The organism is Bacillus sp. FSL R5-0585, assembly GCF_038004545.1.
GTDB lineage: Bacteria > Bacillota > Bacilli > Bacillales > Bacillaceae_G > Bacillus_A > Bacillus_A cereus.
This window is the reverse complement of the sequence record NZ_JBBORJ010000001.1, coordinates 4,070,001-4,127,671: the sequence shown is the minus strand read 5'-3', so window position 1 is coordinate 4,127,671 and position 57,671 is coordinate 4,070,001. Positions and strand designations below refer to the sequence as shown.

Below are 57,671 nucleotides of genomic sequence, written 5' to 3'. Positions count from 1 at the left end.
TCTTATCTTTAGAAAACGTAACGTTAGCCGTTGAAAAAGAGAATAGTAAGCAAGCGATTGTGAAACATGTTTCCTTTTCTATTAACGAAGGTGAAATAGTTGCACTTGTAGGAGAAAGTGGTTCAGGAAAAAGTGTCACAGCACAATCCATTATCGGCTTGAATCAAGAATCCATTCATATCGATGATGGAAATATATCTTTCCAAGCAAAGGAATTAACGAATTTACAAGAGTCAGAATGGAATCAAATTCGCGGAAAAGATATTTCCTTTATATTTCAAGATCCGCTTTCATCTTTAAACCCAACGATGAAGGTAGGCAAACAAATTACAGAAGTAATTTTGCAACATGGGAACAAATCGAAAAAAGAAGCAAAAGAAATTGCGATTAACTTATTAAATGATTTAGGGATACATGAAGCAGAGAAACGCTTTGAACAGTACCCACATCAATTAAGCGGAGGCATGAGGCAACGTATTTGTTTAGCAATCGCATTTGCCTGCCACCCCAAACTCGTTATTGCGGATGAGCCTACGACAGCATTAGATGTAACAATTCAAAAGCAAATTATGGAGTTATTAAAGGAAAGAAAGGAAAAACAAAATACGAGTATTTTATTAATTACACATGATTTGGCACTTGTACGTGAAGTAGCTGATCGAGTAGTTGTTATGTACGGGGGACGTGTCGTTGAAAAAGGAACGATACAGGAGGTAATAGGTTCTCCTAAACATCCATATACGAAAAGCTTATTACAAGCAATTCCGAATATGGATGATTCCGAAAAGGTATTACGTGCTATAGAAGGAACGACACCTTCCATTGAAACATTAAATAGCTTTGGTTGTCCTTTTGTCAATCGTTGCCCAGTAGCGATAAAAGAATGTATTCATCGTTTCCCAGAGAGAACAACATATTCTAAGGAGCATAGTTCACATTGCTGGCAGCATGTTCTAGAGCATAATAAAGCGAAATCAAAAGAGAAGGTGAATGTCTCATGACGACAGATTTAATTACTGTAAAGCAAGTAACGAAAACATATGGAAGTAAAAGTAAAGAAATCACAGCGTTAAAAGACATATCACTTTCTATCCCGAAGGGAACAAAACTTGGCATTATTGGTGAAAGTGGTTCAGGAAAAACAACACTTGGAAAGCTCATAGCGGGGATTGAGAGTCCAACGTCTGGTGAAATTGATTATAACGGTCAAGTTGTTCACAAGTTGAAGGCGTCTCATAAGCGTGATTTCTTACAGAAAGTACAGTTCATTTTTCAAGATTCTACAGCTGCATTAAATCCGCGCTGGAAAGTACGCGATAGCGTAACGGAAGGTTATATTTCATTCGGACTCGGTGATAAAGGATTGAAGGATAAAGTAGCGGATGATGCGCTAAAGCGTGTTGGATTAGATAGAAGATATATTGATCGATATCCGCATGAATTTAGCGGAGGACAACGTCAACGTATCGCTATTGCAAGAGCGTTATTGTGTGAGCCAGAAGTATTGATTCTTGATGAACCAATTTCAGCATTAGACGTTTCATTGCAAATTCAAATTGTACATCTGCTGCAAAAAATCCAAAAAGAACAAGGTTATACATATTTATTCATCGCTCACGATTTACCGATGGTTCACTATTTATGTGAAAAAGTAGCTGTCTTATACAAAGGAGAACTTGTTGAATTTGGAAATACGAACGAAGTATTCCGGAATCCACAACATTCTTATACAAAAACATTATTAGCATCAACACCAAAAATTTCAGGTTAAAGGAGAATGTAGGATGAAGAAGTTTTTACTGTTTTTCATTATGACTGTTTTAGCAATTACTTCTGTTGCTTGCGGTAAGAAAGAAACGCAAAAGGCGAGTGCTGGTAAGGGAGAAGGCGATCGATTAGTAACGAATATTAGTAGTGATCCATATACACTTGATTCTGCTATTGCAACAGATAGCACGTCAGGTTATATAATTGGGCAGTTGTTTTCAAGTTTATATACGCAAGATAGTGATGGGAAATATCAAAATGAATTAGCGGAGAAAGAAGAAGTAAATGCTGATGGAACTGAATATACAATCCATTTGAAGAAAGATATTAAATGGTCAGATGGTTCTCCTATTACAGCAAATGATTTTGAATTTGCATGGAAGCGATTATTAAATCCAAAAACGGGTTCTATGAATGCGACAGAAATGTATTTTATTAAAGGGGCAGAGGCATATAATACTGGAAAAGGTGAAGAGGGACAAGTTGGTATTCAAGTTGTTGATCCTCAAACATTAAAGGTAACCCTTGAACACCCAGTTGCTTCTATTAAACAAAAATTAGCAAGCTCACTATTTATTCCATTAGCTAAAAAGTCGATTGATGATAATAATAAATTAAAAACAGATCCAAAAGAGCTAATTACGAATGGGCCATTCACATTAAAAGAGTGGAAGCATAACCAGGCTATTACAGTACAAAAAAATAAAGAATACTACGATAAAAAGGTAACATTAAAAGAAATTGAGTTTCGTATTATTCCAGACTCTAAAACAGCGTATCAATTATTTAAATCAAAAGAATTAGATTTACTAAGTGGTTTACCACAAGAGATGATTGAAAAAGAAAAAGGAAATAAAGAATATAAGCGTGTTGCAGGGTTCTCTTCGTATATTTATTCGTTTAACGTAGAAAAAGAGCCGTTTACAAATGCGAAGGTACGTAAAGCATTTTCATTAGCGGTTGATCGTAAATTTATCGTTGAAAAATTGTATAAAAATAATGCGCAAGAAGCATATGCATTCGTTCCAGAAGGAGCAAAAACACAAAGTGGGCGTGATTTCCGTAAAGAAAAAGGTGATTACGTTAAATTTGATCCAGCAGAAGCGAAAAAATTATTAGAAGAAGGTATGAAAGAACAAGGATGGTCTACATTACCTGAAGTAACATTAAAATTCACTACAGATACACAACATAAAAAAGTAGCAGAAGCAATGCAAGAAATGTTTAAGAAAAATCTTGGGGTAGATATTAAATTAGAAAATAAAGAGTGGAAGAGTTACATCGACACATACAAGCAAAGTGATTTTCAATTAGCTTATATGGGATGGGGCGGCTCTTTATTAGATCCAATTACTAAACTAGATTTATATGCAGGTGATGGTCCCAATAACTATGCAAAATGGCATAATAAAGAATTTGACGCTTTATTAAAAGAAGCAAAAGTTGAACAAAACGAAGATAAGCGTTTTGACTTATTGCATAAAGCGGAAGATATTATGTTTACAGATTCACCATTAATCCCAATTATTTTCCCAAGTGCTTCCTATTTACAAAAACCATCAGTATCTGGTGTCCAATTTATTATCGGTTCTAGTCCAGAACTAAGATATGCAAAAATTAAAAAATAAAGAAGTAGGCAACCGCCTACTTCTTTATTTTATTTCTCTTTTGTATTCTTTTTTCGTTCCATCAGAGAAGACAACTTCTAAATCGAATTTTTGATAGTCTTTATCAAGTTTGAACACGTTCACTACTTGATCAACTACTTCTTGGTCAGGAGTATCTTTATCAAATTTTAATTCTTGTAGAAGTGGGCTTAATTTTGTGATAGCTTCGTCTCCTGTTAAATTTACATCTGCTTTATGATCTTCAATTTTTGCTTCCATTTTCTTATCAGCCGCTACATTTTTATAATCTGCTTCGTAGTCTTTCTTTGTATCCTGATAGTCTGTATCTAAACTAAATTCATTAAAATTAAGTTTTAAATCTGCAGGAGCCTCATTTTTTGCTTCTTCAGTCGTCTTTTTATTAGAAGTTGTGTCTTCTTTGGCAGGAGCTTTACATCCTGTTAATGCAGGTACTAGCATAAGAGCTAATAAAACTGATAGTAGAATTCTCATTATAAATTCCTCCTTATGTAAATTCGTTCTATACAAGTTTTTCCCAAAAACATGTAATTATGTATGTGTTGAAAATAAATTATTATCCTGCAGTCACAAGGGCTAATCCGCAATTTAAATCAAAAACGATTTGTATGTATATGGTAAATTGAAGTTGTGAGGGAGGGGCTAAAATGCATGAAGAATATAAAGAGATAATAAAAAAATCAATTGAATATATAGAGAATCACTTACATGAGGAGCTTACAACAGAAAGAGTGGCATCTCACAGTGCAGTATCGATGTACCATTTTCATCGCATCTTTCAAAGATATGTTGGGATGAGTGTAACAGATTATATTCGAAAGAGAAGGTTAACTCATGCTGCGCAAGTTTTAGTGTCAACGGAGAGAGCTGTTATTGATATTGCAGTGCAATACGGTTTTTCCTCACAAGAGGCATTTACGAGAGCTTTTAAAAGAATGTTTCAATTGCCACCAAAGAAATATCGAAAGTACTTTCAGTCATTTTATATAGAAAGAGAGGGTGTTTCAATGCAAAAAGGTATACCGAAAGGATGGATCTTAAGTGGGAGTCATCCTGCTGAATATGAGATGGGTTTAGATTATGAAGTTGTCCATCAAGGAAAAGTATCTGCATACATAAAAGCAAAAGAGAATGTTACGAACGGAGGATTTTCAACATTAATGCAAATGTTCAGAGCGGATAAATATGTAGGGAAGAGATTACGTTTTACAGCATTTGTTAAGAGTGAAAATGTAAGAGATTGGGCAGGATTGTGGATGCGAGTAGATGGAAAAGATACAGAACCGCTCGCTATGGATAATATGCAAAATCGCCCCATTAAAAATACGAATAACTGGCAATCGTACTCGGTTGTATTAGATATAAAAGAAGAAGCACTTGGTATTGCATTTGGTGTTTTATTATCAGGAGAAGGTTGTGTGTGGCTAGATAGTATTCGCTTTGATGAAGTAGATGAAAAAATTCCTTCAACAGATTTGGCAGAGAACTTTTATGAAACACTTTTAGAAGAGCCGGTGAATCTGCAATTTGAAGAAGTAGAAAAATAAAAAACAAGGAGAAAAGATATGCTCAAATATGTAAAACTAATAAGTATTAGTTTAGTAATATCGTCTTGTATTATGGGAATTAATTATTTAGTTAGCTATCTTTGGTCAGGGCATATACCTTCTTTGACGTGGAGAACATATTTGATGTTTGTGTTTATATTTATGATGAGTTTTGGTTCAATGCAAAAAGAAGGAAAAGAGGATTATTGACAATAGTCTTTTTCGCATTTCTTTCATTAACACAAATGGTTGTAACTGTGCCACATGAAATGCTTTCTAAAACATATCAAACAATCAGTGAATTATTTCCTGCAACATATGCAGCGAATGGCTATTATACAATAATATTTGGAGGAGTTAGTTTAGAGAGAAATATTATTTCATTATTAGTTATTGTATTGGTTACACAATCAGTAGCAGTGATGACTTTAGCTATAAAAGGAATGGTAAAGGGAAGAAGAAGCTCTGTAGTTAAAGAAGTATAAAATAAAAAGGTATCCTCAATGGATACCTTTTTATTAGCACTTATTATTTTGTAACTTCTGTCCACTTGTAGTTAAACTCACCACCGAAGTCAGTTGTTACAAGTCCTTTAATGAAAGAGCGTTGTAAGTAAGAACGGCCTTGTTGGTATAAAGGAGCGACAGCGCCGTCTTGTAATAGAATTTTTTCAGCTTGCTTCATTGCTTCAAAGCGTGCTTTTTCATCGCCAGCTAAATCTGTTTTCACTTTATGAATTAGCTCATCGTACTCTTTGTTAGAGTATTTATCGAAGTTATAAGCACTATCTGTTGTAAATAAATCTAAGAATGTAATTGGATCAGCGAAGTCAGGGCCCCAGCCGTCAATACCAATTTCATAGTCACCACTTAATAGTAGTTTTAGCTGTTGTTTACGTGGTTGTGGTTTTAAATTCACTGTTAATCCATCTAGGTTCTTTTCTAATTCACCTTTTAAATATTCACCAGTCTTTTTAGCTAAAGCATTGTCACTTGTTAATAGTTCGATTGTTACTTTGTCAGTACCAAGTTCTTGTTTTGCTTTTTTCCAGTTTTCTTTCGCTGTTTTCACATCATCCTTGACTAGATTTCCATTTTCTTTACGGAAGTCATTGCCTTCTGGGCTCTTTGCAAATTTCGCAGGAACCATTCCTTCAGCTGGAACAGCGCCGTTATTTAAGATTGTTTCTACGTAAGCTTTTTTATTCATTGCGCCGTTAATAGCAAGGCGTGCATGTTGATTTTTTAATGTTTCATTTTTCTGATTTAATCGTAAGAATTGAATGCCGACTTCAGCGCGTTCTTTAAAGTTTGGATCGCTCTTATATTTATCAACAAACTCTGCAGTTAAAGCAACACGATCAATTTGTCCTGAATCATATAAGTTCACTTCTGTAGACTTATCTTTAACGACATTGAAGTTGATTTCTTCTAATTTTACAGTTTTAGCATCCCAATAGTTAGGATTTTTCTTCAATTGGAAGCTTTGTTCATGTTTCCAGTTATCTAATGTGAAAGCACCGTTATAAATTAAATGATTTGTTTCTAAACCATATTTATCGCCTTGAGACTTTAAGTACTCTTCATTAATTGGTAAGAATGTTGAGAATGTAGTTAAGCTTAAGAAGTAGGGAACAGGACGGTCTAGTTGTACTTCTAACGTTTTATCATCAACAGCTTTAACCCCTAGTTGATCAATTGGCAATTGTTTTTGGTTTATTTGTTTCGCATTCTTTATATCGAAGAATAAGAATGCGTATTCAGCTGCTGTATCAGGATTTACGGCACGTTGCCAAGCGAAGGCAAAGTCCTTTGCTGTAACAGGAGTACCGTTTGACCATTTTGAATCACGGAGATGGAATGTATATTTTGTTTTATCGGGACTAATGTCAACCGACTCAGCGACACCAGGAACCGGTTTATTATCTTCTCCCATTGCATATAGCCCTTCAAAAACATTACGCATTACGTTCATGGATTCCCCATCCGTTGCTTTTGCAACATCCATTGTTGGAATTTCTGAAGCGAATGATAAGTTAATTGCCTGTTTATCAGGTGCTTTATCGTTTGCTTTCGCTCCGCTTGCATTATCTTTATTTCCCCCGCAAGCAGTTAGTAATAGACTTGCCCCTAAAACTGATGCAACAACAGGTACAACTTTTTTCTTCATTGTTCGTTCCTCCCTAAATGTGTTGTTCGTAACGTCATAATGTCCGTGTCTTGAAGTAGCTATAGAAGGAGATAAAACCTATTATAAATATTTGTTTATAGGTAATCAGGTGTTCTATATGTATATACATGTTGAACTATAATCTATCGTTATATGTTTCAACGTAGTAGACATTATATTTTGATGGTTAAATATTTTGTTTCTTTGATTATTTAGAATATTAACACTGAAAAGAACTATATGTCAATAATAAAAATAGATTGTTAATTTCTTAGAATAATATATTAAAAAAGCAGATTCTCATGTGTGAGAGAACCTATTTTTAATATATTTTGCTAAAAAAACAATTGGTGTGGGCTAATAATAAGTGGGGATGAAGAAACCCCCACTTATTAAAGTTTCACTTTATTTTTCAATTTTTGCCCACTTGAAGTTTAATTGACCTGCAAAGTCTACTTGCACAATTCCTTTCACATAAGAACGTTCTAAATAAGATTCGCCTTTTTGGTAAAGAGGAGCGATAACAGAGTCTTTAAATAATATTTTCTCGGATGCTAGTAATGCTTCCCAGCGAGCTTTTTCATCACCAGCTAAAGTTGTTTTCACTTTTGCTATTGTTTCATCGAATTCCTTATTAGAGTAATGATCTAAGTTATAAGGGTTATTCGTTGTAAATAGCTCAAGGAATGTAATTGGATCCGCAAAGTCAGGGCTCCAGCCATCAATTCCGATTTCGTAGTCACCTTTTAATAAAAGCGAAACTTGTTGCTTACGTGGCTGAGGTTTTATATTTACTGTTAATCCATCTAAATTTTTTTCTAGTTGTCCTTTTAAGAATTCACCAGTTTTCTTATCAAGGTCAGCATCACTCGTTAATAATTCTAATGTTATCTTTTCAGAACCAAGCTCTTGTTTAGCTTTTTTCCATAACTCTTGTGCAGATTTTGTATCAACTTTTGTTAAATCGCCGTTTGCAGTACGGAAGTCTTTTCCTTCAGGTCCTTTTGCAAAGTTTTTTGGAACGAGACCAAATGTTGGTGTAGAGCCATCATTTAATAACGTATTTACAAAGGATTTTCTATCAATTGTTTGATCAATTGCTTGGCGTGCAGAAACGTTTTGAAGTACTTTGTTTTGTTGATTCATACGTAAAAATTGTACGCCTACGTTTGGACGTTCTTTAAAGTTAGCATCCTTTTTATATTTATCGACGAAGTCAGATGTTAGTTTTATACGATCTAATTGTTTTGACTCGAATAAATTTACTTCTGTTGATTTTTCTTTTACGACATTAAAATTGATTTCTTCTAGTTTGACAGTATCTTTATCCCAATAGGTAGGGTTCTTCTTAAATTTAAAGCTTTGTTCGTGCTTCCAATCGCTTAGTGTAAAAGCTCCATTGTACAAGATTGTATTATCTTCTAAAGCGTACTTATCACCTTGTACTTTAAAGAATTCCTCATTAATTGGTAGAAATGTTGGGAACGCTGTTAAGCTAATAAAATAAGGAACAGGACGCTCTAATTCTACCTCAAACGTATGGTCATCAACTGCTTTTACACCAAGTTGGTCGGCTGGAAGTTCTTTGTTGTTAATTTTTGTTGCGTTTTTAATATCAAAGAATAAAAATGCATATTCAGAGGCTGTTGCTGGATCTACGGCACGTTGCCAAGCGAACACAAAATCTTTAGCTGTAACAGGAGTGCCGTTTGACCATTTTGAATCTCGCAAATGGAATGTGTATTTCGTTTTATCGCCACTTACTTCATGAGATTTTGCAACACCAGGAACAGGTTTGTTACCTTCACCAAGATTATACAAACCTTCAAATACGTTTCTCATTACTTGACCAGAATCAGTATCTGTAGCACGAGCCGTATCCATTGTTCGTATTTCAGTAGGTGAAGATAAGTTTAAAACCTGTTTACTAGGTGCCTCGTCTTTTGCATTTGCTCCGCTTGCTTCGTTTTTATAACTACCGCAACCAGTTAATAAAATACTTACTCCTACAACTGATGCAATACCGGGTACAAACTTCTTTTTCATTTGATTTTCCTCCTAAATAATTAAGTTTGGATGATGATGAGGGAAATGAAAAATAAAAAATCCCTCTTTTCATATTGAGAAAGAGGGATTTTTACGTACAAGTTATGCACCCGTATATAAACGAAGTCCCTCATTCTATCTTTCAAGCATAAAGCTTGCAGGAAGTAGCACAGTATTCAAAATGAACCTGTTGCCGAGGTTTCAAAGGGCCAGTCCCTCCACCTCTCTTGATACAATGAGTAAACGAATAAATTTTATTAATTTTTGTGTTTCTTTGATAATTCAAAATCTTACACCTTGAACAATGAAGTGTCAACTAAATGAAATATAGTTTAAATTTTCAGTTTTATTAAATGAAAAAACCACTGCATATGGCAGTGGTTTTTCTACTAGAAGTTAAAGTTATCTGGATCTGGACCAACGCGACGATCTTCATTTAAAGCTTGAATTGCTTTCATATCATCAGCACTTAATTCAAAATCGAAGATGTTTGCATTTTCAATAATGCGATGTTCTTTAATTGATTTGGGAATTGTTACAACTTCGTTTTGTAAATCCCAACGTAAAATAATTTGCGCAGTTGATTTATTATATTTTGTCGCAATTTCTTGTAACGTTGGATTATCTAGTAGTTGTCCTTGCATTAATGGTGACCAAGCTTCAAGCTGGATATTATGTTCTTTACAGAATGCATGTAACTCTTCTTGTGCTAAACGTGGGTGGTATTCCACTTGGTTGACCATTGGCTTAATTTCAGCAATTTCAAATACGTCTTGTAAGTGGTGAATGTGGAAATTACTCACACCGATAGCGCGAACACGGCCATCTTTATAAAGTGTTTCTAATGCTTTCCATGATTCAGTATATTTCCCTTTTACAGGCCAATGTACTAAATATAAATCTAAATATTCTAGACCTAATTTCTCTAATGTAGTTTCAAATGCTTGAAGTGTTGTTTCATATCCTTGATCGCTATTCCATACTTTTGAGGTAATAAATAATTCTTCACGTGAAACACCGGATTCACGAATCGCTTGCCCAACGCCTTCTTCATTTTGATAGATTGCTGCAGTATCGATGCTGCGGTAACCATTTTTAATTGCTGCTTTTACAGAATCAATTACTTCTGAACCATCTTCTACTTTAAAAACACCTAAACCAAACCAAGGCATTTTTACACCGTTATGTAATGTTGTATAGTCTTTTAAACTTGTTAAAATCATATTATTTCCCCCTAGCTTTTTTGTTTGTTGCTTCTACTGCTTTTTGAATTGCCTCTGAAAAATTATATTCGTATAAAGTTTTGAGACCCTCAGCTGTGGAACCACCTGGCGTTGTTACTTGTTCGCGAAGGTTAGCTGGATTTTGCGTTTGTTCAAGCATAGAAGCAGAGCCAGAAATCATTTGAATGACAAGATGTTTTGCAGTTTCTTCATCAACTCCATAACTTTTTGTTGCTTCAATTAAGCTTTCAGCAAAGTAATAAAGGAAGGCTGGTGCACTTCCAGTAACTGCAGTAAGCTGATGAACTTCTTCCTCAGTACAAAGTTGCGAAGTACCAATACCTTTTAAAAGTAGTTGCAGGGTTTCTTGATGTATCTCGTTTACTGATTGTCCCATTGTATATAAGGAGATAGACTTTCCAATTTCAGCAGCTGTATTAGGCATAATCCAAGCAACAGGCGTGCCTTTTGGGAGTCTAGCTTCTAAATAAGATGGTCCAATGCCAGCTGCTACTGTTACGACTAGTTGATTTGATATTAACGGAGATAGCTCAGCTAATAACTCTTCATGAGCAGAAGGTGGCATTGCTAAAACAACCGTATCAACAGATGTAACATGCTGTTTCCAATCTGTTGTAGTAGACACATTATATCGATGTTGTAACTGTTTTAGCTTTTCTATGTTGCTTCGGTTAGAGACGATAATTTCTTCGATGTACTCTTTGCTTGTTTTAAGTAATCCGGAAAATATAGCTTCTGCCATACGACCGGCACCAATAAATAAAATTCGATGTTTAGTTAGCATATCCTTTATTCCTTTCTAGTAGAGATATGTTATAAAAACGATATCATCTTTAAGAGAATTTTGTAAAAAGAAAAGACTTATCGTAGATGGAATGGATAATGAGAAGGCGGAAATTCATGCTAATATTAGCTGTTATTAATCTCTTTATATGTGTAGCTGGTTTGCTAGAGTGGAAGAGCAATTATAAGGGACAAGAACATACAAATAACTATATCTAGAAAATAATTAGAATTGAAAAACCCCTGAAGCACATATGCTCCAGGGGTTTACTAATAGAATATAAGATTATGCTTTTGTCATACCAAGTAATACAGCGCCGCCAATAATTAAAACACTACCGAGTGCAATAAAGATCAATTGACGTTTTGTTTTCTTTTCACCTAAGAATACAATCGCACCGAATGTTGAGATAACGATTCCAGTTTGAGATAATGGGAAGCTTGTTGCTACTCCAACACGTGGTAATGAAAGAAGTAAGAATAAGTTTCCAGTTCCCCATAGTAAACCAGACAAAGCATTACGGATTGCATATTTGTTAAATGGTTTATGTTTAGACGTCAGTACAACCGCACCAACAAACATACCAACTGCTTGTGGTAAAATAGCAGACCAACCATCGATATTATACCAACGAATAATAATTACATATACAAGATAGCCGAAAGTAGAAACAATTAAAGTAAGAAGTCCTTTTTTCAATTGTCCAGGTGGCTGAGCATTTTCTTTATCATCTAATGATGTGAATACAACACCAACTACTATTAATAGGATTGCAATCGTTCCCAGAATGATTGTTGTAGTAGTAGTCCACTCACGGAAAGCGATAACCCCAAAGATAGAAGTTGCAACAAGTTGCATACCAGTAGAAATCGTTACAGTAGTTGAAACACCTAGTTTTTCAACTGTTTTTAATTGGTTTACTTGTCCTAAAGCCCAGAATAAACCTGAAATAAAACCAACAATTAAGATTGTCATTGTTAAAGCTGGTTGAGTAAATACATACATAATTGTTGCGAAGAATAGAGCACCGATTGTCATACCTACCGTTTGGCTATATGCACCACCGCCCATTTTTACGCTTACTAATAAGATGTTTCCCCATGCAATTGCAGGAAGAAGCGCTAATAAAATGTCCATTACAAGACTCCCTTCGGTTTGCTATACCAATATAGTTACATATCGTTCTAACGATCGGTAATGCCCCACTAATAGAGTAGAAGATTACCGATCGCTAAAACAGGATGAAGAATTCACGATATAAATGCGTTTTCATTTCTTCATTTTTTGAAACACCTCCATATAATAACAGGAAATTGCCTATTTTAGAAAGTGAATTCAAATAAAATGTATATTTTAATAAGAGGTAAAATTCAGTTATTTCCCGGTGGTATATTTTATTTCCTAAGAAATAAAGAAGCAGCTTCGAAAAAAGCTGCTTTAAGAGTTAGTAATTCTTTTATTAATAAGTTGAATACATAGTAGAAATACGAGTGACATACCGATAGTAATAGCTACAAGTGTCCATGCGAGTTGCATATTACTTGCATCAATAGCCATGTAAATTGCAGTTGGGATTGTCTGTGTTTTACCAGGAATGTTCCCGGCAAACATAAGTGTAGCACCAAACTCACCGAGCGCGCGGACAAAGCTCAAAATCATCCCGCTTAGTAAGGCAGGAAATGCGAGCGGAAGTGTAACGTGCAGAAAAACTTGATATTCACTTGCGCCAAGGTCACGAGCACTTTCTTCAATTTGTACATTTGCGATAGAAAATCCCGTTTTCGCTGATTGGTACATAAGCGGAAATGCAACAACTGTAGAAGCAATGATCGCAGCAGTAGATGTGAACATAATAGACTGCTGAAATAATGATTCAACCCACTTTCCGATCGGGCTGTTGTTTCCAAAGATGATAATGAGAAAGAAGCCGATAACAGTTGGTGGAAGTACCATTGGTAATAAAAATATGGTTTCTAATAGTACTTTATATCGCCATGAGGAGCGAGCTAGTGCTCGCCCGACAATCGTCCCTAAAATTGTAACGAGAATAGTGGCGCATGCAGCTACTCTTAAAGATAGAAAGACAGGCGATAAAATAGCATCAATGCTCATAGTAATTACGACAGGACTGTAAATCCATATTTCTTAAAGATAGATTGTGCATCTTTTGACTGCAAATACTCATAAAATGAAGTCGCCTCTTTCTTGTGTTTAGATTCCTTTATAACACCTAAAGGATAGTGGATTGGCTCATGAGAAGTAGCTGCTGCTGTCTCACCAATCTTTACTTTATCCGAAATGAGAGCATCTGTTTTGTATACGATACCAGCATCGACATTCCCTGTTTCTACATATGTTAACACTTGGCGAACATCTTTTGTAAATACGACTTTATTTTGAACATCATTCCAAAGGTTTTCGTGTGTTAGAGAAGCCTTTGCATATTTGCCAGCAGGTACAGATTCAGGTGTACCAAGTGCAATTTTTTTGATTTTCTCATCTTTTAAATCTTGAAATTTTGTAAGAGAACTATCTTTAGGGATGACTAGAACTAGTTCATTTCCAAGAAGATTTTTCCCTTCTTTTTCATTAATGAATCCTTTTTTTACAAGGGTTTGGAATTTATCTTCTGCTGCTGAGAAGAATAAATCAGCAGGTGCACCTTGTTCAATTTGTTGTTGAAGTGCTCCAGAAGCACCGAAGTTAAAAGAAAGTTTGATATTTGGCTCTTTTTCTTTATATTGTTTTTCGATTTCTTTTAATGCATCTTGTAAGCTTGCAGCAGCTGAGATAGTCAGTTCAACTGTTTTGTCCTCTTTAGCAGCTGAATTTGTATGCTTTTCCCCACTTGTACAAGCAGCGCTAAATATAAGAAGGAAAGAAAGTATAAGTGCCCCGATGGAACGTAATATAAATTTATTCATAAAAAAATCCCCTTTCATTTTGACACATCTAATTATAACTAATTATAACTAAATATAACTAGTTATAATTGAATATAATTTGAACATATGTCTATTTTTAAAAAATAGGAGAAATATTCTTTTCTTTGTTACAATGAAAGGAGAAAGTGAGGAATCGTCTATGGATCATCATTCCTACACAACGGAAGAAGTAGCAAAGCGATTAAAAGTATCAAAATTAACTGTATACGACTTAATTAAAAAAGGAGAACTTCCTTCTTATAGAGTTGGTAGACAGATGCGCATTGATGCAGCAGATTTAGATCAATATATAAAGCAAATGAAAACAGGAAAAGTACAAGTTAATCCTGTAAAAAACGATGGTAATAGTATCTTGAACACGTGTATTATTAGTGGTCAAGAAATAACGTTAGATATGTTAGCTAAACGTATAGAAAATCGTTTGCCAAGTTCTAATGTTTTAAGAGCGTATCAAGGTAGCTTAACGAGTTTAGTGAAAATGTATCAAGGAGAAGGAAGTATCGTTAGTTTGCATTTGTTTGATGGTGAAACGGGTACATATAATATTCCTTACGTAAAACGTATTTTAGTAGGACAGCCATGTCTTATGATTAATTTATTGTCCAGAAATGTAGGGTTTTATGTTCAAAAAGGAAATCCGAAGAAAATAAAGACATGGGCTGACATATCCGGGTCCACTATAAAGTTTGTGAATCGAGAAAAGGGTTCTGGTATTAGAGTGTTAGTGGATGAACAATTACGAATCCAAAAATTAAATAAAGCTGATCTTAGTGGATATGAATGGGAAGAGTCGAATCATCTTGGTGTTGCCACGCAAGTTGCAAATGGAAAAGCTGATGTAGGAGTAGGTTCAGAAAAGTTTTCGCAAATTGTAAATGTGGACTTTATTCCAATCATGAAAGAACAGTATGATTTAGTAATTTTGAAGAATAAAGAAAATGAAGAGCTGATTGAAGTTGTGAAAGACATTCTGCAATCGGAAGAATTTCATAATGAATTAAATGCGATTGGCGGATATGATATTACGAAAACAGGTCAAATTGTATATGAAATAAAGTGAAACTTTAATCAGTGGGGGTCTTACTGCCCATTAAAGCGGGACAAACTAAAAAGCTGCTTGTCTATAAGACGAGCAGCTTTTTCTATATATAAAGGGGTTTGGGGAAACAAAGTGTTAAATAAGACCTTGAGCAAGTGTATAAATGAAAGCCGTAAGAAGAGTAGCTCCACTTGCAAGTCCGATAAAGTCTGATTTGTTGAAAGTAATGTTGTTCATTATAATCTCTCCTTATTTGTTTAATGTAGTTGCAACAGCTTTTGCATCGACAAGTGCGGATAGCACCATGCCCATTGTATTTAAAAATTTATTTGATTTCATATTGTTCATCATGCGTATCCGCTCCTTTTCGAATTGTTGTTGCCCTGCTTATGTCTTAATTATAGGGAATATGGATACTTGCAACTATCGAATTAGCTTACGAAAGACTTACACTTTTGTAAGAAAAAAAGACATTCATGTAAGAATGTCTTTCACAGCATATTGATATGATGATGGTCTTCAATTGTTTTTAAAAAACTACGCATTGAATTCGTCATATAGCTATCTTTACGGCGTATGAAAACCGTTGAAATACTGCCGTATTTTTCAGGGATTGCATGACAATGTACCTTACCTGCTTTAGAAAGATGATGGACAGCAGACTGTGGTACGAGTGTAATTCCGAGACCGAGTGCAACACTGTTTAATATTGTCTCTAATATATTGAATTCCATAATTCTTTTTGGTAGCAAACCTTCATCTTTAAGCCAACGTTCTAGTTTGGAGCGGTATCCACATCCTTGGTTAAAAACAAGTAGAGGCGTTGTTGTAAATTCTTCTATATGAAAGGCTTTATTTTGTGTTATAAGCATTAATTTCTCTGTACTAACATCGTATTGTTCGATTAGTGGATGTTTAATAGGACCTGATATAAAGGCGCCATCTAATTGATGATCAAGTACTTCTCTAATTAATTCTTCTGTTAGACCTGCTTGTAATGATAAATCGACATTCGGATAACTTTTATAGTAAGAAGATAAAATGGTAGGCAGTGTACTTACTGTTTCGACTGTACCGATTTTTAATATACCAGAAGGTGTTTCGCTATCTAAAAATACTTGTTTTAGTTCGTCGACATCTTGCAAAATTTTACTAACATAAACGAGCATTTTTCTTCCTTCAGCTGTTAAAGTCATTCCTCGTTTATGGCGGTAAAAGAGTGGGGTTTTTAATTCGTTTTCTAGTTGTTTAATACGTGCAGTTACATTTGATTGTACATAATTTAATTCCTTTGCTGCGCTACTTACACTACCCTGATCGGCAACGCTTTTAAAGATTTGTAAGTCTCGTAATTCCATTTTGTAATCCCCCTTGATGTTAACTATCATTATAAATGATAGTTAACATCATTTTGAATCATTTTACGTGATATATTTTTTCTTTTACAATTCTCTTTGTGCAAATAGAAAGAAACGGGGGATTGCGGTGAGAAGAGGTCAAATGATAATAGGGGCTTTGGCGTGTTTAATTGCGAGTATGTCATGGGGAGCGATGTTTCCAGTTGCTGATCATGCGCTAGAATACATAGATCCATTTTATTTTTCGCTTATTCGCTATGGAGCAGTGGCGATAATGCTGATTGTATTGTTGTTAATGAAAGAAGGAAAACAGGCATTTCGTTTAGAGGGAAGAGGAAAGTTACTCGTCTTTTTTGGAACGATGGCATTTACAGTATATAATGTCCTCATATTTTTAGGGCAAATGTTAATGGGTAAGTCGGGTGTAATGGTAGCTTCCATTATGGAATCACTTATGCCGATGATTACTATTTGTATTTTATGGGGATATAAGCATATAAAACCGAAGAAGTATATGATAACGAGTATGGTTATTGCTTTTGTAGGAGCTGTGTTTGTTATTACAAAAGGTGACATGAGTTTCTTTGTAACATTGAAAGATAATATGTTCTCATTAGCATTTATATTTATTGGTGTTGTAGGCTGGGTTATTTATACGATGGGTGGTCAAACGTGTAGTGATTGGTCAACATTACGTTATTCTACGTTGACGTGTGTATTCGGTACGACTGTTACAGGAATTATAACGGTAATTATTACGTCGCTTGGATATGTTTCAGTTCCTAGTATGGGAACGATTTCTATTGTGAAGTATGATTTGTTATTTATGATGACATTGCCAGGTATTGTAGCGCTACTTGCTTGGAACTATGGTGTGAAAATTTTATCATCCATTAATGGGATTTTATTTATTAATTTTGTACCAATTACGACTTTAGTTATTATGATGATGCAAGGGTATCAGATCACAATGTTTGATATTATAGGGACTGTACTTGTTATTGCAGCGCTTATTCGCAATAACGTTTGCCAGAGAAAAGAAGAAAATATAAATAAGAGAGTTTTACAAGAAGAACAATTACGTCAAGCTGTTTAATAGGCAAATGGAGGATTTCACATGTTAGAAAGTTTATTGTTTTTCTTCGCCGTCGGAGTTGCCTGTGAGCTTGCAGCAATTAATCGAAATGGTCGTAAAAAGATAAAACAACAAGCTGAGCTAATACAGCTTTTAAAAGAATTGAAAGAAAGAAAAAATTAAAAAGACGACCGGGCATAGACGGTCGTCTTTTTCTATATAAAGGGGAAAGGGGACACAAAGTTATACAAGCATAGCAGCGTAAATAAAAGCAGTAAGAAGAAGAGAGCCGCTAGCTAATCCTAAAAAGTCTAATTTGTTAAAAGTGATGTTATTCATAATGAGTTCTCCTTACTTGTTTAATGTAGAAGCAACAGCTTTTGCGTCGAAAAGAGCTGATAATACCATGCTCATTGTATGTAAGAAATTGTTCGTTTTCATATTGTTCATCATATCAATCGACTCCTTTTCGAATAGTTGTTGCCCTGTTTCTGACTTAATTGTATGAAATATAGTGAGAAGTAACTATCGAATTAGCTTACAAGAAAATTACACTTTTGTAAGAATTGAAATTTAACAATTCATACTTATTTTTATTACCAACTCCTAAAACTTAGTGTTATAATTGTTGTAAGAATATGATTATACTTCGGATGTTTAGAAAGGAACGAAATAAATGTATAAACCAATTACATTTTTGTTGAAATATATATTTAAAACAGCTGGGAAAGTAGAAGTGCAAGGAAGAGAAAAGCTACCAGAAGGTGGTCCGTATGTTGTTGCGTGTACACATACAAGTTTTATGGATGTATTAATGTTAGCTACAGGGATGTACCCAACAGAGATTCATTACATGGCAAAAAAAGAATTATTTGAAGGGAAATTCAAAAATTGGTTCTTTAAAAATGTAAATGCATTCCCTGTAGATCGCGCGAATCCGGGACCGAGTACACTTAAAATTCCATCACGTTTATTAAAAGAAGGAAAGGTAGTAGGGATTTTTCCGAGTGGAACGAGATCAGCGGAAGATGTTTCATTAAAAGCGGGTGCTGTGACAATTGCGATGCGTTCTAATGTACCTTTAGTGCCGGCAGCTTATGTTGGTCCATCAAGTGTAAAAGAATTAATAAAGGGGAAAAAGGCACAATTGATTTTTGGAGATCCGATTCAAATTGAGGCTGGAGAACAAATAGATCGAAAAACCGCTATGAAAATGATGACAGATCAATTAAATGAGAAGTTTGAGGAGTTAAAAGAAGCTTTGCAATCAAATTAAAAATAAGAAAAGACGACCGGGCATAGACGGTTGTCTTTTCTATTACTATTTATAATAAAGGGGAAAGGGGACACAAAGTTATACAAGCGTAGCGGCGTAAATAAAAGCAGTAAGAAGAAGCGAGCCACTAGCTAGTCCTAAAAAATCTAATTTGTTAAAAGTGATGTTATTTATAATATATTCTCCTTACTTGTTTAATGTAGAAGCAACAGCTTTTGCGTCGATAAGAGCGGAAAATACCATGCCCATTGTATGTAAGAAATTGTTCGTTTTCATTTTGTTCATCATATTAATCCGCTCCTTTTCGAATGGTTGTTACCTTGTTTCTGACTTAATTGTATGAAATGTTGCGGAAAGTCACTATCGAATTAGCTTACAGAAAAATTACACTTTTGTAAGAGAAACGAATGAAGGTGTAATGATAAGAAGATTTGACATATGTTCATGAGATTCATTAAGTTAAAGATAGAGGTGAGTGTATGGCTAATATTAAAGATATAGCAAAGATAGCGGGAGTTTCAGTTACGACTGTTTCGAGAGTGTTGAATGATCACCCATATGTAAGTGAAGAAAAAAGGAAAGCGGTTATAGAGATAGTTGAGAAATTGAATTACTCGCAAAACGCAAATGCTGTTCATTTATCAAAAGGAAAGACGAATATTGTTGGTGTGATTTTACCGTATATTAATCATCCGTGTTTTGATGCGATGGTGAGCGGAATGATGGAGATTGCGTTAACTCATAATTACAGAGTGTTACTTTGCCAAACGAATTATAATAAAAAAGAAGAAATGAAAAGTTTACATATGTTAAAAACAAAACAATTGGATGGTCTTATTATTTGTTCACGTGCAAATGATTGGGAAACGATAGAACCGTATGCTTCTTACGGCACAATAATTGCTTGTGAAGATAATGATATTTCAAACATCTCAAGTGTATATACGAATCATTCAGCGGCCTTTCAATTAGGAATGGATTATTTGATTGAGAAAGGTTATAAAAAAATTGGTTATTGTACGGGAAGAAAATTAGGGCCGAGTAGTCAAAAGCGTTTTGATGTTTATAAACAGCGATTGCAATCTATAGACGAAGAGGTTAATGAAGAATGGATTTTTACAGAATGTTTTACACTAGAAGATGGTGTAAAAGTGGCTCATAAGTTAAAAGAGATACAGGATCTTCCTGAAGCATTAATAGTAGCAGGTGATGAAGTTGCGATTGGGGTTATGACAGAGGTTGAAAAACTAGGGATTCAAGTTCCTGAGGATTTAGCGATTATTGGCTTTGATAATCAACCTATCTCGCAAGTGTTACAATTGACAACTATTGATCAAAATTTAAAGGAGATAGGGAAAACTGCTTTTGAAATGTTGCATAGAAAAGTGAATGACGAGAGTTCTAAACAAGAAAAGCTGGAAATTCCATACGAACTTGTGGAACGCTCTACAGTTTAATTTTAATCCGTTATGTGTATAATCGCATAACGGATTATTTTTTTGAAATATCTTTGACAGGAAACGCGTTTCATACTTTATAAAGGAGTTAAACCGGTTTGTAACAATCCATGGATTGTTTTCAAGAATAGTATTTGGAGGGATATGCATGAATGAACTTTTATTAAGTGTGAACAAGTATATAGAGGATGACGAAAAAATGTTAGCCTTTGTAGTAGGGATCTTTGAGAAGAATAATTTCATGTTATGTTATCAACATGGAATTTTTGTTGCCACTACTAGACGTCTCCTTTTTTACGGGAAATTTCCGTACTATCCTTCAACATTTAAAGAGTACCCATAGTTGCATATAGATAGCATAGATTTTCATTCGTACTTTGAGTTTACTTATAATCATGAAACGGTTAGAGCTAAGCATATTCAGAAAGGGAATGTGGAGCGATTTGTCCATGTAGTTAGAGCAAATATGAATAATTAATCAACCCTCTGTTTAAACATAATATTTCAATTTTTAAGAGGGGAAATGCGGAATAAAAACCACTTCTAAACCTCTAGGAGATAGTGATACAATGTCAAATGGGGGGAGGGTATGAACTATGGTTAATCAACGTATAAAGGAAATAACACTAATTACAATTGGTTCATTATTATTCGCAATTGGTATTAATTACTTTGCAATTCCAAACCGTTTATCGGAAGGTGGAATTATTGGTTTAACGGTTGTTACGTACTACTTATTTGATTGGTCACCAGGGATTGTGAATTTTGCTATAAATGCAATTTTACTAGCTATTGGTTATAAATTTTTTGATAAGAAAACAATGATTTATACAATTTTAGGGATTGTAGAAACATCTTTGTTTTTATACGTTACAGAACATATTGAGTATCATGTAAATAGTGATACATTATTAGCAGCTTTATTTGCTGGTTTATTTGTGGGTATTGGATTAGGCTGTATGTTCAAAGCTGGAGGTACATCGGGAGGATCGGCAATCTTAGCTCAGTTAGCAAATCAATATTTAGGTTGGAGTGTAGGTAAAGGTGTACTAATTATTGATATTGTTGTAATTGCTGGTTCAGTATTTATAATAGGGCAAGAAAAGGCAATGTATACACTTGTAGCTGTGTTCATTGGAGCAAAGGTAATTGATTTCATTGTAGAAGGAATGGACACAAAAACGGCTGTTACGATTATTTCGAATCAACCAGACTTAATTCGTGAAACTATTACGAAAAATATGACACGCGGTGTTACTGTATTAGAAGGGCGCGGCGGATATACTGGTAAAAATAAAGAAGTTTTATATGTTGTTATTAATAAACAAGAGCTTGTTAAGTTAAAACAAGTTATTAGCCGGGTAGATGAAGATGCTTTCGTTGTTATACATGATGTACGTGATGTACTTGGCGGTGGCTTTAAAGCAAGCTAAAAGGTGAACGAGTAAATTCGTTCACCTTTTTTAATTCTTACAAAAATGTAAGTGTAATGTAATGAGATTCAATAGTAGATTTTATTCCCCCTTTTTAAAATGGATGTATATATATCCTGCAGAGGAGGAATGTTTATTATGAGGAAAAAAATGATCACTACTATAATAGCGATGATAGTGATAGTAGTAATGTTACTGCCTACGAAACTTGGACCGGTTATCGATAAATATAATCCATTTTATAAGACGAAAGAATACTATACGGTTGTGAATACAATTGGTCAGCATATTGGTGATGAGTGGTATGAATATGAATTTATTGCATTCGATGAACGTGGTAGAGAGCAGAAAATAAAGAAAACGGTTAAGCATATGTTAAAGAGAGATGAAGCATTAAAGGTTTTTGCAAAAGGACGTTACGGTGAATCGATTGAAGAGATTGAGGTTGCAAATATTCCTATAAATGCGAAGAGCAAACTTTTAACGATGAGATAGTGAAATATACCCCCGGCTATTTTTTGTCGAAAATAAAAATACTGGGTAAGGGTATTTTTGAGATTAATAAAAAAGCCTTAGTCCATATAGACTAAGGCTTTTTTATTATATAAAGGGGAAGGGGGTACATTGTAGTAGCATGGGTGAAAGGTATAAGAAGAGTAGCTACTAGCAATGTAATTTGGTTATGTGATTGTTCTTCTTATTTGGCTTACTTTCTAACTTTATTGTACGAAATATAGGTAAGGAGAACTATCGAATTACATTACACATAACTTACAAACATGTAAGCCTTCTGTAATGTAATTCGATAGTTAAAAGATAGTAATTTTCATATAGTGTAACTAGAAAGTCTCAATGTATTACTTTCTGTTTGTAATGAAGAATGAAAAACCAACTAATTTTTAATAATCCTCATCTGAATAAAGATGAGGATCCTTTTTTAAACCTTACAACATTGTAAGGTTTACGTAAGTTAATTCGATAGTAAATTTGTCATATTTTTTGCATAATAGATACAGATAGAAAAATAATTAGGGATCTAGTAAGAAGGGAGAAAAATGGGATGCGTAAAGAAGAAGTAGTGAAGTTACCAATTAAAGATTTCTGTAGCTACTTTACTGTTGCCGTAGTGTGTATTGGATTATTTGATATCATAACAAACTTAATTGTTAAATAATATAGATGCTAAAACAAGAAAGGAAGTCCTTTCTTGTTTTTTTTATGGGGGCATAAAGATGAAATGGATTGATAGTCATATACATGTTGATCAATATAAGGATGAAGAGAAGAGCAGATTGCTGAAAGAGGTGGAAAATAGTAATGAAATAAAGGGGCTTATTGCAGTATCTATGAATTATCAATCTTGTAAGGAAACGTTATCTTTAGCGAAGAAGTATCCTTTTATATATCCAGCGATAGGGTTTCATCCAGAGCAACAGATTCATAAAGAAGAGTGTGAACAGATTTATCAACTTATTGAACAGAACGCAGAGGAAATTGTTGCGATTGGTGAAGTAGGTTTGCCCTATTATTTGAGGAAAGAGGATGAAAGAATTGCTGTAGATCCATACATAGCTACATTGAAAAAATTTATAGAACTAGCTAGTAAGTATAATTTGCCGATTATATTACATGCAGTTTATGAAGATGCTGACACTGTATGTGATTTGCTAGAGAAATATAAAGTTTCACGTGCACATTTCCATTGGTTTAAAGGAAGTGATGAAACAATGAAACGGATGATGAAGAATGGTTATTATATTTCGATTACACCGGATGTTTTACATAAGGAGAAGATTAGAAAAATTGTTTCGTATTATCCGCTTGAATATATGATGGTAGAAACAGATGGACCGTGGGAATTTCAAGAGGGTGTTATAACGCATCCAAGAATGATTCGAGAGGTATTAAAGGAAATTAGTTCTATAAAAAACCTATCCATTGATAAGGTCGCAAAAACAATATATGGAAATACAAGTCGATTTTATTTGAAAGGATAGGAGAATTATAATTTTCATAATGTAACGGAAAAAGTAAAAGTTGAATTTATTTAGTAAAATGCCACGGTTTGATATATGAAAAAAACCACCAAGCGTTCCGCTCGGTGGTTTTGTATTAGGATTCTAATTTTTTCGCACGTTTTAATAATAAAAGAAAGACAATGATAACGAACCCCAGTATAAGGAAGAAGCCATATTGCTTTATATAATCAATTATGTCATTCGCACTGGTTGGTTTTTCAACGTGAATGCCGTCTTTATTCGTCGTAATATGAATATCTTTCATTTTTACTTCATTCTTTTCCTTTTGTAAATCAATCCATTCTATATTTGGAATACTTTCTAGATCCTTTAATACTTCTTTTAATGGTTTCGCACCTAAGTAAGGATGATAGAATGCACCAATAACTCCATCGGATAATTTAGAAACAGATAGAGCACGCTCTTTCATTTTAGCAGTAGTTTGTGGCGTATCTTCTTCAATAAATCCGACTGTTTCAGGCAATAGTTTCATTCCATGTAAAAATGATGGAGTACTTGTATAATATGGTGAGTGCATGGATTTCCAAGTTGTATCATTTAACTGTAGTTGTCCTACATAAGTTGAAAAGTACCTTGATAATATTTCATATCCTTTTTGAGACATCGTGTAATGAGGTGCTTCAAAGGCAACAGGATATAGTTTAGCATCTACAAGTTCTTGAATTCCTTTTTCGATATGATCTTTCGTATATTTTTCCTCGAATTCTTCCCCTTTTTTTACATATTGGTTATATGCCTCTATATTTGGAAATTCATCTTTTGTCTTCGGTTTTTCATGCTTCGGTTGGCGAATTGGTTGATCTGTTTTTACATCCCAAAATTCAAAGCCTTCACCTGTTTCACTGTCATAAAATTGGTGAGTATAACCATGCATAATAATTGCTGCACCATCATCTTGCATAGAGCGTAAAAGATCAACTAGTTCTGGTTTATCTTTTAAATGTATTATCTTTCCTGTATCTGGATCTTTATATACCGGAATAACAGTAATCATGTAAGGCATCTTTTTCTCTTTTAGTAATTCAGCAATTTCTTTCAATTGATTTATATCTGCTGCGGGGTGAACATCCTCAAGGCGTAAATAAGCTTCAACTTTATTTTTCGTTGGTTTTTGGCTGAAATAAGAAAATAACATTTCACCGACGTAATGAGACATCCAGTCAAAGAGGTTAGGTGTTGCAACATAATAAGATGTTTCATGCTGAACGATTAGTGGGTTAGTGTTATTTGAGCTTAAGGCGTTAGCAAGCACAGTTCCATTCGTATCAAATGATTGAATTAATCGTTCCTCCTCTAAGGTATTTTTTAGCTTCTTGTCTGGATATTCAATTTTATTAACTCGTATATCGTCACTCTTCAATGTAATGAAAGAAAAACGCTTAGATAATTGTTCAACATTTTGTCCTAATACTAATATAGGGCCGGAGAAGTTTTCTAGAAATTGTTTCGTTTCATCAGAAAACACTTCTTTTGTTTCACCGATATAAACAATATGTGTATAGGAGGATACGTTATTAATTGAAGTTGCTTCTTTTAAGTTTTTTACGGTGATATCATTTGTAAAATGTCCTAATTGAGTATTAAGGATTTGGACATTATTTGAAACTTTATCGTCTTGTGTACTATACAAAACAAGTACTTTTGGTTTTGATGATGTTTGTGCAGAGGTGTAGGTAGGGATGAGTAGTAAAATGCTGAACAAGAGTGTTAGGCATTTTTTCATTTTGAATGCTCCTATTCTATATGTAGAGTTCAGTTTACAATTATATACAATAAATGCGTTATAGTCTATGAAAGTTACGTTTTTGTACGTATTTACCAGCTGTTTTTTCACAAAATCGGTCTAAAGCATGATGATAATACGCATAGTTATTTGCTATGATAAAAGGGTAAGAGAATGATAGAATGTGGGTAATTGTAAAGGGAAGAAGGCTGAAAGGGGACAAATTTCAGCGGAGAAAGAGGTAGAGGTAGTGAAGAAATTCTTTGTAGGATTTTTAGTTGTTCTTGGAGTATATTTATATTTCCAAGGAAAGTCTGAAGGAATGGATAAGCTAGTGAATGGAACAAGCTATGTTGATTCAGAAGAAGCAAAACAGATGAAACAAATCATTATAGAGGAAGCGAAGAAAGTAAATCTTCCAGAATGGATACCTCTTGCAATTGCCGAGCATGAAAGTCGATTAAATCCAAGAAGTGTTGGAGATAATGGAACTTCATTCGGATTGTTTCAACTACACCGCGGCGGCGGGCTTGCACCAGAGCATTTAACTGATGATGAGCTGAAAGATCCACGTACAAATGCGCAAATTGCAATGCCGCATTTAATGAAAGGATATAAGCGTGGGGTGCAAAAAGGTTTGACTGATTTTGCATTACTGAAATATATAGCGAATACATCTGGATGGCCAGGGAATTTAGGGCCAGAGTGGACGGATAATAACATGAAGTATAACATCGGATTAGAAGATGTGTACTATCGAAATAAAGGTGTAATTAAAGAGTAGGTTTTCTATACCTACTCTGTTTTTTTATGAATAATTTCATCCTTTTCTTTCGTGAAATACTGCGTGAGTTGTATTTTCACCTCTTCTAGTTTTGTAGAAACTTGCGGTATTTTATATCCTACATACAATGGTGAAACGACAAATCTAGGTACAACTTTACAAATGATTTTTCCATTTAAGTAATAGAAGAATAAGTTATAACTACTGCATCCTTTATGGAAATCTGTCAGTATGTAACGTACAGTTTGCTGAATGTAATTTGCCATTTCATCTATATATGAAATGTTATCAATGATTATATTGAATTCAGTGAAGCCAATAATGGGATGCTCTGAAATATTAAGCTCAATGCATTCATTTTTTTGAACAATTAACCCTTGGAAATTTTCTTCTTCAATATTTTTAAGATAATCTACATATTTCATTCCGATAATTTGCATGTGTGCATGATGCAAACTTCCACCTGAAAATGGACCGTGATTTTTATATAAAATCACAGATGCGAACTCTTCGTTCTTCTGTAAGTGTAACCAATGTTGAATAGAAAATTGCATTAATTTTCTCATATGTTCTTCTGTATATGTTGCGATATGATCTTCGCAATTATCGGTTTCGATTAACACTGTTTGAAATGTATCTTGTAATGTAGGAAATTTATTTTTTAACCAAATAATAGAACCATCAGTTGCTAAAATATCCGTTAATTGTTCTTTATCGCAAAATGGACATGCAGCGCTTCTATTCCGAATACTTTCTGGTTTTTGTTTACCGATATCGTTTAAAAAATATAGTTGTTGTGTATCCATTTGTATATATGCCCCTTTAAAATATGTGTAAAAATCCCGCTTAATACATTCGGGAAAAGGAGAAGGAAATCCTCTAAAGGAATAGGGGAAAAATAAAAGACAAGATATCCTCATTACGATAGGGTACCTTGTCTTTTATTTTTTCTCTAATAGTGTGTATGGATAATATAGAACATTTTCATTATTTTTCTTTTTTCTCTTTTTTATTGTGTATAAGGTAATTGCTGTGCTTGCAATTATAATAATGGCTTTCTTCATATTCATATACCCCTTTTTATTGTTGGTTTAATTCTTGGCTAACTGCTTTTGCATCGACTAAAGCGTGTAAAATCATTTTCACCATGTTCATCATATTTCTTCACTCCTTTTTATAGTTCATTTAGTTCTTTTACAACTGCTTGTCCGTTCACTAATACCTCAAAGATTGCTTTTACGATTTCTTTCATCATGTTTGTTTCCTCCTTTTGTTTGTCTCGCTTGTTTACATCTTTATTGTATAGGGAGGCATCTTTTCGTACTATCGCTTTCCATTACGTGAACATAACAGTTTTGTAAGATTTGATGTCACTTATTGAAATGTTTAGTCTATCTTCATTATTTTCAGAAAAATGACTATTCAAACATGAAATTGGAAAGTATAATAAAGAAGTAAGTATTAAATTCCGTACGAAAGGGGTGAATGAGATGAAACGTTCTTTAGCTGCGCGTGCCAAATTTTTAGATTTTATTTATTTTTGTCGTGCGATTTTTCATGATGTAGTTGTTAACGGGATACGTATGCCCTTTTTTAACAATTGCATAGTGACTATTGAACGATAGAAATCTCTTCACCCATTTTTAATAAACGTGTGAAAAGGGAGCTATTTGGCTTCCTTTTTCTATGCCGAAAACCATGGGGAATGTTTCTTTCTCATGGTTTTTTATATTGAAAGGAGTACGGAAAATGACTATTTGTAGTGTAAATAATGTAATGAAATCTTTTGGTGGAAACATCATATTTGAAAATATATCGCTTGAAATAAAGAATGGTGAACGTGTTGGGTTAGTTGGTCGTAACGGTAGTGGGAAGACAACAATCTTTGGACTTCTAACGGGAAGGGAGAGTTTGGATGCAGGAGCCATCCATATGAAGAAAGGTACACGTATTGGTCATGTCGCACAAATTCCGAAGTTTGATGAGGTCATGAATGTATATGATGTATTGAGTTCCGCTTTTAAAGTAGAAAAGGAATTAGAAAAAGAAATGCATGCTTTAGAAAAAAATATGGCGGAGGAGCAGGAACAATCTTCATTGCAAAAGCTAATGGAGAGGTACGGAATAATTCAAGAAAAATTTGCATTTCTCGGTGGTTATGAAATAGAGGCAAATATAATGAAGGTAGCAAATGGCTTACAAGTAACAGACTTATTTCCAAGAGTATTTACGGAATTAAGTGGAGGAGAACAGACGAAAGTTAGCCTTGCATATATGTTATTGCAGAAACCAGATTTACTTCTATTAGATGAACCAACAAATCATTTAGATTTGTTTGCAGTTGAATGGTTAGAGAAATTTTTAAAAGAATATACTGGAACAGTTATGGTTATTTCACACGATCGCTATTTCCTTGATGAAGTTGTAACGAAAATTTTTGATTTGGAAGATGGAGAGATTCACGTGTACCATACGAATTATTCTCAGTTCGTTGAGGAGAAGGAAGAAAGATTACTTCAAGAGTTTCAAGCTTATCAGGAGCAGCAAAAGAAAATAAAGAAAATGAAAGAAGCAATTAAGCGTCTACGTGAATGGGCAAATCAAGCGAACCCTCCGAATGAAGGATTGCATAAAAGAGCGAGAAATATGGAACGTGCGTTAGAACGTATAGAGAAATTAAAGAGGCCAATTTTAGAACGAAAACAGATGGGTCTTCAGTTTGAAGGGCAAGAGAGAAGCGGGAAAGATGTTGTTGTAATGAAAGAAGTGAGTAAAGGTTTTGCTGGACGACCTTTATTTGAACAAGCGAATTTACATGTTCGTTTTCAAGAGCGTGCGGCTATCGTTGGTCGTAATGGTACAGGAAAGACTACATTATTAAAACTACTATTAGAAGAAATAAATCCAGACGTTGGTGAAATTCGAATTGGTAGTAGTGTCAAAATTGGTTATTTATCACAGCATACGTACGGAAATATGAAGAGTAATGTATTAGAGGCTTTTAGAGAATATGTAGCTGTAACAGAAGGAGAAGCAAGACATATATTGGCTAAGTTTTTATTTTATGGTCCAGCAGTATTTAAGAAAGTAACGCAACTGAGCGGTGGAGAAAAAATGAGGTTAAGACTTGCGCAACTTATGTATCAAGACATCAATTTTCTAATTCTAGATGAGCCGACAAACCATCTTGATATTGAATCAAGGGAAGTTTTAGAGGAAGCCCTTGAGCAATATAATGGAACAATCCTAGCTGTTTCACATGATCGTTATTTTTTAAATAAGTTATTTGAAAAGACGTACTGGATTGATGAATGTAAATTATTTGAGTTTGCAGGAAACTATGCATGGGCTCGTCAAAAATGGGAAGAAAAGCTTGAGAAGCAAGTAATAAAGCAAAAACGCCAAGGGAGAAAGAGTGTTGAAATGGTTCCAGTAAAAGAGAAAAAAGCTAGGAATCTTGAAGAGATTGAAAATGAGTTAATGCATGTAGAAGAAGATATATATGCAATAGAATGTGAAATGGAACATGTAGCTGATGTTGAAAGACTTAAAAAATTATATGAGGAAAAAATGATGAAAGAGTTGTTACGAGCGAAGTTATATAGTGAGTTAGAGAATATTGTGGAGTAAAGAGTAGAAAGCCACTTCCTTTCAGTTTTGTTGGAGGAAGTGGCTTTTTTCATAATGATATTTTGCTTTAAAGATTAAATGAAGCGGTGTGTTTCACGTGAAACAGTAACTTAGATAAATCCGTGTTCCTCAATTTGCATAGTTTGTGAAACATATGAAAATGATAAGGTGAAAAAGAAATGTCATTAGTGGCTTTTCGATAGGAGTAATTACAAAAACAAAGGCTAATTATTTCCCGAGAGATAAAGTGAGGGCTTTTACGGGCAGCCCGACCCCGACCTAACTTCTTTTGCTTTCGCTGAATTTTGAGGTGGGGTTCTTACTGCCCGGCAAATAGCGGGATAAATATGTATAAAAGAGACTAGTGAATGAAAACGAAAAGAGAGCAAAGTTACAGCTTTACCCGCTGAACTCTGCTCTCTTTTTGCGTGGCATCTTCTCTCGTTGAAATTATAATAGCGATTCCGAGCATGATAAAAAAAGCTAAAAAGAGGACGAACTTTGGGAAGAACGGGAATAGTAATAGCGCTCCGACTATCATAATTGTTAATAATACGTAGTGCAGGACGTATTGGAATAGGTTGTCCATATTTTCGCCCCCTTTTTGGTAATTGGTTATTAGTATTCTATGTTTCATGTTGAAGGAATAGAAGTAGATTTTTAAGTTTTTTAATACGAATTATAGCTGAGTTTTCTTAAAGTATAAATGTAGAGTGATAATTTTGGAAAAATTCTCAAAATATTTATTTAGAAAGAATTGACAAAACATAATGAACGATATAAGCTAATAACCATAAAGTCTACCGGAAAGGTCGGAATAAGATTGTTACCCCTCAAAAACATCTATTTTTTTACGATTAAAACCGACTTTTCCGATTGGCTATAAATGTTGCTGTGGGAGGCATACATAAGGTAATTCGTTCAGAGGGTATAATCATAAAAAGTTAGGGTGGGGACAATGAAGAAAAAGACAAAAAAATGGGCTGGTGTATTTTCGGTATTAATGAGTAGTTCGCTTGTGTTGTCTGCTTGTGGGGGACAGGAGGACGCGGCTTCTACAGAGCCGGTTAAACAGCAGGATTTAAAAAATGTGAAAATTGAAAAGATCGCTGCGACAGATAAAACGAAAGTGCCAGACAAAGCGAAGAATAGAAAAGATACGTTAGTAGTTGGTATTAGTAAGCCAGGCGGCGTATTTTTGCCATACTTCCAACAAAATGGTTGGGATGGAAACGTAACTTCAGTTATTTTTGCATCTCTCGTATCAACCGATAAACAAGGGAAACCAATTCCAGAATTAGCTGAGAAGTGGGACGTTTCTTCTGATCAGTTAACATATACATTCCATTTACGTAAAGATTTGAAATTTAGTGATGGATCGCCATTAACGGCGGATGATGTAGCTTTCACATTGACGCTTTTACATGATAAGGCATATGAAGGTGAAGTAGATATCTCTCAATATGCGGTTAAAGGTGGTAAAGAATATAAGGGAGGAAAAGCAACTTCAATTGAAGGTATTCAAGTTGTTGATCCACAAACAATTAAAATTACAACTGAAAAAGTGAATTCACAAGCTATATTTGTTTTAGGAGGTACAGTACTATCAAAAGCTTATTATGGAAAAGATTATAAGCAAAATACAAGCTTAGATTACTTAAAAGATTTATATGGAAAGCCATTAGCTGCGGGTCCATATAAATTTGAAAAGTATATTCCAGGTCAAGAAGTTCGTTTTGTAGCAAACGAAAATTATTATGCGGGTAAACCAAAAATTCAAAACTTCATTTATAAAATTACTTCTGGTGATACGAAGCTTCAGTTATTCCAAACAGGAGAAGTTGACCATACTGGCTTAGGTACTGGTGATGAGGTTCTTGAACAGGCTAAGGCTTTAGAATTCGCCAATATCCAAATCGAAACAGCACCGTCATTTAGTTATATTTATATGAATAATAATAAGCCTTATTTAAAGGATAAAAAGGTTCGCCAAGCACTTATTTACGGATTAGACCGCAAAAAATATGTTGATACAGCGTTAAAAGGATACGGTACAGTAGCCAATGTACCAATTCATCCAACTTCTTGGGCTTATACGGAAGAAGGAGTTAATAAATACGAATACGATAAAGAAAAAGCGAAAAAATTATTAGATGAAGCAGGGTGGAAAGTTGGTTCGGATGGAATTCGTGAAAAAGATGGTCAAAAATTAAAACTTTCTTATTTCGGTCCAAGTTCGGCTAAAGATAGTGATTTATTAATTCCGATTGCGAAAGAGAATTATAAAGAAATAGGTGTAGAGTTTAATCCTGAATTTATGGACTTTAATACGATGCTTTCTAAGGTAAACAAAGGGGATTATGATTTAGCTTCTGTTTCGACACCGATTACAAGTGATCCGAGTGAAACAGCTGGTGAATATTTGTCTACTGCAAATGAAACTAGTCTTGGTTATAAGAATGCAAAAGTAGATGAGCTAATTCAAAAAGGTATTGAAACTGTAGATATCGAAAAGCGTAAACCTATTTATAAAGAATTGTATAAAGAATTAAGTGATGATCCACCAGTAATTCTATTAAACTACCGTAGAACAATTACTGGTTATAACGGGAATATAAAAGGAATTGATCCTGAAAAGTACAACAGTATTAGTGCAAACTTACCAGTATTATCATTTGAAAAATAACGATAAGAATGTATAAGTAGAAGACATTTTTTCATTCGGTTAGTAATGTGCCGCTTTGAAAAAATGTTCTTCTATTTTAAGCATAAGATTGGAGAGAAAAAGGGTGAAAACATATATTGTTCGTAGGTTGTTACAAATGATTCCTACACTGCTTGGTACATCAATTATTATCTTCGTCCTGTTCGCACTTCTTCCTGGGGATTATATTGATTCAAACCCGAAAATTACACCGGAAAGAGCAGCTGAACTGAGGGAGTTATATGGGTTGAACAAACCAATTGTTGAGCGTTATTTTCATTGGTTAGGTAATGCATTGCAAGGGGACTTTGGCTTCTCGCTTCAATATCAAGAGCCTGTAACGTCATTATTAAATAAATTTATTTGGAATTCTTTTAGTGTAGCAATTATTGCATTGTTTTTTATTTGGCTAATTGCACTTATTATCGGTGTATTCTCGGCGACGAAGCAACATTCTTTATTCGATAAACTTGTAACAATCGGTGTTTTTGCAGCAATGTCATTCCCTTCATTCTTTATCGGTTTGTTTTTAATTAAGGTGTTTGCGGTTGACTTTAAGTTATTACCGATAGGTGGAATGATTGATGTTGGCAGTAATTCAACAGGATTTGCTTACGTGATAGAAGTTGCAAAACATATGATTTTACCAGTATTTATTTTGACACTTCTTGGGGTCGGCTCGCTAACTCGTTATTTTAGAACAAGTATGTTAGAGGTTGTAAGACAAGATTACATACGAACAGCAAGAGCGAAAGGTTTGAAGGAGAAGACGGTTATTTATAAGCATGCATTAAAAAATGCAATTTTACCGGCAATTACGTTATTAGCATTTGAATTACCTGGATTGTTTTCTGGGGCAATTATTATTGAACAAATTTTTAACTGGCCAGGGATTGGTAATATTCAATTAGAAGCATTAAATTTCCGTGACTATACAGTATTGATGGCATTTACGATGTTTCTTTCTTGTTTAACAATCGTTTCAAACTTTTTAGCAGATATCGTATATGCAGTTGTTGATCCAAGAATTCGGTTGAAGTAAGGGGGGAAAGAAATGGAGACTGTTACAGTAATTACAGAAAAAAAAGAAAAAAAGAGAAGAAATGAATCATCACCATGGCGACAAGCTTTTAAAAAGATAAAGAAAAATAAGATGGCACTTGTAGGGTTTTATGCATTAATTTTTATGTTTTTATTTTGTTTTATCGGTCCGTTCTTTTCTCCATATGCATCAGGAAAAATACAAGTTGCGCTCATTAACAAACCACCTAGTTATTCTCATTGGCTTGGTACAGATCAATTAGGAAGAGATATTTTAACAAGGCTTATGCAAGCGGGACGTATTTCATTAACCATTGGTTTAGCTTCAATGGTTTTATCGGTTATACTTGGAGCTTTATTAGGAGCGATTGCAGGTTTTTATCGTGGTATTGTGGACAATATTATTATGCGACTTGCAGATATTTTAATGTCGATGCCAGGATTACCGTTACTTATTATAATGGGTGCGATTTTATCAGAGTGGAAAGTACCGTCTGATTATCGTTTGTATGTCATTATGATTATTTTAAGTTTAGTAGGTTGGCCAGGGCTTGCACGCCTTGTAAGAGGGCAAATTTTATCACTTAGGGAGCAAGCATTTATGCAAGCTGCGGATGTGTTAGGAATAAAAGATTACCGGAAAATTATATATCACTTAATACCTAATGTTTTACCCATTTTAATTGTCGTATCTACATTAGGTGTTGCAGGTTCTATTTTGGGAGAATCCGCACTAAGTTACTTAGGTCTCGGAGTCGTTCCACCTACACCATCATGGGGGAACATGATTAGCGCAGCTAACTCATTAATCGATTTCCAAAAGCGTCCATGGTTATGGATTCCGCCTGGTTTTGCAATCTTTATAACGGTTGTATCAATTAATTTACTTGGTGATGCACTTCGTGATGCATTAGATCCAAAGATGAGACGGTAGGTGAGGAGATATGAGTAAAGCGGTAGTAGAGCTGAAAGATTTACAAACATACTTTCAGACAGAAGAAGGGACAGTAAAAGCTGTGAATCATGTTAGTTTTTCTGTTCGAGAAGGTGAAACTGTTTGTGTTGTAGGTGAATCTGGTTGCGGAAAAAGTGTAACGGCGTTATCTATTATGGGACTTATTGCTGAATCAGGCAGTGTAGTAGGTGGAGATATTTTATATGAAGGAAAAAGTCTTTTAGGAATGAAAGAGAAAGAGCTTCGTAGTTTACGAGGGAATGATATTGCGATGATTTTCCAAGAACCGATGACATCGCTAAACCCCGTCTTCACTGTAGGAGAGCAAATTGTAGAAACGTTAAGGGAGCATGAATTACTTAGTAAAAATGAAGCATATAAGAAGGCAATTGAGTTAATTCGTAAAGTTGGCATAGCCCGCGCTGATGAAATCGTCCATTCTTATCCGCATGAACTGAGCGGCGGGATGTTACAACGTATTATGATTGCTGTTGCACTTAGTTGTAATCCTAAGTTATTAATTGCGGATGAACCAACAACAGCTCTTGATGTTACTATTCAGGCTCAAATATTGGATCTACTAAGACAAGTGAAAGAAGAATTTAAAACGTCGATTTTATTAATTACACATGACTTAGGTGTCGTAGCGGAAATGGCTGATTATGTTGTCGTTATGTATGGCGGGAAAGTTATTGAAGAAGCCCCAGTACTAGAGATATTCCAAAATCCAAAACATCCTTATACGAAAGGATTATTGAAATCAAAACCAGTAATGGGAAAACGAATAGATAAACTATATTCTATTCCAGGGCAAGTTCCGAATTTAGTTGGTTTAGGTGAGTTTTGCTACTTTAGTGGGCGTTGTGAGCATTGTATGGAAATATGTGAAAAAGAAGCCCCAAATCTAAATGTAAATGATGAAAATCATAAAGTAGCTTGCTGGTTATATGAGGAGCGTGCGGAACAATGAGTGAACCATTATTAGAGGTGAAAAATCTAAAGACATATTTTCCAATTAAGGGTGGCGTATTTAGTAGAACAATTGGGCATGTAAAAGCGGTTGATGGAGTAAGTTTTACTATTAATAAAGGTGAAGTGTTTGGTCTCGTTGGCGAATCAGGGAGCGGAAAAACAACAATAGGAAAAACAATTTTACGCCTCGTTCAAAAAACGGAGGGAGAAGTGAAGTTTAAAGGGAAAGATGTTCATTCTTTATCCAAGGATGAATTAAGAAAACATCGCCCTAATATGCAGCTCGTTTTCCAAGATCCATTTAGCTCATTAAATCCGAGAATGAGAATTGGAGAAGCGCTTGGAGAGCCAATGTTGGCCCACGGATTAGCGACGAAAGAAAATGTTCGTGAAAAGGTAATTGAAGTATTGGAGTTATGTGGGTTAGCTCCTTATCATATTGACCGGTATCCCCATGAGTTTTCTGGTGGACAACGTCAGCGTATCGTAATCGCAAGAGCTATGGTATTAAATCCGGAATTTATTGTAGCTGATGAACCTGTGGCGGCACTAGATGTATCTATCCAAGCACAAATTATTAATTTATTTAGTGAGTTACAAGAGAAAAAGGGATTATCTTATTTATTCATTTCGCATGATTTAAGTGTAGTAGAACATTTATGTACGAAAATCGGAATTATGTATTTAGGTACGATTGTGGAGACAGCATCGCGTGATGAGTTATTTACCAATCCGCTACATCCTTATACGAAAGCATTGTTATCAGCTGTTCCAATACCAGATCCAACAGTGAAGCGAGAGCGAATTATACTAGAAGGGGATATTCCAAGTCCAGCAAATCCACCTTCGGGCTGTCGTTTTCATACACGTTGCCCATTTGCGACGGATGTTTGTAAAAAAATAGTACCAGAATTCCGTAATGTTGGTGCAGAGCATTTTGTTGCTTGTCATCACGTATAAAAAAGGACTCTTTCAAATTGAAAGAGTCCTTTTTTTATTTAATAGATGAAGTTTGTTTCAATACAAATTGCTCGATTGCGTGAGCAACACCATGTTCATTGTTTGTTAGTGTTACAACATCACATAGCTTTTTTACATCTTCTTCAGCGTTGCCCATTGCAACAGATAAGCCTGCTACTTCTAACATCGGTACATCATTAAAATTATCACCAATAGCAACTGTATCTTCAATAGGGATATTAAAATGAGCTGCCATCTGCTGTATCCCGTTTCCTTTATGTCCATTCTTATCCATAATTTCTAAGTTAGTAGGAGCCGATGCTGTAACCATAATATCAGTATCTTCTTGTAATATACTTAATAGTTGTGCGCGATGCGCTGCATTAAACGTTAAAATGAAGAATTTAGATATTTCTAGTTCTTGGTTATTTACAACATCTTCTATTTTTTTGAAATCAGTAATTAGGTTCGATTTCTTTTGCTTTTCTGTAATTCGTTCAAGTTCCTCTAATGTAACATCAAGCGCATGCTTATTTTCTTCGAATGCTTGCATCACTTGATCTTGCCATGTATATGGAGAATAAACTCCTTTATTCGTATATAGCTTATATGGGAAACCTTCAGATTCTAGTAATTTTGCAAGTTTGTACACTTTGTCGTTTTGTATACAACGCGAGTTAATTAATTTTCCATCCACATAAACAATAGCCCCATTGCTTGCTCCGACTGGAAGAGATAATTTATATTCTTCCAATAGCTTTAAAGCATCCTCTTTCGCACGACCAGAACAGATCATTACAATATGACCAGCTTCTTGTGCAGTTTGGATTGCTTGTAGGTTTTCTTTGGAGATTTCAAGATTAGATGATAGTAGTGTACCATCCATATCTAATGCGATTAATTTCAAAATGACCACCTCTTTGTTTTTATTATACATAGTTATATAGAGGAAACATATAAACTTATCTTGGAAAGACGGTATTTTATTTCATATTAAAAGTAAGTAAAGATTAGATAAGTTTAGTGTCACTAAATAAACGATTTGTAACAAAAATAGAGAGGAATATGACGACATTTCACTTTATGACTGTAATGTTACACGAATGTTACAAACGTGAACTAAGTGAAAAACGCATTAAATAAAGGTTTTTGAGGGGTGTTATAAAAAAACGTAAAAAAAGTGTAATAAATTTTACGTAATTATATTGCAACGTAATAATAGTTATGTTACATTAATGTTACAAACGTTACGTTATCAAATTTAATGTAACGTTAACATAAAAACTATGAAATAAACATTTCTTAGAAATTACATATAGATAACTTATAAAAAGGGAGGATAAATGATATGAAAGAGCAAGTATTACAAGTAACAAAAGGTGATTTCGTAGGATCAGCAAGTGGAGCGGTAGTATTAACAGCATTAATCGTATTTCTATCAAGCGTATTAGTATAATAGAAGCTTTGTAACAAAAGAAAAGGAAGGGAGAATGAAAGGTATGAAAGAGCAAGTATTACAAGTAACAAAAGGTGATTTCGTAGGATCAGCAAGTGGAGCGGTAGTATTAACAGCATTAATCGTATTTCTATCAAGCGTATTAGTATAATAGAAGCTTTGTAACAAAAGAAAAGGAAGGGAGAATGAAAGATATGAAAGAGCAAGTATTACAAGTAACAAAAGGTGATTTCGTAGGATCAGCAAGTGGAGCGGTAGTATTAACAGCATTAATCGTATTTCTATCAAGCGTATTAGTATAATAGAAGCTTTGTAACAAAAGAAAAGGAAGGGAGAATGAAAGGTATGAAAGAGCAAGTATTACAAGTAACAAAAGGTGACTTCGTAGGATCAGCAAGTGGAGCAGTAGTATTAACAGCATTAATCGTATTTTTATCAAGTGTATTAGTATAATAGAAGTTTTAAATCAAACAAAAAAGGAAGGAGAATGAGGGATATGAACAGTGAACAAGTGTTTCAAGTAACAAAAACAGATTTATTAGGATCCTTAGGTGGAGCGGTAATAGTAACATCATTTATTCTATTCCTTGCAAATGTATTAGTATGAGATATATAAATACAATCATTCAAAAAAAATAAAGACTCTAACGTATTAGTAAGTAGTTAATATGTTGGAGTCTTTTTTATATTCTTCTTATATCCCCTCAAGTATTAAAGTTACCTCATTATCCAGCATGCATGGCTAATTAAACGTTGCGGTTGAAACTTGATTCAACGAATAATCAAAAATCCACTGAATAAAATCCCGCTTTATTTCAAAGAGAAAAAAGTCGAATTTTATATGTAAGAAAAAAAGAGGAATTTGACAGAAAAGATAGAAAATTTTAAAGGTCAGAATTTGTTAGCTTGCTAACTAATTTCTATTAATTAACGTTGGAAGCGTTTTCGGTTGGTTTTAAGTATGGACCATTTAATCTATTTACAGGGGGATGAAGATATTATGAAACAAAAATCTATGGATACGCTAGCTGCACAAATGGAGGACTTTTTTCCAGTACGTGATGTAGATCATTTGGAATTTTACGTAGGGAATGCAAAGCAATCGAGTTATTATCTTGCGAGAGCGTTCGGATTCAAAATTGTGGCTTACTCTGGATTAGAAACTGGAAACCGTGAAAAGGTATCTTATGTTCTTGTGCAAAAAAATATGCGTTTCGTTGTGTCTGGAGCTTTAAGTAGTGAAAATCGTATTGCAGAGTTTGTAAAGACTCATGGTGATGGCGTGAAGGATGTGGCACTACTTGTTGATGATGTTGATAAAGCATACTCAGAAGCAGTGAAACGTGGTGCCGTCGCAATTGCTCCACCGCAGGAATTAACAGATGAGGACGGTACATTGAAAAAAGCAGTTATTGGTACGTATGGTGATACAATTCATACGCTTGTAGAGCGTAAAAATTATAAAGGGGCATTTATGCCAGGATTCCAAAAGGTAGAATTTAATATTCCATTTGAAGAGTCTGGTTTAATTGCTGTTGATCATGTAGTTGGTAATGTTGAAAAAATGGAAGAGTGGGTTAGTTATTACGAGAATGTTATGGGCTTTAAACAAATGATTCATTTTGATGATGACGATATTAGTACAGAGTATTCGGCGTTAATGTCGAAAGTTATGACGAATGGAAGTCGTATTAAGTTTCCTATTAACGAACCAGCAGATGGAAAGAGAAAGTCACAAATTCAAGAGTATCTAGAATTCTATAATGGAGCTGGTGTACAACATCTTGCTTTATTAACAAGTGATATTGTTAAAACAGTTGAAGCGCTTCGTGCAAATGGGGTGGAGTTTTTAGATACACCTGATACTTATTATGATGAGTTAACTGCACGAGTTGGAAAAATCGATGAAGAAATTGATAAGTTAAAAGAATTAAAGATTTTAGTAGATCGTGATGATGAAGGTTACTTACTACAAATCTTTACGAAACCAATTGTAGATCGCCCGACTTTATTTATTGAAATCATTCAACGTAAAGGTTCTCGTGGATTTGGTGAAGGAAACTTTAAAGCGTTATTCGAATCAATTGAAAGAGAACAAGAGCGTCGCGGAAACTTATAAGATTTGTATCCACCAGCAAAAGTCCCTTTGCTGGTGGAAATTTCATTTTTATAAGGAGGAATCAGGATGAAATTTGTTACATTTCGTCTTCCTTCAAAAGAACTACGGGCTGGATGGCTTGAAGGTGACAAAGTAATAGATATGAATCTTGCTAGTGAAGGGAAAATCCCTTCTTCTATGATTGCTTTTTTAGAGAAAGCGGATGAGTATGTAGAAGTAGTGCGGAATATTAAGAATCCAAATAAGGGTATATATGCTTTAGAAGAAGTACAATTGACAGCTGCTCTTCCTAATCCGAGTAGTATTCGAGATTTTTACGCATTTGAACAACATGTAAAAACAGCTCGCGGACGAAGAGGATTAGATGTTGTGCCTGAATGGTATGATATTCCGGTTTTTTATTTTACTAATCATCGTGCTGTAATTGGTTCCAGTGATTTTGTAATTGGTCCGAAAAAGTCTAAAAAGCTTGATTATGAGTTGGAGATTGCTTGCGTAATAGGAAGAGAAGGGCGAAATATTTCTCGTGAGCAAGCAGAGGAATATATTTTTGGTTATTGTATTATGAACGACTGGAGTGCGAGAGACTTACAAGCAACAGAAATGAAAGTAGGTCTCGGTCCAGCGAAAGGAAAAGACTTTGCAACTTCTTTAGGAGCACATCTTGTTACGAAAGAGGAATTAGACGTTTATCGTAATGGTGATCGATATAATTTAGAAATGACTGCTCATGTAAATGGAAAACTATTATCAAAAGGAAACTTCCAAGATATTTACTATACATTTGCTGAAATGATTGAACGTGCTTCAGAGGACGTTACGTTATATCCAGGAGATGTGATTGGTTCTGGGACAGTAGGAACAGGATGTATTTTAGAACTGGGTACAGAAGAGTGGCTACAAGATGGAGATGTTGTAGAACTGTCGATTACTGGTTTAGGTACACTACGTAATACAATCAAAAAAGAAAAGGAAGCGGGTGATGGGCATGTTTTATCGTCACATGGGAGAACTACCTCATAAACGACATGTACAATTTCGTAAAAAAGATGGATCGCTTTATCGTGAACAGGTAATGGGAACAAAAGGTTTTTCTGGTACGCAGTCTATTTTGTATCATCATTATATGCCGACAGAAGTAGGTCATTCTGCATTATCGCATTCTTGTCAGTTGCAGTATGAAGAGGATGTTGCTCTTTCTCATCGCCACTTTCGAACGAAAGAAAGTAAAAAAAGTGGTGATGCAATAAGTGGACGGAATTTCATACTTGGAAATGAAGATTTATTAATTGGAGTAGTGAGTCCAACAGAAAAAATGGATTATTTCTATCGTAATGGTGATGGCGACGAAATGTTATTTGTTCATTATGGAACAGGGAAAATTGAAACGATGTTTGGAACGATTCACTATAGAAAAGGCGACTATGTAACGATTCCAATTGGAACGATTTATCGTGTTATTCCAGATGAAGGAGAGACTAAGTTTCTTGTTGTAGAGGCGAATAGCCAAATTACAACGCCGCGTCGTTATCGAAATGAATACGGACAATTGTTAGAGCATAGTCCGTTTTGTGAAAGAGATCTTCGTGGTCCAGAAAAATTAGAGACATATGATGAAAAAGGCGAGTTTGTCGTAATGACAAAATCAAGAGGCTATATGCATAAACATGTTTTAGGACACCACCCGTTAGATGTTGTGGGATGGGATGGCTATTTATATCCGTGGGTATTTAATGTAGAGGATTTTGAACCAATTACAGGGCGCATTCATCAGCCACCGCCAGTACATCAAACATTTGAAGGACATAATTTTGTTATTTGCTCTTTCGTACCACGTTTATACGATTATCATCCAGAGTCAATTCCGGCACCATATTATCATAGTAATGTTAATAGTGATGAAGTTCTTTACTATGTAGAAGGAAACTTTATGAGTCGCAAAGGTGTGGAAGAAGGTTCTATTACACTTCATCCGAGCGGGATTCCCCATGGACCGCATCCGGGGAAAACAGAGGCAAGTATAGGGAAGAAAGAGACGCTTGAATTAGCTGTTATGATAGACACATTCCGTCCGCTTCGTATTGTAAAACAAGCACATGAAACAGAAGATGAAAAGTATATGTATAGCTGGATTGAACAAGGTTCATATACTGTGAAATAAGTAAAAAAGGCATGCTCTCAATAAGGGGGCATGCCTTTTTCAAGGAATCGACATGTATAATAATACCAAAAAAATAATGGAAAGATATATAGAAAGAATAATAAGGATTGTGCATATTCAGAAGAATTTCTACTTGTTTCGACAAAAGTATTGACTAGGAAAAGCGTAATGAGTAAAATAAAAAAGCGAATTAAAAATTTTCAGAAAATTTAAAACTTGGAGGAGTGAAAGATGAAGCAAATTTTTCAAAAGAAGCCAATTGCAAAGTTAATGCAAGAAAGTAAGCAAAAAACGTTAGCAAGAACATTGGGCGCGCTAGATTTAACTATGCTTGGAATCGGAGCAATTGTTGGAACTGGTATTTTTGTTCTAACGGGTGTTGTGGCAGCGAAACATTCTGGGCCAGCTATTATATTATCATTTGCGATTGCCGCTCTAGCTTGTGCCTTTGCTGCATTTTGTTATGCTGAATTTGCTTCTTCAGTTCCTGTCTCGGGCAGTGTGTATACGTATACATACGCGACGATGGGAGAAGTATTCGCATTTTTAATTGGCTGGGACTTAATGCTGGAATATTTACTTGCTACATCTGCTGTAGCGAACGGTTGGTCTGCATATTTTCAATCTTTATTAAAGGGGTTTGGAATTCATATTCCGACTATTCTCTCCTCGGCTCCTGGTACAGGTAAGGGTGGAATAATTGATCTACCTGCAGTTCTAATTATTTTAGTGATGACAGTTCTTTTATCTAGGGGTGTTCGTGAAAGTGCACGAGTAAATAACATTATGGTATTTATTAAAATAGCAGTTGTTCTTATTTTTATCTTTGCTGGTTTTAATTATGTGAAACCTGAAAACTGGACGCCTTTTATGCCATTTGGTTTAGATGGTGTAATGGCTGGAGCGGCTACAGTATTCTTCGCATTTATAGGATTTGATGCAGTTTCAACAGCGGCAGAAGAAGTGAAACGTCCGCAACGTGATTTACCAATTGGTATTATTGCATCGTTATTAATTTGTACAGTTCTTTATATCGTTGTTTCGCTTATTTTGACAGGAATTGTTCCATACGGACAGCTAAATATATCAGATCCAGTTGCTTTTGCACTTCAATTTATTGGACAAGATGGTTTAGCGGGGGTAATTTCAGTAGGAGCAATTACAGGAATTACAACAGTAATGCTAGTTATGATGTATGGGCAAGTTCGTGTTTCTTATGCGATGAGCCGAGATGGTTTACTGCCGAAGCGTCTTGCTAAAGTTCATCCGAAATTTAAAACGCCATTTTTAAATACATGGACAACGGGAATTATTGCGGCACTGATTTCAGGATTAATAGATTTAAATGTTTTAGCACATCTTGTAAATATGGGGACATTGTCAGCATTTGCACTCGTAGCTGTTGCGGTAATCGTAATGAGAAGAACACATCCAGACTTACCAAGGGCATTTAAGGCTCCGCTTGTACCATTTTTACCAGCATTAACAGTGATTTTCTGTTTATACTTAATGCTTCAATTATCGGGGACAGCATGGATTAGTTTTGGGATATGGATGGTTATTGGTATAGCGGTTTACTTCTTATATAGCCGAAAACATAGTGCTTTAAATAATAGTAAAAAAGAAGAAGATGTTGCAAATTTATAAGCGAAAAAATCCATTCTAATTCTGTTAGAATGGATTTTTTTATTTGAAAATTTACATTTTTCTGAACTTATTATAAGATAATTGTTGGCTAACTAAAGGGGTGAAATGATGAAAAATACGTGGCGTGAGTTAAGGGAGATGGACCGTAACGTATGGATTCGATTTATTGGAGAGACGTTAAATGGAATTGCAATGATGATGTTAATGCCTTTTTTTGCATTATATTTAAAAGATAAGGTAGATTCGTTGTTGGAAGTTGGGGTTATTATGGCGCTTTCTCCAATTGCTGCAAGTTTTGGATCACTTATAGGAGGGAGAATTGCTGACATATATGGAAGAAAGCCTATTATGATATTTTCTATGGCAAGTAATGCATTATTAATGCTCGGTTTTCTATTTATAGAAGGGTTTATTCCATATGCAATTTTATCTATTTTTTTAGGGTTGAGTAATTCTTTATTTCACCCAGCTGCATCAGCTATGGTCGCGGATGTAACGGCACCAGAAAAAAGAACAGAGGCATATGGTTTATTACGAATGGGACACAATATAGGTGCTGCGATTGGTCCGATAATGGGAGCATCAGTAGTTGTGTTGTCAAAGAACCTTGTGTTTATTATTGCCTCTTCTACAATGCTATTTTATGCGTTACTTGTATTACTTCTTATTCAAGAGACGATGCCAAAGAGGACAGATAAGGAAGAACATAAAGAAAAGGAATCTGGGGCAGTTTGGAAAATTGTAATGCGAGATAAGGCATTAATGATTTACTTATTAGCAGGTATTATCATTTCGATGGGGTTTTCTCAAACGGAAGGCATGTTGCCACTACATTTTGATAATGAAATGAAGCGTATTTTTGGAACGAACAATCCATATCCATATTTAATGGCGTTAAACGGACTATTAGTTGTTTTATTCCAGTTTCAAATTTCAAAATGGGCTACGGATAAACCAGTTGGGAAGACGATGTTATATGGTGCATGTTTATTCGGGATTGGATTATTTTTTATAGGGTGGTTACCGAAGTGGTTTGGAGAATTTAATACAAATGCTACAATTATTTTAATAACACTACTGTTCGTTTATGCTTTATATACGTTAGGTGAAATGATTATGTCGCCTATACAGATGACATTTGTAGCAAATTTGGCCCCTGAGCATTTGAGAGGGACTTATATGGGAGCTGCAAGTTTGCAGTGGATTACAGGAAGCGCATTTGGTCCACTTTTGGGCGGTTTTTTATTAGATCGATTACTTGGTCACTTTCTATTTACAATTTTAGCTGTAGGATGTGTAGTTGCAGGTATTGTATATGTTTCTTTAGATCGCCTTGTTGAGCAAAGGCAAAAAGACACACTAACCAAACAATCTTCTTAGTGAATAGATGACATACACAAAAAAGGGGATTTCTACATATTTTAGGTACATAACTAGATTAGATTGCCATTTTATTTTGTGTAGCTATATAGAAAATGAAATGAAAAACCAATAAGTGATGTTATTTAATTATTTGTGGAAGTTACATTTTATTTCAAATAGGAACTACCTATTTTTATAAAAAGTGCTAAAATAGAAAAATGAAAACAATTGGTTAGGGTGATTTCATTGACGAAAATTAAATTAGGTTTATTATATGGTGGAAAATCAGCTGAGCATCAAGTTTCGCTACAGACGGCTCTTGCTGCTATTAAAGCGTTAAATCAAGATAAATTCGAGATTCATCCAATTTATATTACAGAACAAGGTCAATGGGTACGTGGTGAGCGTATTGAAGGCGAAGTAACAGATGTTGAAGCTTTAAAAATGAGCGGTGCAGAAAATGCGATTTCTCCGTTATCATTAAGTACAGAAATTATCCCATCTGCAGCTTCTGAGGAGAACGCTATTGACGTTATTTTCCCATTACTACATGGACCAAACGGTGAAGATGGAACGGTTCAAGGACTATTAGAATTAATGAATATCCCTTATGTAGGAAATGGTGTTCTAGCATCATCTGCTGGTATGGATAAAGTTGTTATGAAAAACATCTTTGCAGAGGCTGGTTTAAAACAAGCAAAATATGCATCCTTCATTCGTAGTGCATGGGAAAAAAATCGTGAGGAAGCTTATTCTAAAGTAGAAGATAAGTTAGGATATCCTTGCTTCGTAAAACCAGCGAACCTTGGTTCAAGTGTTGGTATTAATAAGTGTAAAAATCGTGAAGAACTTGAGGATGCATTTGTAGAGGCATTCCAATTTGATCGCAAAATTATTGTAGAAGAAAATATTGTAGGTCGTGAAGTAGAAGTTGGGGTACTAGGTAATGATGAGCCGAAATGTTCAGTTGTAGGTGAAATCGTTCCGAAAAAGGACTTCTATGATTATAAGTCGAAATATATCGATGGTGATACGGCGCTAATTATTCCAGCTGAAATGACAGAAGAAGAATCTAATGTAATTAAGCGTGATGCGATTATTGCATTCCAATCATTAGACGGTGCAGGTTTAACGCGAGCTGATTTCTTCTTAACGAAAGATGGAGAAGTGTATATTAACGAAGTAAACACAATGCCAGGATTTACACCGTTCAGTATGTTCCCTCTATTATGGCAACATACTGGGTTACCGTATCCAGAATTAATCGAAGAGCTAATTCGTTTAGCGATTGAACGTCACGAAGAAAAACAAAAAATTAAATATACAATCTAACAAAAAAGGAGGAAGCACTATTCATAGGAATAGTGCTTCCTCTATGTAAGGAGCGTTTCTATATGATAAAGCGAATGTTAAAGCAAGTGGAACAGATGGTAAATGGTACTGAATTAGCAGAGCAATATGAGGGAATTACTATTCAAGGCGTGTCTATTGATACGAGAAAAATTGAAAAAGGAAACTTGTATGTTCCGATTCAAGGGGAGCGCTTCGATGGACATGCTTTTGTAGATAAAGCTGTTGAAAATGGAGCTGTGGCTACATTATGGATGAAAGATGTAGCGAATCCACCTGAGAATCTTCCGGTTATTTTTGTAGAAGACACGCTATCGGCACTGCAAATGTTAGCGAAAAACTATCGCGATCAATTGGATGTTAAAGTTGTAGGTGTAACGGGTAGTAACGGTAAAACATCTACGAAAGATATTGTAACAAGTCTTCTTGCGACTAAATTCAAAGTGCAAAAAACAGAAGGGAACTTCAATAACCATATTGGATTACCTCTTACCATTTTAAACTTAGAAGAAAATACAGAAGTAGCAGTATTAGAGATGGGTATGTCAAGCCGAGGCGAAATTGAATTCTTATCTAAGTTAGCTCGTCCTAATGCAGCTATCATTACAAATATTGGTGAGGCACATTTAATGGATTTAGGATCTCGTGAGGCAATTGCTGAAGCGAAATTAGAAATTGTTACAGGATTACAAGAAGGTGGCGTGTTCGTATATAACGGAGATGAGCCTTTATTAACGAATCGTGTTCCTGGAATGAATTTAGCAGCAGAAACGGTTACGTTTGGTGATGCAAGAGCAAACGATTATTATCCAACGACTGTAACATTACAAGCAACTGGGACACATTTCAAAATGAATAGAGATGAAAATATTTCATTCTACTTACCGGTGTTAGGAAAACATAATGTGTATAATACACTTGCTTCAATGGCAATTGCGAAACATTTTGGTGTAACGTGGGAAGAGATGAAAGAAGGTTTAGTAACACTTCAAATGACGGGCATGCGTATGGAAATTGTGAAAACAAATAGTGGTTTAACAATTATCAACGATGCTTATAATGCAAGCCCGACGGCTATGGAAGCAGCATTCCATTTAATGAATGGTTTAGATGGTTTTGCTAAAAAAATCGTTGTGCTCGGTGATATGTTAGAACTTGGAGATCAAGAAGTACAGTTCCATTATGAGGTAGGAAAATTAATCGATCCAGCAAAAATCTCACATGTATTCACATACGGTAGATTAGGGGCTCAAATTGCTGAAGGAGCAAAAATTAATTTCCCTAATGAACGTGTAAAGGCGTATGATAATAAAGAAGAGTTAGTAAAAGATTTACAAGCAGTAGTCGATGTGAAAGATGTTGTATTAATAAAAGCATCTCGCGGTATGAAATTAGAAGAAGTAATTACGATGTTGAAATAATTGGTGTATATAAATAGGGATGATAGTTGCGAAAATAGAAGAAACTTATAATAAGCGCTTACAGTAAATATAAAAAAATAAAAGTGAAGAAAAAAACTCTGAATATGAAAATAAGGTAACAGTTGGGTTTGCTTTTTACACATACAAAACTTATAATTGATAAAGTGTAATAACGTTTAGAAGTATTTTCGTGAAGAATATACGCCCGTTTATATACGTGAGCATTCAGGAAAAGGGCTTTTCCGCAAATTCGGAAAACGCCTTTTTTTAAATGATAAGTATAGGATAGAAAAGGAGAAGTAACATTGACAACATTTCGAGAATTAGGATTAAGTGATTCTTTACTGCAATCTGTTGAAAGTATGGGCTTTGAAGAGGCTACACCAATTCAAGCTGAAACAATTCCACATGCATTGCAAGGTAAAGATATTATTGGGCAAGCGCAAACAGGTACAGGGAAAACAGCAGCATTCGGATTACCACTATTAGATAAAGTGGATACACATAAAGAATCGGTTCAAGGTATTGTTATCGCGCCAACGCGTGAATTAGCAATTCAAGTTGGAGAAGAATTATACAAAATTGGTAAGCATAAACGCGTTCGTATTTTACCGATTTATGGTGGTCAAGATATTAACCGCCAAATTCGTGCTCTAAAAAAACACCCACACATTATTGTTGGTACGCCGGGTCGTATTTTAGATCATATTAACCGTAAAACACTTCGTCTGCAAAACGTAGAGACAGTTGTTCTTGACGAAGCGGATGAAATGTTAAACATGGGCTTCATTGAAGACATTGAAGCAATTTTAACAGATGTGCCAGAAACACATCAAACATTACTATTCTCAGCGACAATGCCGGATCCAATCCGCCGTATTGCTGAGCGTTTCATGACTGAGCCTCAACACATTAAAGTAAAAGCAAAAGAAGTAACAATGCCAAACATTCAGCAGTTCTATTTAGAAGTGCAAGAAAAGAAAAAGTTTGACGTGTTAACACGCTTATTAGATATTCAATCTCCAGAGCTTGCAATCGTATTTGGTCGTACAAAGCGTCGTGTTGATGAATTATCAGAAGCATTAAACTTACGTGGTTATGCTGCAGAAGGTATTCACGGTGATTTAACTCAGGCGAAACGTATGTCTGTATTACGTAAATTTAAAGAAGGTTCTATTGAAGTTCTTGTTGCAACGGACGTTGCTGCGCGTGGTCTTGATATTTCAGGCGTAACGCACGTATATAACTTCGATATTCCACAAGATCCAGAATCATACGTTCACCGTATCGGTCGTACTGGTCGTGCAGGTAAAAAAGGTATTGCAATGCTATTTGTAACACCACGTGAATCAGGACAATTAAAAAATATCGAGCGTACAACAAAACGTAAAATGGACCGTATGGATGCACCGACACTTGACGAGGCATTAGAAGGTCAACAACGTTTAATCGCTGAAAAGCTTCAAAGCACAATTGAAAATGAAAACTTAGCATACTACAAGCGTATTGCAGAAGAAATGTTAGAAGAAAATGACTCTGTAACAGTAGTAGCTGCTGCTTTAAAAATGATGACTAAAGAGCCGGATACAACTCCGATCGCTTTAACATCAGAACCACCTGTTGTTTCAAGAGGCGGCGGTTCTAAAAAACGCGGCGGTAACGGAGGCGGATACCGTGATGGTAACCGTAATCGTAGTCGTGATGGACGCGGCGGTGGCGATGGACGTAATCGTGACCGTAACCGTGATGGACGTAATCGTGACGGAAACCGTGATCGCAATCGTGATGGTAACCGCGATCGTAATCGTGATGGTGGTAGTCGTGGTCGTAGAGGTGAAGGCCAAGGTCGCCCTGGTTCTTCAAATGGACGCGGCGAAAGAAAACATCATAGCCGTCCACAAGCTTAATAAAAAAAAGAGAATGCCCTTTGCGGGCATTCTCTTTTTTTATTTCTATAATTGTGCATACTACATAATAGTTATGATAGAAAAGGGGCTGTTATATGCTTGTAAGGCTTGGTTACGTTGCGATGAGTGTACATTTGAAGAATGCATCTCCATCTCAAACGATGACGTATGCACAGTTTCAGAAATTAGATGATCGTGATGCTGCAATTCGTAAGCTTGAAAGAATTGCTAATTCCAATTTAGAAAATTGTTTACGTTTATTAAAGCATAATAAAGGGCATGACATATCTTTCTTTCGGCTCAGTTCAAAGCTCATTCCTTTAGCGAATCATGAGGAATTGCTAGAGTGGAACTATATTCGTCCGTTAAAAGAAAATTTAAAAAAACTAGGTGAATATGCAGTTCATATGAATATGAGAATTGATTTCCATCCAGATCATTTTGTTGTACTAAATTCACCTGAGGAGAGTGTTTTTAAACAATCTGTAAAAACATTGCAGATGCACAAAAAATTATTAAAAGGCATGGGGATTGAACATAAGCAACGATGTGTACTGCATGTTGGAGGAGGATATAAAGATAAAGAACTTGCATTAGAGCGCTTTATAGAGAATTGGTCGAATGTCCCAAGGGGTATTCAAGAAATGATTATATTAGAAAATGATGATACAACCTTTACGTTAGAGGAAACATTATATTTAGGAGAAAAATTAGATATTCCCGTCGTATTTGACTTGCATCACCATATGATGAATAATGAGCAAGAAGATTGGTATGAAGATTGGGCACGTGTTGTTCATACGTGGGAAACGTCTTTGTTGCCGATTAAAATGCATATCTCTAGCCCTAGAGAGGGAAAAGATCCAAGAGCTCATGCAGATTATATTAATGTAGACGCATTTTTATCTTTTTTAAGAAGGATAAAGGGAAGTGTTCCGCAAATTGATTGTATGATTGAGGCGAAGATGAAGGATGAGTCTTTATTTCAATTAATGAGAGATTTAAGTGAACAAGTAGATGTAGAAATTATCGATGGTGCAAGCTTTTATATTAAATAAGCTTTGCACCATCGTTTTTTTTTGTTAAAAAAGGGGTTAAAATGCCACCGGTTATTAAACCTGTTAAATGACTGATCGGATTGGCAGAAGGGTTAAAGAAAGTAAATAGTAGTAATAGAAGTATCATAATTGAGAAAATGGCAATTTCTTTTGGTTTTGAAGAACGGTATCGATTGTACAATAAAAATAACTGTGCACCTAATAGTCCGAAAATACCACCTGATGCACCTGCGTGAATATATTCAAGCGGCATAATAATATAAGAAGAAATATTTCCGGAAATTCCAGAGAGAAAAAATAGAATAAAAAAAGAAAAGTGTCCGAGTTGCTTTTCGATAGAAGAACCAAGAGCAAACAAAAAAATACTATTAGAAAGAAAATGTTGTAAGTCTACGTGTACGAGAAGAGAAGTTATGACACGCCACCATTCTCCTTTCGCGATATATTCATTAGAGGCTGCCAGTGGTAAGAGAAAAAAGTCGCCTAATATCATCATGACTAAATGAATAAGAAGTAAGGTAAGAATAGTCGGTTGTAAAGAAATATGAGTGGATCTTATTAGCATACGGTTACTATCACCCCTTTTGCATCAGAAAGATTCTCTGTTATTCTTATCAATATGAAAGAAGAAAGTTAAATAGAAGAAGGGGATTTTGAAATGATTATAGGGATTGGTATTGATATTATTGAATTAAATCGTATTGAAAAAATGCTAGATGGAAAGCTTAAATTTATGGAACGTATTTTAACGGGAAATGAACGTAATGTTGCTATGGAGCTGAAAGGAAGTCGCCTTACAGAGTTTGTAGCTGGAAGGTTTGCAGCGAAAGAGGCGTATTCAAAAGCTGTAGGTACTGGTATCGGAAAAGAAGTGAGTTTTTTAGATATTGAAGTGAAAAATGATGAAAGAGGTAAGCCAATTCTGATTACAAGTACAGAGTATATTGTTCATTTATCAATTAGTCATAGTAAGGAATTTGCTGTTGCTCAAGTTGTTTTAGAAAGCTCGTCACGCTAGTCTGCATATTTTATATCTTTGTCTCATATATTTGAGGTAGCGATAAGGAAGGTACATCTTCCATTCATTTATAGGGGCAAAGGGGCTGAATTGATGAAAAGGCGTCTGTTTTTAGTTCTTGTCGGTTTGTTGACCGTTTTTGTGTTGGCGGGTTGTATGGAAAAGAAGCAAGATGATGTCGTGAGAGATTTAGAATCAAAAGTAAAAGGGATGAAAAGTTATCAAGCTGAGGCAAAATTATCTATTAAAACAGGCAATGAGCCTCAAGAGTATAACGTAGAGATTTGGCATAAGGAACCGTCTTTTTATCGTGTGAATTTAAAAAATGCAAAAAAAGATCAGAGCCAAATTATTTTGAGAAATGAAGAAGGTGTATTTGTATTAACGCCAGCACTTAATAAGAGCTTCCGTTTTCAAAGTGATTGGCCGCAAAATAGTAGCCAGGCTTATTTATATGAATCACTTGTAAGAGATATTTTGCAGGACAAGAAAAACCTTACTTTTGAGAAAACAGATAAGTATTATATTTTTAAAACAAAAACAAACTATCAACATCAAAATATGTTGCCGAGACAAGAGATTACATTGAATAAGAGCGACTTGACTCCAGTTTCAGTGAAGTTAATGGATAATGATCAAAATGTTCTTGTGAAAGTAGATTTCTCTAAAGTGAAATTCGATGCGAAATTTGATAAAGGTGCATTTGATACGAAACAAAATATGTCTAGAGCGCAGGTAGATGTTCAAACAACAGCGAAAGAAGACAAACCGTTTGCTATTTTGTATCCACTTGATACACCACAAGGTATGACTCTGCAAGATGAAAAAGAGTTGAAGACAGACAGTGGCAAGCGTGCGATACTCACATACACTGGAAATAAGAAATCCTTTACTTTAATACAAGAAAAGGCAAAAGTTGCAGAGGCATCATCAGCGGTAAGTGTAAGTGGAGAACCAGTTGATCTTGGGTTTACGATTGGTGCATTAACGAAAGACTCTGTAACGTGGTCGCATAACGGAGTAGAATATATGCTCGTGTCTAAAGGTTTAGAGCCGAAGGAGCTGTTAATGGTTGCTCGTTCAGTTACAGCGAAGCAGGTGAAGTAAACTTCTTAGACGTGGTGATATATGTGCACCACGTCTTTTCTTAGTTTGAAGGTGGATTTCATAAAAGAAGCATATAAAAGAATAAGCTTCGCATATCGTGTATAAGGAAGTGTATTTATGGAAGAAGCACCATTTTACCGTGACACTTGGGTGGAAGTGGATTTAGATGCCATTTATAACAACGTTACACATATTAAAGAGTTCATCCCAAGTAATGTAGAGATTTTTGCTGTAGTTAAAGCAAACGCATATGGGCACGATTATGTACCGGTGGCTAAAACGGCATTAGAAGCAGGTGCAACAAGGTTAGCTGTTGCTTTTTTAGATGAAGCTTTAGTGCTTCGGAGGGCTGGTATTACTGAGCCGATTTTAGTGTTAGGTCCCTCGCCGCCGCGTGATGTAAATGTAGCTGCTGAAAATGATGTAGCGCTAACTGTTTTTCAAAAAGAATGGGTGGACGAAGCAATTAAACTTTGGGATGGTTCATCTGTAATGAAATTCCATATTAACTTTGATAGTGGTATGGGGAGAATTGGAATACGTGAAAGAAAAGAGCTAAAAGGATTTTTAAAGAGTTTAGAGGGTGCACCGTTTTTAGAGTTAGAAGGAGTATACACGCATTTTGCAACGGCAGATGAGGTTGAGACTTCGTATTTTGATAAGCAATATAACACGTTCCTAGAGCAGTTAAGTTGGTTGAAAGAATTCGGAGTGGATCCTAAGTTTGTTCATACAGCTAATAGTGCTGCGACGTTACGTTTTCAAGGGATTACATTTAATGCAGTGCGAATTGGGATTGCAATGTATGGATTATCTCCTTCTGTAGAAATACGTCCTTTTTTACCATTTGAATTAGAACCGGCGCTATCACTTCATACGAAAGTCGCTCATATTAAACAGGTAATTAAAGGTGATGGAATTAGTTATAACGTCACCTACCGAACGAAAACTGAAGAATGGATTGCGACTGTAGCGATTGGCTATGCAGATGGTTGGCTTAGGAGGTTACAAGGATTTGAAGTGCTTATAAATGGTAAAAGGGTACCGATTGTAGGGCGAGTAACAATGGATCAGTTCATGATTCATCTTCCTTGTGAAGTGCCACTTGGTACGAAAGTTACGCTTATTGGAAGGCAAGGAGATGAGTATATTAGCGCTACAGAGGTTGCGGAATACTCAGGGACTATTAATTATGAAATTATTGCAACGATCAGTTTCCGTGTGCCAAGAATATTTATACGGAATGGTAAGGTTGTAGAGATAATTAATTACTTGAACAATATATAGAAGGTAGTATGATTGCTTCTTGTCATTGGAGTGACTGTTCATTGCTGGATAATAAGCTCTTTTTGATGAGAAGCTTTTTACTTATAATCATTTTTTATATAAGTTGCACGTAAGTTTTGAAGAGGAGTTCTATTGTTTTTAGTTAGTTATGAGATAAAAAATTTAAGAAGATGAATGTTTTGTTTGTGAATTGGAAAACATAAGCAAGGAATAAGGAAGTCTTTGCAACAGGCTCCATACAATGGTATTATTACAATAGGTGTCATATATATTTGGGTGTGTAGTTGACGGTGGAGGTGTATTTTTGTGTCCGAATCAAGTGTAACTACTGAAATCGTGGTTCGGTTGCCAAAGCAAATGGTAACGGAATTGGACGGAATTGGAAAACAAGAGAATAAGAATCGCCATGAACTAATTTGCCAGGCAACACAATTGTTATTGCGTCAACATAAGACGAAGAAACGCTACCAACATGAATCAATGCGACGTGGGTACATTGAAATGGGAAAAATTAATCTTGGTATTGCATCTGAAGCTTTCTTAGCAGAGTATGAAGCAGCTCATACAGTAGAACGCTTAGTTAGCGGGGGGTAATATTTTGATTGTAAAACGCGGCGACGTGTATTTTGCAGACCTTTCCCCAGTTGTTGGTTCTGAGCAAGGAGGCGTTCGTCCGGTTCTTGTCATTCAAAATGACATCGGAAATCGTTTTAGTCCAACGGTGATTGTAGCGGCTATTACTGCACAGATTCAAAAAGCGAAATTACCCACTCATGTGGAAATTGATGCGAAAAAGTATGGTTTTGAGAGAGATTCTGTTATTTTACTTGAGCAGATTCGAACAATCGATAAGCAGCGCTTAACGGACAAAATCACTCACTTAGATGAAGTGATGATGATTCGTGTAGATGAAGCGCTACAAATTAGTTTAGGACTAATAGATTTTTAAATCGGCAGTTTAAGTTGCTCTCTTTGAAGGGCAACTTTTTTTATTATAGAGGAGGTTACGGTTGTATATGGAAATGGTAGATAATCGACAAGCGTTAATGAAAATGTTAGTGAAAGAATTAGGCTTTACCGAAAAGCAAGTTCGTCATGTTATTCAATTAACAGAAGAAGGTAACACAGTTCCATTTATTGCTCGTTACCGAAAAGAATGGACAGGCTCTTTAGATGAGGTGCAAATTCGTAAGATTTTAGAGAGATGGCAATATATGATGCAACTTGAAGATAGGAAGGAAGAAGTTCTTCGTCTTATTGATGAGAAGGGGAAACTGACAGAAGAGCTACGACAGCAAATTGTTAAAGCTACAAAGTTGCAAGAAGTAGAAGATCTATATCGTCCATATAAAGAGAAAAGAAGAACGAAAGCGACAGTTGCTAAAGAAAAAGGATTAGAACCATTAGCTGAATGGTTATTGTTATATAAGAAAGAAGATCCGGCTAAAAAGGCAGTGGAATTTATTAATGTAGAGAAAGAAGTGCAATCTGCAGAAGAAGCTTTACAAGGTGCACAAGACATTATTGCAGAAATGGTTTCAGATGAAGCTGCGTATCGTAGTTGGATTCGAAATGTTACTTTTAGAAAAGGTGTTATGTCTTCTTCCGTGAAAGATGAAGAAAAAGATGAAAAGAATATATATGAAATGTATTACAGTTATGAAGAACCATTGCAAAAAGTAGTACCACATCGTGTATTAGCAATGAATCGTGGCGAGAAAGAAGATATATTGAGAGTTGCTGTTGTTCCGCCAGTAGATGAGATAGTAACCTTCTTAAATAAGAAAGTAATTCGTGATAACGATTCGAAAAGTGCACATTATGTACAATTAGCGATTGAAGATGGTTATAAACGATTAATTCAATCTTCAATCGAAAGAGAGATTCGTAAAGAATTAACAGAAACAGCTGAAGAACAAGCAATACATATTTTCTCTGAGAACTTACGTAACTTATTATTACAACCTCCGATGAAAGGGAAAGTCGTGCTAGCGGTAGATCCGGCATATAGAACTGGTTGTAAATTGTCTGTAGTAGATGATACGGGGAAAGTACTACATATCGATGTTATTTATCCGCATCCACCTGTTCGTAAATATGATGATGCAAAAACGAAAGTTCTTTCTATTATAGATAAATATCAAGTTGAAATGATTGCAATTGGTAATGGGACAGCATCTAGAGAAACAGAAGAGTTTATAGTAGATGTATTACAAAGTGTGAACCGAGATGTCTTTTATATTATTGTAAATGAAGCGGGTGCTAGTGTATATTCAGCTTCTGATTTAGCCCGTGAGGAATTCCCAAATTTACAAGTTGAAGAGAGAAGTGCCGTTTCTATTGGGAGACGTCTGCAAGATCCACTTGCTGAACTTGTGAAAATTGATCCTAAATCAGTTGGGGTTGGACAATACCAACATGATGTATCTCAAAAGAGACTGAATGAGTCATTAACATTTGTAGTAGAAACAGCTGTTAACCAAGTTGGGGTTAATGTAAATACGGCTTCGGTTGCATTGTTACAATATGTTTCAGGTTTATCGAAAACTGTTGCGAAAAATATTGTAGCAAAGAGAGAAGAAGATGGGAAATTCACGAAGCGCACGGAATTAAAGAAAATCCCGCGTTTAGGTGCAAAGACGTATGAACAATGTATAGGTTTCTTACGTATACTAGAAGGAGCGAATCCATTAGATCGAACAGGTATTCATCCAGAGCAATATAAAAATGTTGAATTGTTATTGAAGAGTCTAGGGTTATCGATAGATGACGTAGGACAACCGCAATTACAAAAGAGATTGGAAGAAGTAGAGATTTCTAAGTTATCTCAAGAAACAGGAGTTGGGGAGCCGACGTTAGTTGATATTATAGATGCGCTTATTAGTCCAGAAAGAGATATGAGGGATGAGTTGCCTAAACCACTTCTGAAAAAAGGGATTTTGAAATTAGAAGATTTAAAACGTGGTATGGAACTAGAAGGAACAGTTCGTAACGTTGTTGATTTTGGTGCTTTTGTTGATGTTGGCGTAAAGCAAGATGGTTTAGTACATATTTCTAAACTTAGCAAACAGTTTGTAAAGCATCCGTTAGATGTTGTATCAGTAGGGCAAATTGTAAAAGTATGGGTAGATGATATTGATACAAAAAAAGGACGCGTTGCACTATCTATGTTGCCGATTGAATA

Annotated in this window: 61 protein-coding genes, 1 pseudogene and 1 riboswitch (3 of these 63 running past the window's edge); of the genes and pseudogenes, 44 read left to right on the top strand and 18 right to left on the bottom strand. The window is 35.1% G+C overall.

Going from position 1 to position 57,671, the window contains the following annotated elements; genetic code table 11:
* Window positions 1-34 carry the end of an ABC transporter permease gene (locus MKY38_RS21255; protein WP_065223231.1) on the top strand. It extends 971 nt beyond the left edge of the window, so only the last 34 of its 1,005 coding nucleotides appear in the window; the start codon falls outside the window, past its left edge; the stop codon is at window positions 32-34.
* A protein-coding gene (locus MKY38_RS21250) for an ABC transporter ATP-binding protein (RefSeq protein ID WP_114556000.1) crosses the window boundary here: on the top strand, window positions 1-1,001 show its 3' portion. 10 nt of this gene lie to the left of the window's left edge; 1,001 of the gene's 1,011 nt are visible here — the last part of the coding sequence; its start codon lies off the left edge, out of view; its stop codon occupies window positions 999-1,001. The genes MKY38_RS21255 and MKY38_RS21250 overlap by 44 nt, the downstream gene beginning before the upstream one ends.
* Window positions 998-1,771, top strand: coding sequence for an ABC transporter ATP-binding protein (locus MKY38_RS21245; protein WP_341049656.1), 774 nt, complete (start codon window positions 998-1,000; stop codon window positions 1,769-1,771). The genes MKY38_RS21250 and MKY38_RS21245 overlap by 4 nt, the downstream gene beginning before the upstream one ends.
* Window positions 1,772-1,784: 13 nt before the next feature.
* Window positions 1,785-3,395: a peptide ABC transporter substrate-binding protein gene (locus tag MKY38_RS21240; protein WP_341049653.1), complete on the top strand. Its 1,611-nt coding sequence runs from the start codon at window positions 1,785-1,787 to the stop codon at window positions 3,393-3,395.
* Window positions 3,396-3,419: 24 nt separating this feature from the next.
* Here MKY38_RS21240 and MKY38_RS21235 read toward each other — a convergent pair whose 3' ends face one another.
* On the bottom strand, window positions 3,420-3,887 hold the full coding sequence (locus MKY38_RS21235) for a YusW family protein (protein ID WP_065223233.1): 468 nt from the start codon (window positions 3,885-3,887) through the stop codon (window positions 3,420-3,422).
* A gap of 173 nt (window positions 3,888-4,060) precedes the next feature.
* Between MKY38_RS21235 and MKY38_RS21230 the strand changes: the two genes are divergently transcribed.
* Genes MKY38_RS21230 through MKY38_RS21220 form a run of 3 tightly spaced genes read left to right on the top strand, consistent with a single transcriptional unit; the run spans window position 4,061 to window position 5,445 of the window.
* Window positions 4,061-4,960 carry a helix-turn-helix transcriptional regulator gene (locus tag MKY38_RS21230; protein WP_065223234.1) on the top strand — a complete coding sequence of 300 codons (900 nt, stop codon included), beginning with the start codon at window positions 4,061-4,063 and terminating at the stop codon, window positions 4,958-4,960.
* A gap of 18 nt (window positions 4,961-4,978) precedes the next feature.
* Entirely contained in the window at window positions 4,979-5,170 is a 192-nt protein-coding gene (locus MKY38_RS21225) for a hypothetical protein (protein WP_000922547.1), read from the top strand.
* Window positions 5,167-5,445 carry a hypothetical protein gene (locus MKY38_RS21220; RefSeq protein WP_000156944.1) on the top strand — a complete coding sequence of 93 codons (279 nt, stop codon included), beginning with the start codon at window positions 5,167-5,169 and terminating at the stop codon, window positions 5,443-5,445. Before MKY38_RS21225 ends, MKY38_RS21220 begins: the two co-directional genes overlap by 4 nt.
* A 43-nt stretch (window positions 5,446-5,488) precedes the next feature.
* On the opposite strand, the gene MKY38_RS21215 is transcribed toward MKY38_RS21220, so the two are convergent.
* The 7 genes from MKY38_RS21215 to modA all read right to left on the bottom strand — a co-directional run bounded on the left by MKY38_RS21215 (window position 5,489) and on the right by modA (window position 14,127).
* Window positions 5,489-7,129: a peptide ABC transporter substrate-binding protein gene (locus MKY38_RS21215; protein ID WP_000731086.1), complete on the bottom strand. Its 1,641-nt coding sequence runs from the start codon at window positions 7,127-7,129 to the stop codon at window positions 5,489-5,491.
* 405 nt (window positions 7,130-7,534) lie between these two features.
* Entirely contained in the window at window positions 7,535-9,175 is a 1,641-nt protein-coding gene (locus MKY38_RS21210) for a peptide ABC transporter substrate-binding protein (RefSeq protein ID WP_000726482.1), read from the bottom strand.
* A 132-nt stretch (window positions 9,176-9,307) separates the two neighbouring features.
* Window positions 9,308-9,412: riboswitch (SAM riboswitch) on the bottom strand.
* Between the two features lie 152 nt (window positions 9,413-9,564).
* Window positions 9,565-10,398 carry an aldo/keto reductase gene (locus tag MKY38_RS21205; protein ID WP_000604203.1) on the bottom strand — a complete coding sequence of 278 codons (834 nt, stop codon included), beginning with the start codon at window positions 10,396-10,398 and terminating at the stop codon, window positions 9,565-9,567.
* A gap of 1 nt (window position 10,399) precedes the next feature.
* A complete protein-coding gene (gene proC, locus MKY38_RS21200; protein WP_000956253.1) occupies window positions 10,400-11,203 on the bottom strand; it encodes a pyrroline-5-carboxylate reductase in 804 nt (267 codons plus the stop codon).
* A gap of 285 nt (window positions 11,204-11,488) precedes the next feature.
* Entirely contained in the window at window positions 11,489-12,340 is an 852-nt protein-coding gene (locus tag MKY38_RS21195) for a GRP family sugar transporter (RefSeq protein WP_000353544.1), read from the bottom strand.
* A 300-nt stretch (window positions 12,341-12,640) separates the two neighbouring features.
* Window positions 12,641-13,315, bottom strand: coding sequence for a molybdate ABC transporter permease subunit (gene modB / locus MKY38_RS21190; protein WP_065223235.1), 675 nt, complete (start codon window positions 13,313-13,315; stop codon window positions 12,641-12,643).
* A 5-nt stretch (window positions 13,316-13,320) separates the two neighbouring features.
* Window positions 13,321-14,127 carry a molybdate ABC transporter substrate-binding protein gene (gene modA, locus MKY38_RS21185; protein WP_001031844.1) on the bottom strand — a complete coding sequence of 269 codons (807 nt, stop codon included), beginning with the start codon at window positions 14,125-14,127 and terminating at the stop codon, window positions 13,321-13,323.
* Between the two features lie 160 nt (window positions 14,128-14,287).
* On the opposite strand from modA, the gene MKY38_RS21180 reads away from it, so the two are divergent.
* On the top strand, window positions 14,288-15,208 hold the full coding sequence (locus MKY38_RS21180; RefSeq protein WP_065223249.1) for a substrate-binding domain-containing protein: 921 nt from the start codon (window positions 14,288-14,290) through the stop codon (window positions 15,206-15,208).
* A 114-nt stretch (window positions 15,209-15,322) separates the two neighbouring features.
* On the opposite strand, the gene MKY38_RS21175 is transcribed toward MKY38_RS21180, so the two are convergent.
* Window positions 15,323-15,424, bottom strand: coding sequence for a DUF3948 family protein (locus MKY38_RS21175; protein WP_001060017.1), 102 nt, complete (start codon window positions 15,422-15,424; stop codon window positions 15,323-15,325).
* A 254-nt stretch (window positions 15,425-15,678) separates the two neighbouring features.
* Entirely contained in the window at window positions 15,679-16,545 is an 867-nt protein-coding gene (locus MKY38_RS21170) for a LysR family transcriptional regulator (protein WP_000423031.1), read from the bottom strand.
* A 127-nt stretch (window positions 16,546-16,672) separates the two neighbouring features.
* Here MKY38_RS21170 and MKY38_RS21165 point away from each other — a divergent pair, with 127 nt between their 5' ends.
* Together MKY38_RS21165 and MKY38_RS21160 are read left to right on the top strand one after the other, a co-directional pair.
* Window positions 16,673-17,641, top strand: a complete 969-nt coding sequence (locus MKY38_RS21165; protein WP_065223236.1) for a DMT family transporter — start codon at window positions 16,673-16,675, stop codon at window positions 17,639-17,641.
* 21 nt (window positions 17,642-17,662) lie between these two features.
* The gene (locus tag MKY38_RS21160) at window positions 17,663-17,803 is read left to right on the top strand and encodes a YrzO family protein (protein WP_000894065.1); all 141 of its coding nucleotides are present in this window, start codon (window positions 17,663-17,665) and stop codon (window positions 17,801-17,803) included.
* Window positions 17,804-17,863: 60 nt separating this feature from the next.
* Here MKY38_RS21160 and MKY38_RS21155 read toward each other — a convergent pair whose 3' ends face one another.
* Window positions 17,864-17,959 (bottom strand): DUF3948 family protein, encoded by a 96-nt coding sequence (locus MKY38_RS21155; protein WP_064774791.1) that lies wholly within the window; start codon window positions 17,957-17,959, stop codon window positions 17,864-17,866.
* A 337-nt stretch (window positions 17,960-18,296) separates the two neighbouring features.
* On the opposite strand from MKY38_RS21155, the gene MKY38_RS21150 reads away from it, so the two are divergent.
* Window positions 18,297-18,896 (top strand): lysophospholipid acyltransferase family protein, encoded by a 600-nt coding sequence (locus tag MKY38_RS21150; protein WP_065223237.1) that lies wholly within the window; start codon window positions 18,297-18,299, stop codon window positions 18,894-18,896.
* A gap of 78 nt (window positions 18,897-18,974) precedes the next feature.
* Here MKY38_RS21150 and MKY38_RS21145 read toward each other — a convergent pair whose 3' ends face one another.
* Window positions 18,975-19,070 (bottom strand): DUF3948 family protein, encoded by a 96-nt coding sequence (locus MKY38_RS21145; protein ID WP_001060007.1) that lies wholly within the window; start codon window positions 19,068-19,070, stop codon window positions 18,975-18,977.
* A 305-nt stretch (window positions 19,071-19,375) separates the two neighbouring features.
* Between MKY38_RS21145 and MKY38_RS21140 the strand changes: the two genes are divergently transcribed.
* The 5 genes and pseudogenes from MKY38_RS21140 (at window position 19,376) to MKY38_RS21120 (ending at window position 23,783) form a co-directional block, all read left to right on the top strand.
* Window positions 19,376-20,353 carry a LacI family DNA-binding transcriptional regulator gene (locus MKY38_RS21140; RefSeq protein WP_001273890.1) on the top strand — a complete coding sequence of 326 codons (978 nt, stop codon included), beginning with the start codon at window positions 19,376-19,378 and terminating at the stop codon, window positions 20,351-20,353.
* A 148-nt stretch (window positions 20,354-20,501) separates the two neighbouring features.
* A pseudogene (locus tag MKY38_RS21135) lies at window positions 20,502-20,831 on the top strand (PH domain-containing protein).
* A 118-nt stretch (window positions 20,832-20,949) separates the two neighbouring features.
* A complete protein-coding gene (locus tag MKY38_RS21130; RefSeq protein ID WP_000248039.1) occupies window positions 20,950-21,786 on the top strand; it encodes a YitT family protein in 837 nt (278 codons plus the stop codon).
* 138 nt (window positions 21,787-21,924) lie between these two features.
* Window positions 21,925-22,281: a YxeA family protein gene (locus tag MKY38_RS21125; protein ID WP_001227798.1), complete on the top strand. Its 357-nt coding sequence runs from the start codon at window positions 21,925-21,927 to the stop codon at window positions 22,279-22,281.
* Window positions 22,282-23,018: 737 nt separating this feature from the next.
* Window positions 23,019-23,783: a TatD family hydrolase gene (locus MKY38_RS21120; protein WP_065223239.1), complete on the top strand. Its 765-nt coding sequence runs from the start codon at window positions 23,019-23,021 to the stop codon at window positions 23,781-23,783.
* Window positions 23,784-23,898: 115 nt separating this feature from the next.
* Here MKY38_RS21120 and MKY38_RS21115 read toward each other — a convergent pair whose 3' ends face one another.
* Window positions 23,899-25,548 (bottom strand): DUF2334 domain-containing protein, encoded by a 1,650-nt coding sequence (locus tag MKY38_RS21115; RefSeq protein ID WP_065223240.1) that lies wholly within the window; start codon window positions 25,546-25,548, stop codon window positions 23,899-23,901.
* A 250-nt stretch (window positions 25,549-25,798) separates the two neighbouring features.
* On the opposite strand from MKY38_RS21115, the gene MKY38_RS21110 reads away from it, so the two are divergent.
* A complete protein-coding gene (locus MKY38_RS21110) occupies window positions 25,799-26,332 on the top strand; it encodes a transglycosylase SLT domain-containing protein (RefSeq protein WP_000713249.1) in 534 nt (177 codons plus the stop codon).
* Between the two features lie 11 nt (window positions 26,333-26,343).
* On the opposite strand, the gene MKY38_RS21105 is transcribed toward MKY38_RS21110, so the two are convergent.
* Entirely contained in the window at window positions 26,344-27,138 is a 795-nt protein-coding gene (locus MKY38_RS21105; RefSeq protein ID WP_065223241.1) for a DUF4931 domain-containing protein, read from the bottom strand.
* Between the two features lie 135 nt (window positions 27,139-27,273).
* Complete coding sequence (locus MKY38_RS21100) at window positions 27,274-27,402, bottom strand: hypothetical protein (protein WP_002023099.1); 129 nt, start codon at window positions 27,400-27,402, stop codon at window positions 27,274-27,276.
* Window positions 27,403-27,822: 420 nt separating this feature from the next.
* On the opposite strand from MKY38_RS21100, the gene MKY38_RS21095 reads away from it, so the two are divergent.
* Both MKY38_RS21095 and abc-f read left to right on the top strand, forming a co-directional pair.
* Window positions 27,823-27,957, top strand: coding sequence for an RAxF-45 family protein (locus tag MKY38_RS21095; protein WP_000830643.1), 135 nt, complete (start codon window positions 27,823-27,825; stop codon window positions 27,955-27,957).
* Window positions 27,958-28,081: 124 nt separating this feature from the next.
* Window positions 28,082-29,962 (top strand): ribosomal protection-like ABC-F family protein, encoded by a 1,881-nt coding sequence (gene abc-f, locus MKY38_RS21090; RefSeq protein WP_070179626.1) that lies wholly within the window; start codon window positions 28,082-28,084, stop codon window positions 29,960-29,962.
* 391 nt (window positions 29,963-30,353) lie between these two features.
* Here the strand turns inward: abc-f and MKY38_RS21085 are convergent, their stop codons facing one another.
* A complete protein-coding gene (locus MKY38_RS21085; protein WP_000369254.1) occupies window positions 30,354-30,551 on the bottom strand; it encodes a hypothetical protein in 198 nt (65 codons plus the stop codon).
* A gap of 369 nt (window positions 30,552-30,920) precedes the next feature.
* Here MKY38_RS21085 and MKY38_RS21080 point away from each other — a divergent pair, with 369 nt between their 5' ends.
* The 5 genes from MKY38_RS21080 to MKY38_RS21060 all read left to right on the top strand — a co-directional run bounded on the left by MKY38_RS21080 (window position 30,921) and on the right by MKY38_RS21060 (window position 36,594).
* A complete protein-coding gene (locus MKY38_RS21080) occupies window positions 30,921-32,648 on the top strand; it encodes an ABC transporter substrate-binding protein (RefSeq protein WP_065223242.1) in 1,728 nt (575 codons plus the stop codon).
* A gap of 103 nt (window positions 32,649-32,751) precedes the next feature.
* Window positions 32,752-33,708 carry an ABC transporter permease gene (locus MKY38_RS21075; protein WP_000860748.1) on the top strand — a complete coding sequence of 319 codons (957 nt, stop codon included), beginning with the start codon at window positions 32,752-32,754 and terminating at the stop codon, window positions 33,706-33,708.
* Between the two features lie 12 nt (window positions 33,709-33,720).
* Window positions 33,721-34,641, top strand: a complete 921-nt coding sequence (gene opp4C, locus MKY38_RS21070; RefSeq protein WP_000451078.1) for an oligopeptide ABC transporter permease — start codon at window positions 33,721-33,723, stop codon at window positions 34,639-34,641.
* A 10-nt stretch (window positions 34,642-34,651) separates the two neighbouring features.
* Window positions 34,652-35,632 (top strand): ABC transporter ATP-binding protein, encoded by a 981-nt coding sequence (locus tag MKY38_RS21065; RefSeq protein WP_000030800.1) that lies wholly within the window; start codon window positions 34,652-34,654, stop codon window positions 35,630-35,632.
* The gene (locus tag MKY38_RS21060; protein WP_065223243.1) at window positions 35,629-36,594 is read left to right on the top strand and encodes an ABC transporter ATP-binding protein; all 966 of its coding nucleotides are present in this window, start codon (window positions 35,629-35,631) and stop codon (window positions 36,592-36,594) included. The genes MKY38_RS21065 and MKY38_RS21060 overlap by 4 nt, the downstream gene beginning before the upstream one ends.
* A 34-nt stretch (window positions 36,595-36,628) precedes the next feature.
* Here MKY38_RS21060 and MKY38_RS21055 read toward each other — a convergent pair whose 3' ends face one another.
* Entirely contained in the window at window positions 36,629-37,501 is an 873-nt protein-coding gene (locus MKY38_RS21055) for a Cof-type HAD-IIB family hydrolase (protein ID WP_341049624.1), read from the bottom strand.
* Window positions 37,502-37,942: 441 nt separating this feature from the next.
* Between MKY38_RS21055 and MKY38_RS21050 the strand changes: the two genes are divergently transcribed.
* The 14 genes from MKY38_RS21050 to uvsE all read left to right on the top strand — a co-directional run bounded on the left by MKY38_RS21050 (window position 37,943) and on the right by uvsE (window position 51,075).
* Entirely contained in the window at window positions 37,943-38,050 is a 108-nt protein-coding gene (locus tag MKY38_RS21050; protein ID WP_000664237.1) for a DUF3948 family protein, read from the top strand.
* A gap of 43 nt (window positions 38,051-38,093) precedes the next feature.
* Window positions 38,094-38,201: a DUF3948 family protein gene (locus MKY38_RS21045; RefSeq protein WP_000664237.1), complete on the top strand. Its 108-nt coding sequence runs from the start codon at window positions 38,094-38,096 to the stop codon at window positions 38,199-38,201.
* 34 nt (window positions 38,202-38,235) lie between these two features.
* Window positions 38,236-38,352: a DUF3948 family protein gene (locus MKY38_RS21040; RefSeq protein WP_000654250.1), complete on the top strand. Its 117-nt coding sequence runs from the start codon at window positions 38,236-38,238 to the stop codon at window positions 38,350-38,352.
* 34 nt (window positions 38,353-38,386) lie between these two features.
* A complete protein-coding gene (locus tag MKY38_RS21035) occupies window positions 38,387-38,503 on the top strand; it encodes a DUF3948 family protein (RefSeq protein WP_000677736.1) in 117 nt (38 codons plus the stop codon).
* Between the two features lie 43 nt (window positions 38,504-38,546).
* Complete coding sequence (locus MKY38_RS21030; RefSeq protein ID WP_001083693.1) at window positions 38,547-38,657, top strand: DUF3948 family protein; 111 nt, start codon at window positions 38,547-38,549, stop codon at window positions 38,655-38,657.
* A gap of 393 nt (window positions 38,658-39,050) precedes the next feature.
* Window positions 39,051-40,169: a 4-hydroxyphenylpyruvate dioxygenase gene (hppD, locus tag MKY38_RS21025; RefSeq protein WP_000810922.1), complete on the top strand. Its 1,119-nt coding sequence runs from the start codon at window positions 39,051-39,053 to the stop codon at window positions 40,167-40,169.
* Between the two features lie 66 nt (window positions 40,170-40,235).
* Complete coding sequence (locus MKY38_RS21020) at window positions 40,236-41,192, top strand: fumarylacetoacetate hydrolase family protein (RefSeq protein WP_000674004.1); 957 nt, start codon at window positions 40,236-40,238, stop codon at window positions 41,190-41,192.
* Window positions 41,158-42,330 (top strand): homogentisate 1,2-dioxygenase, encoded by a 1,173-nt coding sequence (locus tag MKY38_RS21015; protein WP_013141710.1) that lies wholly within the window; start codon window positions 41,158-41,160, stop codon window positions 42,328-42,330. Before MKY38_RS21020 ends, MKY38_RS21015 begins: the two co-directional genes overlap by 35 nt.
* Before the next feature lie 231 nt (window positions 42,331-42,561).
* Entirely contained in the window at window positions 42,562-43,977 is a 1,416-nt protein-coding gene (locus tag MKY38_RS21010) for an amino acid permease (protein ID WP_000809361.1), read from the top strand.
* A 108-nt stretch (window positions 43,978-44,085) separates the two neighbouring features.
* Window positions 44,086-45,357, top strand: a complete 1,272-nt coding sequence (locus tag MKY38_RS21005) for an MDR family MFS transporter (protein WP_065223244.1) — start codon at window positions 44,086-44,088, stop codon at window positions 45,355-45,357.
* A 228-nt stretch (window positions 45,358-45,585) separates the two neighbouring features.
* Complete coding sequence (locus tag MKY38_RS21000; protein WP_000161427.1) at window positions 45,586-46,671, top strand: D-alanine--D-alanine ligase; 1,086 nt, start codon at window positions 45,586-45,588, stop codon at window positions 46,669-46,671.
* Between the two features lie 62 nt (window positions 46,672-46,733).
* Window positions 46,734-48,110, top strand: coding sequence for a UDP-N-acetylmuramoyl-tripeptide--D-alanyl-D-alanine ligase (murF, locus tag MKY38_RS20995; protein WP_000595957.1), 1,377 nt, complete (start codon window positions 46,734-46,736; stop codon window positions 48,108-48,110).
* A 305-nt stretch (window positions 48,111-48,415) separates the two neighbouring features.
* Window positions 48,416-50,017 carry a DEAD/DEAH box helicase gene (locus tag MKY38_RS20990; protein WP_000206592.1) on the top strand — a complete coding sequence of 534 codons (1,602 nt, stop codon included), beginning with the start codon at window positions 48,416-48,418 and terminating at the stop codon, window positions 50,015-50,017.
* Between the two features lie 95 nt (window positions 50,018-50,112).
* Complete coding sequence (gene uvsE / locus MKY38_RS20985) at window positions 50,113-51,075, top strand: UV DNA damage repair endonuclease UvsE (protein WP_000961166.1); 963 nt, start codon at window positions 50,113-50,115, stop codon at window positions 51,073-51,075.
* Here uvsE and MKY38_RS20980 read toward each other — a convergent pair.
* Window positions 51,068-51,640, bottom strand: a complete 573-nt coding sequence (locus tag MKY38_RS20980) for a rhomboid family intramembrane serine protease (RefSeq protein WP_000908523.1) — start codon at window positions 51,638-51,640, stop codon at window positions 51,068-51,070. The two genes, uvsE and MKY38_RS20980, sit on opposite strands and share 8 nt — an antisense overlap.
* Before the next feature lie 93 nt (window positions 51,641-51,733).
* Here MKY38_RS20980 and acpS point away from each other — a divergent pair, with 93 nt between their 5' ends.
* The 6 genes from acpS to MKY38_RS20950 all read left to right on the top strand — a co-directional run.
* Entirely contained in the window at window positions 51,734-52,093 is a 360-nt protein-coding gene (gene acpS / locus MKY38_RS20975) for a holo-ACP synthase (RefSeq protein WP_065223245.1), read from the top strand.
* A gap of 156 nt (window positions 52,094-52,249) precedes the next feature.
* Complete coding sequence (locus tag MKY38_RS20970) at window positions 52,250-53,200, top strand: LolA family protein (protein WP_002004297.1); 951 nt, start codon at window positions 52,250-52,252, stop codon at window positions 53,198-53,200.
* A 117-nt stretch (window positions 53,201-53,317) separates the two neighbouring features.
* Window positions 53,318-54,487 carry an alanine racemase gene (gene alr / locus MKY38_RS20965; RefSeq protein WP_065223246.1) on the top strand — a complete coding sequence of 390 codons (1,170 nt, stop codon included), beginning with the start codon at window positions 53,318-53,320 and terminating at the stop codon, window positions 54,485-54,487.
* Between the two features lie 306 nt (window positions 54,488-54,793).
* Window positions 54,794-55,081: an antitoxin EndoAI gene (locus MKY38_RS20960; protein ID WP_000004570.1), complete on the top strand. Its 288-nt coding sequence runs from the start codon at window positions 54,794-54,796 to the stop codon at window positions 55,079-55,081.
* Between the two features lie 4 nt (window positions 55,082-55,085).
* The gene (ndoA, locus tag MKY38_RS20955; protein ID WP_000635963.1) at window positions 55,086-55,436 is read left to right on the top strand and encodes a type II toxin-antitoxin system endoribonuclease NdoA; all 351 of its coding nucleotides are present in this window, start codon (window positions 55,086-55,088) and stop codon (window positions 55,434-55,436) included.
* A gap of 67 nt (window positions 55,437-55,503) precedes the next feature.
* Window positions 55,504-57,671, top strand: the 5' portion of a protein-coding gene (locus MKY38_RS20950; RefSeq protein ID WP_070179627.1) for a Tex family protein. Its footprint extends 1 nt past the window's final position; only the first 2,168 of its 2,169 coding nucleotides appear in the window; it begins with the start codon at window positions 55,504-55,506; only part of the stop codon is in view: it crosses the right edge, with 2 bases visible at window positions 57,670-57,671.

Coding starts and splice junctions, on each gene's coding strand:
- MKY38_RS21130 (WP_000248039.1), top strand. CDS start 20,950: ATGGTTAATCAACGTATAAAGGAAATAACACTAATTACAATTGGTTCA.
- MKY38_RS21060 (WP_065223243.1), top strand. CDS start 35,629: ATGAGTGAACCATTATTAGAGGTGAAAAATCTAAAGACATATTTTCCA.
- MKY38_RS21040 (WP_000654250.1), top strand. CDS start 38,236: ATGAAAGATATGAAAGAGCAAGTATTACAAGTAACAAAAGGTGATTTC.
- modB (WP_065223235.1), bottom strand. CDS start 13,315: ATGAGCATTGATGCTATTTTATCGCCTGTCTTTCTATCTTTAAGAGTA.
- MKY38_RS21215 (WP_000731086.1), bottom strand. CDS start 7,129: ATGAAGAAAAAAGTTGTACCTGTTGTTGCATCAGTTTTAGGGGCAAGT.
- MKY38_RS21230 (WP_065223234.1), top strand. CDS start 4,061: ATGCATGAAGAATATAAAGAGATAATAAAAAAATCAATTGAATATATA.
- modA (WP_001031844.1), bottom strand. CDS start 14,127: ATGAATAAATTTATATTACGTTCCATCGGGGCACTTATACTTTCTTTC.
- MKY38_RS20970 (WP_002004297.1), top strand. CDS start 52,250: ATGGAAAAGAAGCAAGATGATGTCGTGAGAGATTTAGAATCAAAAGTA.
- MKY38_RS21010 (WP_000809361.1), top strand. CDS start 42,562: ATGAAGCAAATTTTTCAAAAGAAGCCAATTGCAAAGTTAATGCAAGAA.
- acpS (WP_065223245.1), top strand. CDS start 51,734: ATGATTATAGGGATTGGTATTGATATTATTGAATTAAATCGTATTGAA.
- hppD (WP_000810922.1), top strand. CDS start 39,051: ATGAAACAAAAATCTATGGATACGCTAGCTGCACAAATGGAGGACTTT.
- MKY38_RS21120 (WP_065223239.1), top strand. CDS start 23,019: ATGAAATGGATTGATAGTCATATACATGTTGATCAATATAAGGATGAA.
- MKY38_RS21160 (WP_000894065.1), top strand. CDS start 17,663: ATGTTAGAAAGTTTATTGTTTTTCTTCGCCGTCGGAGTTGCCTGTGAG.
- MKY38_RS21115 (WP_065223240.1), bottom strand. CDS start 25,548: ATGAAAAAATGCCTAACACTCTTGTTCAGCATTTTACTACTCATCCCT.
- MKY38_RS21045 (WP_000664237.1), top strand. CDS start 38,094: ATGAAAGAGCAAGTATTACAAGTAACAAAAGGTGATTTCGTAGGATCA.
- MKY38_RS21030 (WP_001083693.1), top strand. CDS start 38,547: ATGAACAGTGAACAAGTGTTTCAAGTAACAAAAACAGATTTATTAGGA.
- MKY38_RS21240 (WP_341049653.1), top strand. CDS start 1,785: ATGAAGAAGTTTTTACTGTTTTTCATTATGACTGTTTTAGCAATTACT.
- MKY38_RS21235 (WP_065223233.1), bottom strand. CDS start 3,887: ATGAGAATTCTACTATCAGTTTTATTAGCTCTTATGCTAGTACCTGCA.
- MKY38_RS21125 (WP_001227798.1), top strand. CDS start 21,925: ATGAGGAAAAAAATGATCACTACTATAATAGCGATGATAGTGATAGTA.
- MKY38_RS21015 (WP_013141710.1), top strand. CDS start 41,158: ATGTTTTATCGTCACATGGGAGAACTACCTCATAAACGACATGTACAA.
- MKY38_RS21095 (WP_000830643.1), top strand. CDS start 27,823: ATGAAACGTTCTTTAGCTGCGCGTGCCAAATTTTTAGATTTTATTTAT.
- MKY38_RS21175 (WP_001060017.1), bottom strand. CDS start 15,424: ATGAACAACATTACTTTCAACAAATCAGACTTTATCGGACTTGCAAGT.
- MKY38_RS21080 (WP_065223242.1), top strand. CDS start 30,921: ATGAAGAAAAAGACAAAAAAATGGGCTGGTGTATTTTCGGTATTAATG.
- MKY38_RS20980 (WP_000908523.1), bottom strand. CDS start 51,640: ATGCTAATAAGATCCACTCATATTTCTTTACAACCGACTATTCTTACC.
- MKY38_RS21195 (WP_000353544.1), bottom strand. CDS start 12,340: ATGGACATTTTATTAGCGCTTCTTCCTGCAATTGCATGGGGAAACATC.
- murF (WP_000595957.1), top strand. CDS start 46,734: ATGATAAAGCGAATGTTAAAGCAAGTGGAACAGATGGTAAATGGTACT.
- MKY38_RS21150 (WP_065223237.1), top strand. CDS start 18,297: ATGTATAAACCAATTACATTTTTGTTGAAATATATATTTAAAACAGCT.
- MKY38_RS21155 (WP_064774791.1), bottom strand. CDS start 17,959: ATGAATAACATCACTTTTAACAAATTAGACTTTTTAGGATTAGCTAGC.
- MKY38_RS21210 (WP_000726482.1), bottom strand. CDS start 9,175: ATGAAAAAGAAGTTTGTACCCGGTATTGCATCAGTTGTAGGAGTAAGT.
- opp4C (WP_000451078.1), top strand. CDS start 33,721: ATGGAGACTGTTACAGTAATTACAGAAAAAAAAGAAAAAAAGAGAAGA.
- MKY38_RS21205 (WP_000604203.1), bottom strand. CDS start 10,398: ATGATTTTAACAAGTTTAAAAGACTATACAACATTACATAACGGTGTA.
- uvsE (WP_000961166.1), top strand. CDS start 50,113: ATGCTTGTAAGGCTTGGTTACGTTGCGATGAGTGTACATTTGAAGAAT.
- MKY38_RS21105 (WP_065223241.1), bottom strand. CDS start 27,138: ATGGATACACAACAACTATATTTTTTAAACGATATCGGTAAACAAAAA.
- MKY38_RS21225 (WP_000922547.1), top strand. CDS start 4,979: ATGCTCAAATATGTAAAACTAATAAGTATTAGTTTAGTAATATCGTCT.
- alr (WP_065223246.1), top strand. CDS start 53,318: ATGGAAGAAGCACCATTTTACCGTGACACTTGGGTGGAAGTGGATTTA.
- abc-f (WP_070179626.1), top strand. CDS start 28,082: ATGACTATTTGTAGTGTAAATAATGTAATGAAATCTTTTGGTGGAAAC.
- proC (WP_000956253.1), bottom strand. CDS start 11,203: ATGCTAACTAAACATCGAATTTTATTTATTGGTGCCGGTCGTATGGCA.
- MKY38_RS21065 (WP_000030800.1), top strand. CDS start 34,652: ATGAGTAAAGCGGTAGTAGAGCTGAAAGATTTACAAACATACTTTCAG.
- MKY38_RS21005 (WP_065223244.1), top strand. CDS start 44,086: ATGAAAAATACGTGGCGTGAGTTAAGGGAGATGGACCGTAACGTATGG.
- MKY38_RS21140 (WP_001273890.1), top strand. CDS start 19,376: ATGGCTAATATTAAAGATATAGCAAAGATAGCGGGAGTTTCAGTTACG.
- MKY38_RS21245 (WP_341049656.1), top strand. CDS start 998: ATGACGACAGATTTAATTACTGTAAAGCAAGTAACGAAAACATATGGA.
- MKY38_RS21020 (WP_000674004.1), top strand. CDS start 40,236: ATGAAATTTGTTACATTTCGTCTTCCTTCAAAAGAACTACGGGCTGGA.
- MKY38_RS21100 (WP_002023099.1), bottom strand. CDS start 27,402: ATGAATATGAAGAAAGCCATTATTATAATTGCAAGCACAGCAATTACC.
- MKY38_RS21035 (WP_000677736.1), top strand. CDS start 38,387: ATGAAAGGTATGAAAGAGCAAGTATTACAAGTAACAAAAGGTGACTTC.
- MKY38_RS21180 (WP_065223249.1), top strand. CDS start 14,288: ATGGATCATCATTCCTACACAACGGAAGAAGTAGCAAAGCGATTAAAA.
- MKY38_RS21085 (WP_000369254.1), bottom strand. CDS start 30,551: ATGGACAACCTATTCCAATACGTCCTGCACTACGTATTATTAACAATT.
- MKY38_RS21170 (WP_000423031.1), bottom strand. CDS start 16,545: ATGGAATTACGAGACTTACAAATCTTTAAAAGCGTTGCCGATCAGGGT.
- MKY38_RS21050 (WP_000664237.1), top strand. CDS start 37,943: ATGAAAGAGCAAGTATTACAAGTAACAAAAGGTGATTTCGTAGGATCA.